The organism is Bradyrhizobium sp. cf659 (assembly GCF_900113725.1).
Classification (GTDB): Bacteria; Pseudomonadota; Alphaproteobacteria; order Rhizobiales; family Xanthobacteraceae; genus Bradyrhizobium.
Window position 1 is genome coordinate 173015 of sequence record NZ_FOQJ01000011.1, and the last position, 56692, is coordinate 229706.

The 56692-nt window shown below is 64.1% G+C and carries 56 protein-coding genes and 1 pseudogene (2 of these 57 cut by a window edge); 22 read left to right on the forward strand and 35 right to left on the reverse strand.

What is annotated here, in order from left to right; translation table 11 throughout:
* A protein-coding gene (locus tag BM118_RS32545) for an ABC transporter ATP-binding protein (protein WP_027545941.1) crosses the window boundary here: on the reverse strand, positions 1 to 576 show its 5' portion. Its footprint begins 204 nt before the window's first position; 576 of the gene's 780 nt are visible here — the first part of the coding sequence; its start codon is at positions 574 to 576; its stop codon lies beyond the left edge, outside the window.
* Between the two features lie 2 nt (positions 577 to 578).
* Positions 579 to 1715, reverse strand: coding sequence for an ABC transporter permease (locus BM118_RS32550; RefSeq protein ID WP_092190974.1), 1137 nt, complete (start codon positions 1713 to 1715; stop codon positions 579 to 581).
* A gap of 174 nt (positions 1716 to 1889) precedes the next feature.
* On the opposite strand from BM118_RS32550, the gene BM118_RS32555 reads away from it, so the two are divergent.
* Both BM118_RS32555 and BM118_RS32560 read left to right on the forward strand, forming a co-directional pair.
* Entirely contained in the window at positions 1890 to 2165 is a 276-nt protein-coding gene (locus tag BM118_RS32555; RefSeq protein WP_092190976.1) for a hypothetical protein, read from the forward strand.
* The gene (locus tag BM118_RS32560; protein ID WP_092190978.1) at positions 2166 to 2654 is read left to right on the forward strand and encodes a phage holin family protein; all 489 of its coding nucleotides are present in this window, start codon (positions 2166 to 2168) and stop codon (positions 2652 to 2654) included.
* Between the two features lie 107 nt (positions 2655 to 2761).
* Here the strand turns inward: BM118_RS32560 and BM118_RS32565 are convergent, their stop codons facing one another.
* Together BM118_RS32565 and BM118_RS32570 are read right to left on the reverse strand one after the other, a co-directional pair.
* The gene (locus tag BM118_RS32565) at positions 2762 to 5455 is read right to left on the reverse strand and encodes a bifunctional acetate--CoA ligase family protein/GNAT family N-acetyltransferase (RefSeq protein ID WP_092190980.1); all 2694 of its coding nucleotides are present in this window, start codon (positions 5453 to 5455) and stop codon (positions 2762 to 2764) included.
* Between the two features lie 70 nt (positions 5456 to 5525).
* On the reverse strand, positions 5526 to 6365 hold the full coding sequence (locus tag BM118_RS32570) for a universal stress protein (protein WP_092190982.1): 840 nt from the start codon (positions 6363 to 6365) through the stop codon (positions 5526 to 5528).
* 165 nt (positions 6366 to 6530) lie between these two features.
* Here BM118_RS32570 and BM118_RS32575 point away from each other — a divergent pair, with 165 nt between their 5' ends.
* The 3 genes from BM118_RS32575 to BM118_RS32585 are packed head-to-tail and all read left to right on the forward strand — an operon-like array spanning position 6531 to position 10060.
* On the forward strand, positions 6531 to 7514 hold the full coding sequence (locus BM118_RS32575; RefSeq protein ID WP_092190984.1) for a zinc-dependent alcohol dehydrogenase family protein: 984 nt from the start codon (positions 6531 to 6533) through the stop codon (positions 7512 to 7514).
* A gap of 24 nt (positions 7515 to 7538) precedes the next feature.
* On the forward strand, positions 7539 to 9074 hold the full coding sequence (locus BM118_RS32580; RefSeq protein WP_092190986.1) for a bifunctional aminoglycoside phosphotransferase/ATP-binding protein: 1536 nt from the start codon (positions 7539 to 7541) through the stop codon (positions 9072 to 9074).
* Between the two features lie 11 nt (positions 9075 to 9085).
* The gene (locus BM118_RS32585; protein ID WP_092190988.1) at positions 9086 to 10060 is read left to right on the forward strand and encodes a CHAD domain-containing protein; all 975 of its coding nucleotides are present in this window, start codon (positions 9086 to 9088) and stop codon (positions 10058 to 10060) included.
* Here BM118_RS32585 and BM118_RS32590 read toward each other — a convergent pair.
* Positions 10057 to 11898, reverse strand: a complete 1842-nt coding sequence (locus BM118_RS32590; RefSeq protein ID WP_092190990.1) for a PHA/PHB synthase family protein — start codon at positions 11896 to 11898, stop codon at positions 10057 to 10059. The two genes, BM118_RS32585 and BM118_RS32590, sit on opposite strands and share 4 nt — an antisense overlap.
* 206 nt (positions 11899 to 12104) lie before the next feature.
* Here BM118_RS32590 and BM118_RS32595 point away from each other — a divergent pair, with 206 nt between their 5' ends.
* Positions 12105 to 12833: a CBS domain-containing protein gene (locus BM118_RS32595; RefSeq protein ID WP_092190992.1), complete on the forward strand. Its 729-nt coding sequence runs from the start codon at positions 12105 to 12107 to the stop codon at positions 12831 to 12833.
* A 28-nt stretch (positions 12834 to 12861) separates the two neighbouring features.
* Here BM118_RS32595 and BM118_RS32600 read toward each other — a convergent pair whose 3' ends face one another.
* From BM118_RS32600 to BM118_RS32610, 3 genes are all read right to left on the reverse strand, one after another.
* Positions 12862 to 13320, reverse strand: coding sequence for a RidA family protein (locus tag BM118_RS32600; RefSeq protein WP_092191160.1), 459 nt, complete (start codon positions 13318 to 13320; stop codon positions 12862 to 12864).
* Between the two features lie 22 nt (positions 13321 to 13342).
* Complete coding sequence (locus BM118_RS32605) at positions 13343 to 15034, reverse strand: benzoate-CoA ligase family protein (RefSeq protein WP_092190994.1); 1692 nt, start codon at positions 15032 to 15034, stop codon at positions 13343 to 13345.
* A 150-nt stretch (positions 15035 to 15184) separates the two neighbouring features.
* Positions 15185 to 15676 (reverse strand): MarR family winged helix-turn-helix transcriptional regulator, encoded by a 492-nt coding sequence (locus BM118_RS32610; protein ID WP_092190996.1) that lies wholly within the window; start codon positions 15674 to 15676, stop codon positions 15185 to 15187.
* A 277-nt stretch (positions 15677 to 15953) separates the two neighbouring features.
* Between BM118_RS32610 and BM118_RS32615 the strand changes: the two genes are divergently transcribed.
* Positions 15954 to 17126 carry an ABC transporter substrate-binding protein gene (locus BM118_RS32615; protein WP_092190998.1) on the forward strand — a complete coding sequence of 391 codons (1173 nt, stop codon included), beginning with the start codon at positions 15954 to 15956 and terminating at the stop codon, positions 17124 to 17126.
* Between the two features lie 27 nt (positions 17127 to 17153).
* Positions 17154 to 17609, forward strand: coding sequence for a cupin domain-containing protein (locus BM118_RS32620; protein WP_080136282.1), 456 nt, complete (start codon positions 17154 to 17156; stop codon positions 17607 to 17609).
* Positions 17610 to 17705: 96 nt separating this feature from the next.
* Here the strand turns inward: BM118_RS32620 and BM118_RS32625 are convergent, their stop codons facing one another.
* The 3 genes from BM118_RS32625 to BM118_RS32635 all read right to left on the reverse strand — a co-directional run bounded on the left by BM118_RS32625 (position 17706) and on the right by BM118_RS32635 (position 20785).
* On the reverse strand, positions 17706 to 18956 hold the full coding sequence (locus BM118_RS32625; RefSeq protein WP_092191000.1) for a flavin-dependent oxidoreductase: 1251 nt from the start codon (positions 18954 to 18956) through the stop codon (positions 17706 to 17708).
* A gap of 187 nt (positions 18957 to 19143) precedes the next feature.
* Positions 19144 to 19980, reverse strand: a complete 837-nt coding sequence (locus tag BM118_RS32630) for an enoyl-CoA hydratase family protein (RefSeq protein ID WP_092191002.1) — start codon at positions 19978 to 19980, stop codon at positions 19144 to 19146.
* A gap of 43 nt (positions 19981 to 20023) precedes the next feature.
* Positions 20024 to 20785, reverse strand: a complete 762-nt coding sequence (locus BM118_RS32635) for an SDR family NAD(P)-dependent oxidoreductase (protein ID WP_092191004.1) — start codon at positions 20783 to 20785, stop codon at positions 20024 to 20026.
* A 196-nt stretch (positions 20786 to 20981) separates the two neighbouring features.
* On the opposite strand from BM118_RS32635, the gene BM118_RS32640 reads away from it, so the two are divergent.
* The 5 genes from BM118_RS32640 to BM118_RS32660 are packed head-to-tail and all read left to right on the forward strand — an operon-like array spanning position 20982 to position 26716.
* Entirely contained in the window at positions 20982 to 21800 is an 819-nt protein-coding gene (locus tag BM118_RS32640; protein ID WP_092191006.1) for an alpha/beta fold hydrolase, read from the forward strand.
* Between the two features lie 7 nt (positions 21801 to 21807).
* Complete coding sequence (locus tag BM118_RS32645; RefSeq protein ID WP_092191008.1) at positions 21808 to 23097, forward strand: acyl-CoA dehydrogenase family protein; 1290 nt, start codon at positions 21808 to 21810, stop codon at positions 23095 to 23097.
* A 2-nt stretch (positions 23098 to 23099) separates the two neighbouring features.
* Entirely contained in the window at positions 23100 to 24635 is a 1536-nt protein-coding gene (locus tag BM118_RS32650) for a class I adenylate-forming enzyme family protein (protein ID WP_092191010.1), read from the forward strand.
* Positions 24632 to 25720 carry an NAD/NADP-dependent octopine/nopaline dehydrogenase family protein gene (locus BM118_RS32655; protein ID WP_092191012.1) on the forward strand — a complete coding sequence of 363 codons (1089 nt, stop codon included), beginning with the start codon at positions 24632 to 24634 and terminating at the stop codon, positions 25718 to 25720. The genes BM118_RS32650 and BM118_RS32655 overlap by 4 nt, the downstream gene beginning before the upstream one ends.
* A 3-nt stretch (positions 25721 to 25723) precedes the next feature.
* Positions 25724 to 26716, forward strand: coding sequence for a 3-hydroxybutyryl-CoA dehydrogenase (locus BM118_RS32660; protein ID WP_092191014.1), 993 nt, complete (start codon positions 25724 to 25726; stop codon positions 26714 to 26716).
* Here BM118_RS32660 and BM118_RS32665 read toward each other — a convergent pair.
* The 6 genes from BM118_RS32665 to BM118_RS32690 form a co-directional block, all read right to left on the reverse strand.
* Positions 26713 to 27759, reverse strand: coding sequence for a 2,5-dihydroxypyridine 5,6-dioxygenase NicX family protein (locus BM118_RS32665; RefSeq protein ID WP_092191016.1), 1047 nt, complete (start codon positions 27757 to 27759; stop codon positions 26713 to 26715). The genes BM118_RS32660 and BM118_RS32665 overlap by 4 nt on opposite strands.
* Before the next feature lie 38 nt (positions 27760 to 27797).
* The gene (locus BM118_RS32670) at positions 27798 to 28565 is read right to left on the reverse strand and encodes an ABC transporter permease (RefSeq protein WP_092191018.1); all 768 of its coding nucleotides are present in this window, start codon (positions 28563 to 28565) and stop codon (positions 27798 to 27800) included.
* Positions 28562 to 29347, reverse strand: coding sequence for an ABC transporter permease (locus BM118_RS32675; RefSeq protein ID WP_092191020.1), 786 nt, complete (start codon positions 29345 to 29347; stop codon positions 28562 to 28564). The genes BM118_RS32670 and BM118_RS32675 overlap by 4 nt, the downstream gene beginning before the upstream one ends.
* Positions 29344 to 30189 carry an ABC transporter ATP-binding protein gene (locus tag BM118_RS32680; protein ID WP_092191022.1) on the reverse strand — a complete coding sequence of 282 codons (846 nt, stop codon included), beginning with the start codon at positions 30187 to 30189 and terminating at the stop codon, positions 29344 to 29346. Before BM118_RS32680 ends, BM118_RS32675 begins: the two co-directional genes overlap by 4 nt.
* A gap of 125 nt (positions 30190 to 30314) precedes the next feature.
* Positions 30315 to 32009, reverse strand: a complete 1695-nt coding sequence (gene ilvD, locus BM118_RS32685) for a dihydroxy-acid dehydratase (RefSeq protein ID WP_092191024.1) — start codon at positions 32007 to 32009, stop codon at positions 30315 to 30317.
* A 77-nt stretch (positions 32010 to 32086) separates the two neighbouring features.
* On the reverse strand, positions 32087 to 33070 hold the full coding sequence (locus BM118_RS32690) for an ABC transporter substrate-binding protein (RefSeq protein ID WP_177234910.1): 984 nt from the start codon (positions 33068 to 33070) through the stop codon (positions 32087 to 32089).
* Positions 33071 to 33247: 177 nt separating this feature from the next.
* Here BM118_RS32690 and BM118_RS32695 point away from each other — a divergent pair, with 177 nt between their 5' ends.
* Complete coding sequence (locus tag BM118_RS32695; protein WP_092191028.1) at positions 33248 to 34156, forward strand: NAD(P)-dependent oxidoreductase; 909 nt, start codon at positions 33248 to 33250, stop codon at positions 34154 to 34156.
* Between the two features lie 25 nt (positions 34157 to 34181).
* Here the strand turns inward: BM118_RS32695 and BM118_RS32700 are convergent, their stop codons facing one another.
* From BM118_RS32700 to BM118_RS41855, 7 genes and pseudogenes are all read right to left on the reverse strand, one after another.
* Entirely contained in the window at positions 34182 to 34745 is a 564-nt protein-coding gene (locus tag BM118_RS32700; protein ID WP_092191030.1) for a flavin reductase family protein, read from the reverse strand.
* Between the two features lie 9 nt (positions 34746 to 34754).
* Positions 34755 to 35984 (reverse strand): acyl-CoA dehydrogenase family protein, encoded by a 1230-nt coding sequence (locus BM118_RS32705; protein WP_177234896.1) that lies wholly within the window; start codon positions 35982 to 35984, stop codon positions 34755 to 34757.
* 187 nt (positions 35985 to 36171) lie between these two features.
* A complete protein-coding gene (locus BM118_RS32710; protein ID WP_177234911.1) occupies positions 36172 to 37434 on the reverse strand; it encodes a CaiB/BaiF CoA transferase family protein in 1263 nt (420 codons plus the stop codon).
* Between the two features lie 246 nt (positions 37435 to 37680).
* Positions 37681 to 37818: pseudogene (locus BM118_RS32715) on the reverse strand (GNAT family N-acetyltransferase); the annotation flags it as partial.
* 136 nt (positions 37819 to 37954) lie between these two features.
* Positions 37955 to 38641, reverse strand: a complete 687-nt coding sequence (locus tag BM118_RS32720; RefSeq protein ID WP_177234897.1) for a hypothetical protein — start codon at positions 38639 to 38641, stop codon at positions 37955 to 37957.
* Between the two features lie 420 nt (positions 38642 to 39061).
* On the reverse strand, positions 39062 to 39310 hold the full coding sequence (locus tag BM118_RS32725) for a hypothetical protein (RefSeq protein WP_092191036.1): 249 nt from the start codon (positions 39308 to 39310) through the stop codon (positions 39062 to 39064).
* A 324-nt stretch (positions 39311 to 39634) separates the two neighbouring features.
* A complete protein-coding gene (locus BM118_RS41855) occupies positions 39635 to 39829 on the reverse strand; it encodes a hypothetical protein (RefSeq protein WP_177234898.1) in 195 nt (64 codons plus the stop codon).
* Positions 39830 to 40155: 326 nt separating this feature from the next.
* Between BM118_RS41855 and BM118_RS32740 the strand changes: the two genes are divergently transcribed.
* Positions 40156 to 40341, forward strand: coding sequence for a hypothetical protein (locus BM118_RS32740; protein WP_092191038.1), 186 nt, complete (start codon positions 40156 to 40158; stop codon positions 40339 to 40341).
* Positions 40342 to 40353: 12 nt separating this feature from the next.
* On the opposite strand, the gene BM118_RS41860 is transcribed toward BM118_RS32740, so the two are convergent.
* From BM118_RS41860 to BM118_RS32755, 4 genes are all read right to left on the reverse strand, one after another.
* Positions 40354 to 40503: a hypothetical protein gene (locus tag BM118_RS41860; protein WP_177234899.1), complete on the reverse strand. Its 150-nt coding sequence runs from the start codon at positions 40501 to 40503 to the stop codon at positions 40354 to 40356.
* A gap of 21 nt (positions 40504 to 40524) precedes the next feature.
* On the reverse strand, positions 40525 to 40698 hold the full coding sequence (locus BM118_RS32745; RefSeq protein WP_092191040.1) for a DUF3606 domain-containing protein: 174 nt from the start codon (positions 40696 to 40698) through the stop codon (positions 40525 to 40527).
* A gap of 72 nt (positions 40699 to 40770) precedes the next feature.
* Positions 40771 to 40962, reverse strand: a complete 192-nt coding sequence (locus BM118_RS32750) for a DUF3606 domain-containing protein (protein WP_092191042.1) — start codon at positions 40960 to 40962, stop codon at positions 40771 to 40773.
* A gap of 152 nt (positions 40963 to 41114) precedes the next feature.
* Positions 41115 to 41792 (reverse strand): phytanoyl-CoA dioxygenase family protein, encoded by a 678-nt coding sequence (locus BM118_RS32755; protein ID WP_092191044.1) that lies wholly within the window; start codon positions 41790 to 41792, stop codon positions 41115 to 41117.
* A gap of 363 nt (positions 41793 to 42155) precedes the next feature.
* Here BM118_RS32755 and BM118_RS32760 point away from each other — a divergent pair, with 363 nt between their 5' ends.
* Both BM118_RS32760 and BM118_RS32765 read left to right on the forward strand, forming a co-directional pair.
* The gene (locus BM118_RS32760) at positions 42156 to 43406 is read left to right on the forward strand and encodes an NRAMP family divalent metal transporter (protein WP_177234912.1); all 1251 of its coding nucleotides are present in this window, start codon (positions 42156 to 42158) and stop codon (positions 43404 to 43406) included.
* Between the two features lie 224 nt (positions 43407 to 43630).
* The gene (locus BM118_RS32765; protein ID WP_092191048.1) at positions 43631 to 44845 is read left to right on the forward strand and encodes a mandelate racemase/muconate lactonizing enzyme family protein; all 1215 of its coding nucleotides are present in this window, start codon (positions 43631 to 43633) and stop codon (positions 44843 to 44845) included.
* Between the two features lie 6 nt (positions 44846 to 44851).
* Here BM118_RS32765 and BM118_RS32770 read toward each other — a convergent pair whose 3' ends face one another.
* From BM118_RS32770 to rocF, 4 genes are all read right to left on the reverse strand, one after another.
* A complete protein-coding gene (locus BM118_RS32770; protein ID WP_092191050.1) occupies positions 44852 to 45136 on the reverse strand; it encodes a hypothetical protein in 285 nt (94 codons plus the stop codon).
* 116 nt (positions 45137 to 45252) lie between these two features.
* On the reverse strand, positions 45253 to 45795 hold the full coding sequence (locus BM118_RS32775; RefSeq protein ID WP_092191052.1) for a c-type cytochrome: 543 nt from the start codon (positions 45793 to 45795) through the stop codon (positions 45253 to 45255).
* Positions 45782 to 47053, reverse strand: coding sequence for a sulfite dehydrogenase (gene soxC / locus BM118_RS32780; protein ID WP_092191054.1), 1272 nt, complete (start codon positions 47051 to 47053; stop codon positions 45782 to 45784). Before soxC ends, BM118_RS32775 begins: the two co-directional genes overlap by 14 nt.
* A gap of 160 nt (positions 47054 to 47213) precedes the next feature.
* The gene (gene rocF, locus BM118_RS32785) at positions 47214 to 48191 is read right to left on the reverse strand and encodes an arginase (RefSeq protein WP_092191056.1); all 978 of its coding nucleotides are present in this window, start codon (positions 48189 to 48191) and stop codon (positions 47214 to 47216) included.
* Positions 48192 to 48462: 271 nt separating this feature from the next.
* Between rocF and BM118_RS32790 the strand changes: the two genes are divergently transcribed.
* Complete coding sequence (locus BM118_RS32790; protein WP_092191058.1) at positions 48463 to 48723, forward strand: hypothetical protein; 261 nt, start codon at positions 48463 to 48465, stop codon at positions 48721 to 48723.
* Between the two features lie 28 nt (positions 48724 to 48751).
* Here BM118_RS32790 and BM118_RS32795 read toward each other — a convergent pair whose 3' ends face one another.
* Both BM118_RS32795 and BM118_RS32800 read right to left on the reverse strand, forming a co-directional pair.
* Positions 48752 to 51490, reverse strand: coding sequence for an EAL domain-containing protein (locus BM118_RS32795; RefSeq protein ID WP_177234900.1), 2739 nt, complete (start codon positions 51488 to 51490; stop codon positions 48752 to 48754).
* Between the two features lie 59 nt (positions 51491 to 51549).
* Positions 51550 to 52734 carry a FecR family protein gene (locus tag BM118_RS32800; RefSeq protein WP_092191062.1) on the reverse strand — a complete coding sequence of 395 codons (1185 nt, stop codon included), beginning with the start codon at positions 52732 to 52734 and terminating at the stop codon, positions 51550 to 51552.
* A 130-nt stretch (positions 52735 to 52864) separates the two neighbouring features.
* Between BM118_RS32800 and BM118_RS32805 the strand changes: the two genes are divergently transcribed.
* The 4 genes from BM118_RS32805 (at position 52865) to BM118_RS32815 (ending at position 56235) form a co-directional block, all read left to right on the forward strand.
* Entirely contained in the window at positions 52865 to 54661 is a 1797-nt protein-coding gene (locus BM118_RS32805; protein WP_092191064.1) for a ShlB/FhaC/HecB family hemolysin secretion/activation protein, read from the forward strand.
* A 151-nt stretch (positions 54662 to 54812) separates the two neighbouring features.
* Complete coding sequence (locus BM118_RS32810; protein ID WP_092191066.1) at positions 54813 to 55643, forward strand: alpha/beta fold hydrolase; 831 nt, start codon at positions 54813 to 54815, stop codon at positions 55641 to 55643.
* A gap of 78 nt (positions 55644 to 55721) precedes the next feature.
* Positions 55722 to 55883, forward strand: a complete 162-nt coding sequence (locus BM118_RS41865) for a hypothetical protein (RefSeq protein WP_177234901.1) — start codon at positions 55722 to 55724, stop codon at positions 55881 to 55883.
* Between the two features lie 37 nt (positions 55884 to 55920).
* Positions 55921 to 56235, forward strand: coding sequence for a c-type cytochrome (locus BM118_RS32815; protein ID WP_092191068.1), 315 nt, complete (start codon positions 55921 to 55923; stop codon positions 56233 to 56235).
* A 194-nt stretch (positions 56236 to 56429) separates the two neighbouring features.
* Here BM118_RS32815 and BM118_RS32820 read toward each other — a convergent pair whose 3' ends face one another.
* Positions 56430 to 56692 carry the 3' portion of a phasin gene (locus BM118_RS32820; protein ID WP_092191070.1) on the reverse strand. 79 nt of this gene lie beyond the right edge of the window, so the window shows 263 of its 342 coding nt (coding positions 80-342); its start codon lies off the right edge, out of view — the gene reads right to left on this strand; its stop codon occupies positions 56430 to 56432.

The following is a 56692-nucleotide window of genomic DNA, read 5'->3' on the forward strand; positions in this document are numbered from 1 at the left end:
CAGCGTCCCGATCAGCGCGTCGAAATCGCCGGCAGCGATCGGATCGAGGCCGGAGGTCGGTTCGTCCAGGAACAGGATCGGCGGATCGAGCGCGAGCGCGCGCGCCAGCGCCACGCGCTTGGTCATGCCGCCAGACAGCTCCGCCGGATATTTGTCGGCGTCCTGCGCCCGCAGCCCGACCATTTCGAGCTTGGCGATCGCGATCTCGTCCATCAGCTCCTGTGACAGGACGAGATTTTCGCGCAGCGGAAACTGGACGTTCTGGCGGACCGTCAGCGAGGAGAACAGCGCGCCCTGCTGGAACAGGATGCCCCATGTCGCGGCCGCGCCTTGCGTGCCGCGGTTCTGCGTGCCGCCAATCTCGTGCCCCATGACCTCAATGGCGCCGCTTCGGCGCGGGATGAGGCCAATGATGGTCCGCATCAAGACCGACTTGCCGCCGCCGGACGCCCCCACCAGGCCGAGGATCTCGCCCTTGCGGACGTCGAGCGAGAGATGGTCGAGCACCGTCTGGCGGCCAAATCCGACCACGAGGTCGCGGACGCGGATCGCGAACTGTTCCTGCGATTCGCCCATCGTCACATCCCGATCGAAGCAAAGAAGATCGCGAACAGGCCGTCGAGCACGATCACCAGGAAGATCGACTTCACCACCGACGTCGTCGTCTGCCGTCCCAGCGACTCGGCACTGCCCTTGACGCGCAAGCCCTCGCTACAGGCGACGATCCCGATCACCAGCGCCATGAACGGCGCCTTCAGGATGCCCACCTCGAAATGGGTGACGGAAATAGCCTCACGCAGCCGTGCCATGTAGATCGCCGGCCCCATGTCGCCATAGAACTGCGCGACCAGGCCGCCGCCATAGAGCGCGGCAATCGATCCGATGAAGGCGAGGATCGGCAGCGCGATGACCAGGGCCGCAACGCGCGGCAGGATCAGGACGTCGACGGGATCGAGCCCCATGGTCGACAGCGCGTCGATCTCCTCGCGCATCTTCATCGAACCGAGCTCGGCGGTGTAGGCGCTACCCGACCGGCCAGCGACCATGATTGCGACGATCAGGACTCCGAGCTCGCGCAGCACCAGGATGCCGACCATATCGACGGTGTAGGACTCCGCGCCGAATCGGCGGAAATGGAAGAATCCCTGCTGGGCGATGATGGCGCCGATCAGGAAGGTGATCAGCGCGACGATGGGAATCGCCTGCCACCCGATGCGGTAGAGCTGATAGACCAGTGACGTCAGCCGCAGCGACCGCGGCCGGCGCAGTACACCGATTATGGCCATGAACAATGCGCCGAGCATTTGCAGGAAGATCGTGACGTCTTCCCGCGCGCCGACCGTGGCCTTGCCGAGATCGCCGAGCCTGAGCAGAACCGGATTGGGCGTGGCCGTCGGCGCCGGCGTGTGGCGGTTGACCTCGCGTACCTCGTCCATCAGGCCGCTGAAATGATCGGCGACGCCGACGAATTCGGCCGACCTGCCTGCCGATGCGGCTCTGCGCGACAGCTTCTCCAGGACCCAGGCGCCGAGCGTATCCAGCGCGCTGACGCCCGACATGTCCAGGGTCACAACTCTCGACCGATCGACATCGGCTCCGACCGAATGGGATAGAGTCTCGAGCGTCGTCACATTCGCCGCGGTCCAGGACCCTTCCGGGCGCAATTTCAGCACATCGCCAGAAGGCGTTGCCAGCAACAGCGGTTCGGAGTTCACGCTTCCACCTCATCGGGACGATCGGTCCCCATTCAGCCGCCACTTCTAGGCCAGCATGTGGCGGGCGGGTTGACCTGTCTCAAGGGCAGGCCCCTGGCCACCCCTTGACGCAAATCAAGCGCGATCGCGCCGGCGGGTCTTAGGTTCGCTCCATTTAATGGAGACATCAAATCCATGTTCGACAGCGACAGGATGAGCGAAGAACTGCGGACGTTGAAGGTGGACGTCACCCGCCTGCTGAGCACGGCCGGCGAGGAGATGTTCGAGAGTTCGAAGGACCGTGCCGAGGCTCTGGCCGATCAGATCAAGGCCGCGCTGGCCGAGCTCGGCGAAACCGTCAGCGACGAGCAGGAGCAGCTTCAGGGCCTCATTGCGGAGCGCCCGATGACATCGGTCGCCTCCGCCTTCGCGCTCGGCGTGGTCGTCGGCTTCATGCTGAGGAGACACTAGGTGAATACCGAGAACATCGTCAAACATCTGCGCGTCCTGTGGCGGACCGACAGGATCATTGCGGACATCCGGCTGCGGCATCTGCTGATGGGCCTCGGCCTGCGCGCCTTTGCGGCATTGATCGCGGCGTTCGGGCTCCTGATGCTGGAGCTGTCGGCCTATTTCGCGCTGGTCCAGATCTGGAGCGCCATTGCGGCGGCCGCCATCCTCGGCGCCGTCAATTTTGCCATCGCGGCGGTTCTCTTCGTCATCGCCGGCCGTGCGCCGTCCGGCCGCGACATCGAGCTCGCCAATGAAATTCACGGCGCATCCATCGAGGCCCTTCAGCTCGAGGCGCGAGCGCTCCAGGCCCAGGTGTCGGGCGCGGTGCATCATCCGCTGAGCACGATCGTGCCGGTGCTGGTGCCGCTGATCGCGATCATCGTCAAGAGCCTGCGGAAAACGGCCAAGGAGCCTGCCGCTGCAACGTCGGCCGAGGTGCGCTCATAACGCGCGATGAGACTGGGATGAATCGTCATCGCGCTTTCGGTTGCTGTTTGAGCATGATCCGGAAAACCGCTACGTACTTTTCCGGATCATGCTTTTAGCCGCCGCGCTCAGAGCTTCAGCCGGACGTCGCAGATATCGGGCTCGGTCGGATCCGGCTTGACCTCGAAACCGAGCTGCCGGCACATTTCGAGCATCACCGTGTTTTCCTGAAGCACGTCGCCCGATATGGCCTTCAGCCCTTCGGATCTCGCGTAGTCGATGATCAATTGCATCAGGGCCCATCCAAGCCCCCTGCCCTTGAGATCGGACCGCAGCAGGATCGCGTATTCGCCGCTCTCGTAGATCGAGTCCGAATGGAGCCGGACCACGCCGACCATCTCGCCGGTGGCCTCGTCGAATGCGATGAAGGCCATCGCGCGCGCATAGTCGAGCTGGGTCAGGCGCGCGATGAATTCGTGGGTGAACTCCTTCATCGGCGCGAAGAAGCGCAGGCGAAGGTCGTGAGGCGTCACATGGCGCAGGAACGCGTGGATGGTCGGCTCGTCCTCGGGGCGCAACGGCCGCACGAAGATGCGCCAATCGTCCTTGAGCTTGAGGCGGCGCTCCCACTGCGACGGATAGGCGCGAACGGCGAAATTGGCGGGGCCTGAGCCGGCGAATTTCCGCTGCGACGGCCCCACCGCGACACGGGCGTCGACCGCCGTCACGCCGGTCTCATCCGCGAGCAGCGGGTTGATGTCGAACTCGCGGATCTCAGGGATATCGGCCGCCATCTGGGCAAGCTTGACCAGCACCATGGCGACGGCGTCCTGCTTGACGGCCGGCACGTCCCGGTAGGCGCGCAGCAGCCGCGAGACCCGCGTGCGGTCGATCAAGTCGCGGGCGAGTTGCAGATCGAGCGGCGGCAGCGCCAGAGCCCTGTCATTGATGATCTCCACCGCCGTTCCGCCCCGGCCGAAGACGACGACGGTGCCGAAGGTGGGATCGTCGGCAAGACCGAGGATCAGCTCGCGCGCCTTTGCCTTGACCACCATCGCCTGGACGATGACGCCGCCGATGCGGGCCTCGGGCCGCAGCTTCCTTGCCCGGGCGAGAATGTCGGAGGCAGCCGCACGCACGGCTTCCGGGGTCGTCAGGTTGAGCACGACGCCGCCGACATCCGATTTGTGAACGATGTCGCGCGACATGATCTTCAGCACGACGGTGGCGCCTTGCGCGAATATCTCGTTCGCGTACGCCACGGCCTCTTCGACATCGGCCGCGGCATAGGTCGGCACCATCGCGATGTCGTAGGCTTCGAGCAGATGCTTGATCTCGACAGGCTCGAGCCATTTGCGGTCATCGGCGATGGCTGCAGCTACGATCTGCCTGGCGGCCCGGGCGTCAGGCACGAACGTGTCGGGCATCGCAGGGGGAACCTGGCTCAGTTCCTCGACCACTTCGCGATGCCGGACCAGATGCATGAAACCACGCACCGCATCGTCCTCGGTCGGATAGTTCGGAATGCGCCCGCCAGAGAGCGTCTGAATGATCGGCTGATCGGCCCCGACCCAGGCGGCAAGCACCGGCTTTGCCCAACTGCGGTGCTGCTCGCGATATTTGCCGACGAGCTCCGTCACGGTCGTCGCGATGTCGGAAGCCGAGGCGATCGCCGTCTGCACATTGAGGACGAGAACTGCGTCATTGTCGGGGTCGGCGAGCAGCACCTCGAGCGCCGCCGCGTAGCGCGATGCATCGGCATCGCCCACGATGTCGACGGGATTTGCGCCGGACCAGGTCGGCGGCAGCACGTCGTCGAGTTTCTTGCGGGCGTCCGCCGAGATGGACGCGGGAATTCCGCCAAGCTCGACCAGTCGATCGACGGCGAGGACGCCGATGCCGCCGCCATTGGTCAGAATGGCGAGGCGCTTTCCGGTCGGCGATTCGACGCGGCCGAGCGTTTCGGCGCAGTCGAACAGCTCGCGCAGATCGGAGACCCGCAGGACGCCCGCGCGGCGGAACGCCGCGTCATAGACGGCATCGGCGCCCGCGAGCGCGCCCGTGTGGGTAGCGGCCGCCTTCGCACCCTGCGCCATGCGGCCGGACTTCACCACGACAACCGGCTTGACGCGCGCCGCGGCGCGTGCCGCCGACATGAATTTACGCGCGTCCTTGATGGACTCGATATAGAGCAGGATCGCACGGGTCTTGTGATCCATCGCGAAATAATCGAGCAGGTCGGCAATATCGACGTCGATCTGGTCTCCGATCGAGACGATGCCGGAGAAGCCGACGCCGCGCTGCGCGGCCCAGTCCACCATGCCGGCGGCGATCGCGCCGGATTGCGAAATCAGCGCAAGACTTCCTGCTCCCGGCATGTGCGCGGCAAAACTGGCGTTGAGGCTCACGCCGGGCATCATGATGCCGAGGCAGTTCGGTCCGATCAGCCGCATGCCGTATTTGCGGGCTGCGGCGATCGCGGCCTCGTGCAGCGATCCCGGTCCATGACCGAGTCCGGCCGAGACGATCAGCGCGCCCGCCGAACCGCGCCGCCCGGCCTGGTCGATGATGCCGGGAACCTCCCGGGCCGGCGCGGTGATGACCACGAGCTCGGGCACGAATTCCAGCCTGTCCAGGCTGGCCACTGCGGCAACGCCGCCGATCTCGGCATGGCGCAGATTGACGAGGCCGAACTGTCCCGTGAATTCAGCCTTGCGAATGTTCTCCAGAACGGCGCGCCCGACGGAGACCGGACGGGCGCTCGCTCCGACAAGCGCAACCGAACGCGGCGACAGCAGATTCTTCAGGCGATAGGTTGACATGAAAGCAAATGCGCCCCGTCGGTGGCGGTTCCGATGGTTGAAAGATCTGGCCGGAAAGCTGGCCGCGAGCCTAGTGCGAGATCATAACCCAGCACGGTGGCTGGCCAATGACGGTCTTCGTCACACCACCCCAGACGATCTCGTTCAGACGCGAATGATGATAGGCGCCCATCACGATCGCATCGATGGCATGGGAATTTGCCCAACTTCCGAGCACCTTGCCGATCGAGCTGCCGCCGCCCTTCGTGGTTTCGAACGAGCCACGGACACCGTGTTCCCTCAAATGATCGACGAGGGCGGTTCCGGATTGCACAATCGCGTCGGTCTCGTCGTCGGCCACGGTCACCACACGGACCGAGGCAGCAGCCTGAAGGATCGGCAGCGCGTCGCCGACCGCCCGCGCCGCGCGCGCGGAGTGATCCCAGGCGATCATGACGTTCTCGAATTCCGGTCGCAGCACGTCCACGTGCTGTTCCGGGCACAGCAACAGCGGTCGCCCGGATTCGAACAGGAGCGTCTCGATAATGTGCTCCGTTCGGCTGTCATGCGGCTTCACAGGGATCAGGGTGAGATCGCTGAAACGCGCCTGTTCAGCCAGGATCGACGCAATCTGGTCCGCTGGCACCTTGCCCGACCGGCTTTGGGCCCGAATGCTGGCGCGGGCCGTCGCATCGGTGAAGGCATTCAGAAGATGCTGCATATCGCCCGCCCCGGGGGCCCCCTTGGCCTCGGCGGCATCGGGATCATCGGGAAGCAGCACTTTCGGTCGCACGAAAACATCTTCTTCGAGCGCAAGCGCGGTGATCCTGGCGCCGAGGTCGGCGGCTACGGCAACGCATTTCTCGATCGCAGCAAGAGCCGGTCCGCGCGGCTGGCCGACAAGCGGCAGAAAAACGTCCTTCAGGGGCATCGGGATTCTCCTTGGCCACCAGAATAGGCCGGCTTTCGTCAAGACGATTGATCCTCGTCAAGCCTTGAGGAACCGTCCAGGCGGGCATTGACGGAAGTCAAGGACTGGCCCCGCGCTGCCATTCTATGGATAGTTCGATCGGAGCGGTTCGCCCCGGAGAGACTGATGCGTGCGATGGTGTTGGCTGCCCCGCGAGCGCGGCTGCGGATGGAGGAGCGCCCCGATCCAATCCCCGGCGAAGGTCAGATCCGGGTGAGAGTCAGCGCTTGCGGTGTCTGCCGGACCGATCTTCACGTCGTCGACGCCGAACTGCCCGACATCCGCTATCCCATCGTACCCGGCCACGAAATCGTCGGCCGCATCGATCTCATCGGCCCCAATGTCGCAACGCATGCGCGGGGTGACCGGGTCGGCATTCCCTGGCTCGGGTTCACCTGCGGAAGCTGCCGGTTTTGCCGGGAGGGTATGGAGAACCTCTGCGACCGCCCGCTTTTCACCGGCTATACGCGCGACGGCGGCTATGCAACGCACGCCGTCGCCGACGCGCGCTACGCCTTTCCGCTCGGCGAAGCGGGCGACGATTGGGCCATCGCCCCTCTGCTGTGCGCGGGCCTGATCGGCTGGCGTTCGCTGGTCCTGGCCGGCCAGGCAGAGAGGCTCGGCATCTACGGCTTCGGCGCCGCCGGACACATCATCGCGCAGGTCGCGGTCTGGCAGGGGCGCTCGGTCCACGCGTTTACCCGGCGCGGCGACGTGGCCGCACAGGATCTCGCCCGCCGGCTCGGCGCCGTCTGGGCGGGCGCCTCGGACGAAACGCCTGACACACCGCTCGACGCCGCCATCATCTACGCTCCCGCCGGCGAGCTCGTGCCGGCCGCGTTGCGCGCCGTTCGCAAGGGTGGCCGCGTGGTCTGCGCCGGCATCCATATGAGCGACATTCCGAGCTTTCCGTACGACCTGCTCTGGCAGGAACGGCAGCTGATCTCCGTTGCCAATCTCACCCGACAGGACGGTCTCGATTTTCTCAGGATCGCTCCGCAGGCGGGCGTGCGCACCGAGACGACCGCATTCCCGCTCGATCAGGCCAACGAAGTCCTGGACATGCTGCGGAATGGCCAGATTCTCGGCGCCGCCGTGCTCAGGCCCTGACCGCATTCCGGAATACCAGCTTCGATGACAGACGAAACGGCTGCCCAGGAACGGATCTTCACAGCGCTATGCGCGCATCCCGGCGTGACACGGATCGATACGCACGCCGCGTCGGTTTTTCTCGACGGCGGCCGCGCGCTGAAGATCAAGCGGGCCGTCCGGTTTCCGTTCCTCGACTATTCGACGCTCGAGAAACGCAAAGCGGCCTGCGAGGAGGAGATCAGGATCAACCGGCCGCTGGCGCCGCAGATCTATCACCGCGTCGTGGCGATTACCGAGGAGCCGGACGGATCGCTGAAGGTCGACGGCCGCGGCCGGCCGGTCGAGTATGCGGTCGACATGTCCCGCTTCGACGAAAGCCGGACGCTGGATCATCTGGCGAAGGCGGGCCCGCTGGATGCGGACCTGGCCTCGGCTGCCGCTGACGCCATTGTGGCATCGCATGCGATAGCACCTCGCGCCGACGGCAAGGCATGGGTTGCCTCCATCCCCGGCCTCGTCGATGGAAACAGCAACGGCCTGCGGAAGGGCAACCATCTCGAAGCCGAAGAGATCGAGCAGCTCGGCCAAGCCTCGCACGCGATGTTGCTGCGCCTGCGGCCGCTGCTCGAAGAACGCGGCCGTCAGGGATTCGTGCGCCGCTGCCACGGCGACCTGCATCTTGCGAATATCGTGTCGATCGACGACCAGCCAGTGCTGTTCGACGCCATCGAGTTCGATGCGCAGATGGCAACTGTCGACGTGCTCTACGACCTCGCGTTCACGCTGATGGACCTCTTGCACCACGATCAACCATTCGCAGCCAATATCGTCCTGAACCGGTATCTCGCCGCGACGCCACCCGAAAATCTCGATGCGCTCTCAGCCCTGCCGCTGTTCATGTCCATTCGCGCGGCAATCCGCGCCCAGGTGGCGCTGGCGCGGCTGACGCGGCCCGATGCCGACCGGACAGGAATTCTTCAGGAGGCACGCCGCTACTTCGATCTCGCTTGGGCTCTGATTCACCCGCCCGCCCCATGCCTGATTGGGGTTGGCGGACTATCGGGCACCGGCAAGTCCGCCCTCGCCCGCACGCTGGCGCCCCACATCGTGCCGCAACCGGGCGCCGTCGTGCTGCGCAGCGACATCATTCGCAAGCAGCTGTTTCGTGTGGAACACACCCACCGGCTGCCGTCGTCCACGTACCGGCCCGAGGTCACCGCACGCGTCTACGAGGTGCTGGTGCTGCGCGCCCGACAGGTGTTGGCACAAGGCCATTCCGCAATCGTCGACGCGGTCTTTGCCAGCGAGTCCGAACGGGACCAACTGGCCGCCATGGCCCGCCAATGCAACGTGCCGCTGAGCGGACTATTCCTCACCGCCGACCTCGCGACCCGTCAGGCGCGCATCGGCAGCCGCCATGGCGATGCCTCAGATGCCACGCAAGAGGTTGCTGCGCAGCAAGAGCACTATAATATCGGCCATGTCGGTTGGGCGACCATCGATGCATCCGGGACACAAGAGCAGACGCTCCAGCTTTGCCGGGACGCGATCGCAGGGCAAATAGGGCAATCTGATTGACGCGGGCAAGGATGTCGCGACCCACCACGAGTTCGACCGCGGCCGCGCGCGCCAAGCCGGCGACGCGGCGCAATGCCCTGCCCGGCCGCCTCAGTCCCGGCATGGCCTGCGATACCGCCTTCCGGATCATCGCCCGCCGCCACCTCGATGCCGTCCTCGCCCAGCACGACGGCACTTGCCGCGGCGATCCCGACGCACTGCACCAGATCCGCATCGCGCTGACGCATCTGCGCACCGCCATCCGCTTCTTCTCGCCGATGGTGGACGACGCGCTGCGGCCGAACGTCTGGGCCGAGCTGAAATGGCTGAACAGCCAGCTCGGCCTGGTGCGGGACCTCGACGTGGCGATCGAGCGGGTCGTCGCCGAGAGTGGCAACGAGCTCGCCGTGATCGCCGAGCTCCAGCACTGGGACGAGAAACGCGCCGAGAGCCACCGCCTGCTCGCGCGCGCGCTGCAATCCGCGCGCTACAGGCGCCTGGTCGAGCAGACATCGGCCTGGATCGAGAGCGGGCCCTGGTCGACCCGGCGCAGCAAGGAAGCCATCAGGTTGCGCCGCTGCTCGCTCGCCGACCACGCGACGGCGCGGCTGACCGAGTGGGAAGAGACGCTGCTCCGGAAGGCCCGGAAGCTGCGCAAGCTCGATATCGAGAAACGACACAGGTTGCGGCTTCTCAACAAGCGGCTGACCTATTCGATCGATTCGCTCACGGACCTGTTCGATAACGATACCCTGACGAAGCAGAAGTCCATCCTCAAGCAATTGCGCAAGGCGCAAAGGTCGCTCGGACAATTGAACGACGATGCGCGGGGGCAAGCGCTGGCAGCGTCGCTGAACGGCGCCGGCCCCGAGGCCGGCATTCGCTTCCTCGACCGTAAACGGGAAAAGAGGCTGCTGCGAACCGCCTCTACGGCCTACCGGAAACTGGACAAGGCCAAGCCCTTCCGCTCGTCAGACCTTGCGCCCAACGCGGAGCCTAAGGATTAGGTGTGGACGTAGTCTCCCGGCGCATCGGGCAGGCCGTCAACGTCCCCGACACCGATCGACGGTGGATCGCAGGGCGCGCCTGAGCGCGCCGCCAGCCATTGGGCCCATTCCGGCCACCACGATCCCTCGACATGCGGCGCCAGCTTCAGCCACTCGTCCGGGCCGACGTAAGGCGCATCCGCGGCCTTGGTCATGACCTGATAGTTGTGCCAGGGCTCGTCGGGAGGCGCGACGACGCCGGCATTATGACCGCCGCTGGTCAACAGGAAGGTTACGTCGGCATCAGCCTGATAGTGGATCTTGTAGACGGATCGCCACGGCGCCACGTGGTCGGCGAGCGTGCCCACCACGAACATCGGCGCGTGAATGTCGGAGAGCGAGACGCTCCTGCCTTCGACGCGATAACGGCCTTCGGCCAGATCGTTGTCGAGGAACAGCTTGCGCAAATACTCCGAGTGCATGCGATAAGGCAGCCGCGTGGCATCGGCGTTCCAGGCCATCAGGTCGCTCGGCCGCGAACTCTCGCCCATCAGATAGTCGCGCGACAGCCGCGACCAGATCAGCTCGTTGGAGCGCAGCAGCTGGAACGCACCGGCCATCTGTGTCGTGTCGAGATAGCCGCGCTGCCACATCATGTCTTCGAGGAAGGCGACCTGGCTCTCGTTGATGAAGAGCGTCAATTCGCCGGCCTCGGTGAAGTCGGTCTGGGCGGCAAGGAGCGTGATGGTGCCGAGACGGCGATCGCCATCGCGCGCCATGGCGGCGGCGGCGATCGACAGCAACGTGCCGCCCAGACAGTAACCGAGCGCATGGATTTTTCGATCGGGCATGATCCGGCCGATCATGTCCAGCGCGGCCATGACTCCCAGCTTGCGATAGTCGTCGAAGGCAACATCCCTGTCCTTCGCATCCGGATTGCGCCAGGAGATCGCGAACACGGTGAAGCCCTGACCGGTCAGATACCTGACCAGGGAATTCTGCGGCGACAGGTCGAGGATGTAGTACTTCATGATCCAGGCCGGCACGATCAGGATCGGCTCGGGTCGCACCTGCGCGGTCGTCGGATGGTACTGGATCAGCTCGATCAGATCGTTGCGGTAGACGACCTTGCCGGGCGAAGCCGCCACCGTCTTGCCGACGACGAACTGCTCGTCACCTGCCGGCTTCGAGACGGAGAGCAGGCGCATCAGATCGCTGCACCAGTTCTGCCAGCCGAACACAAAATTCTCGCCGCCGCTCTGGAACGCTTTCTCCAGAACCTGCGGATTGGTGGCCGCGAAGTTCGACGGCGCCAGCATATCGAGCATCTGGCGTACCGAGAACTCGACGACAGCTTCATTTGCATGCGACACGCCACGCACGCCGGTCGTGGCATCGTGCCACCAGCGCTCCGTGAGCAGGAACGCCTGCGCAAGCAGATTGAACGGCGCGGCTTCCCATTGCGGGTCCTTGAAGCGACGATCGCGGCCCTGCGGCTCAATCACGGACCACGGCTTTTGCGACGTCGCGTGCGCGACGGCTTGCAGGAACCGGCCGGTATCGCGGAGAACGTTGCGGGACATCTGCATCTGGCGCTCCGGCGCCGCGGCAAGATGCACACTCCAATCGAGCCAGGCGAGCGACAAGGCCACGGGCGAAATCCCGCCCGTGAACCGCGCCAGCATCGCATGAAACGCGCGGTCAAGGGGGTATGGCTCCGATGCAGGCAGGGAATTGGCAGCGACCGGCTCCCCTGAGACCTTTTCGGGGATCGTCGGAGAGGCTTCGGCAGCCGGATTGGCGCAGAGAGCCTGCGCCGGCGGCTCGTCGGCCCGTGGAAATATCTTGACGACGCTCATGGCTAAATGGTCCTGCGGGCTTCTGTTCTAGGGCGGCAGGATATGGCGACACTTCGGATGCGTGTTGAGCTGCATCAAGTCCCGGCACGGATCACAATTGCTCAACCAGAGAGAAACGGCCCGGATCGCTTGACCTGAGTCAAACCACGCCCCGACAGCCGAAGTAGGCTTTGCGCATCGAAATTCGAAAGCTAGCGGAGTCCTCCATGCGCGCCCATCAGATCATGACCCGGTCGGTCATCTCGGTCACCCCCGACACCAGCATCGTCGAGGCGGCGAACATCATGCTGAAGCGGCATGTCAGCGGCCTCACCGTGGTCGACGACACCGGCAAGCTGGTCGGCGTCGTCTCGGAAGGCGACTTCATCCGTCGCAGCGAGATCGGCACCGGGCGCAAGCGGGGGCGCTGGCTGCGCTTCATCCTCGGTCCGGGCAAATCGGCCAGCGACTTCGTCCACGAGCATGGCCGCAAGGTCTCGGAGGTGATGACCGCCTCGCCCGTGACCATCACCGAGGATACGGCGCTCGCGGAGATCGTCGACCTCATGGAACGGAACAACGTGAAGCGCCTGCCGGTGGTGCGCGGCGACATGGTGGTCGGGATCGTGTCCCGCGCGAACCTGTTGCAGGCCGTCGCAGGGCTCGCCCGCGAGGTGCCGGATCCGACGGCCGATGACGATCACATTCGCAGCCGCATCATCGATACCATGGAGAAGAACGACTGGTGCCCGTTCGGGCTCAACGTCATCGTCCGCAACGGCATCGTCCACCTCAGCGGCGTCATCACCGAAGAACGCGCGCGGCAGGCCGCGGTCGTCGCGGCAGAGAACGTCGAGGGCGTGAAGAAGGTGCACGACCATTTGTGCTGGGTCGACACCATGTCCGGCGTCTATCTGAACTCGCCCGAGGACGACGATCTCGCCAAGGCGAGCTAACAAGGCAAGCCGAAGGAGCAAAGGCGGTTCAGCGGGGAATGACGGCGGTGGCCTCGATCTCGACGCGCGCCGCCTTCTCGACGAGCCGCACCACCTGAAGCAGCGCCATGGCCGGATAGTGCGCACCGAAGATGGCACGGTAGACCTTGCCGAGCTCCTTCAGGTTCGCGAGGTACTCGTCCATGTCGACGACGTACCAGGTCAGGCGCACGAGGTGCTCAGGGCGTGCGCCGGCTTCGGCCAGGATCGCGGCAATGTTGCTCAGGGTCTGCTGGACCTGCGCGACAAAGCCGTCCGCGAGGCGCTCTTCGGCATCCCAGCCGATCACGCCGCCGGTGACGACGATCCGCCCTTCAGCCGCGATGCCGTTGGCGTAGCCTTTCGGCACCGGCCAGCCGGACGGCTGGAGGATCTGCGCCACCGAACGCGTGTCATTCTCATCGGCGGTCGAGAGCACCGCGAGCTGCGGGCCTTTCGGCGTTGTCACGGACAAATTCTCCGTCCTTCTCTCATTCTGCCGCAACGCCCGACGACGTCGCCGCAGCCTGAGCCAGTTGCCGCAGGGCAAAACGCTTCAACTTGCCGGTCTCGGTCTTCGGCAACTGCGTCACGAACTCGATCGCGCGCGGGTATTTGTACGGCGCGATCTCGCGTTTGACATATTCCTGCAACTCGGCCGCAAGTTGGGCATCCGCCGTGACGCCGGGCGCGGCAATGATATAAGCCTTCACGATCATTCCGCGCGCCTCGTCCGGTGCACCAACCACGCCGCACTCGACGACGGAGGGATGCGTCAGCAGCGCCGCCTCGACATCGGTGCCTGCGATGTTGTAGCCGGCCGACACGATCATGTCGTCGGAGCGCGACTGGTACCAGAAATAGCCGTCGCTATCCATCAGATAGGTGTCGCCGGTGATGTTCCAGCCGTCGTGGACGTATTTGCGCTGCCGCTCGTCCGCGAGATAGCGGCAGCCAGTCGGGCCTCGAACTGCGAGACGACCCATCGTGCCCGGTGGGACGTCGTTGCCGGCGTCGTCGACGATCTTCGCCTCATAGCCCGGCACCGGCTTGCCGGTCGCGCCCGGGCGGATCTCGTCCTCGGTGGCGCTGATGAAGATGTGCAGCATCTCGGTCGAACCGATGCCGTCCATCAGCTTGATGCCGGTCGCCTTGAGCCAGGCATCGAATGTCGGCCTGGGCAACGTCTCGCCGGCGGAGACGCACTTGCGAAGCGAGGAAATGTCTCGGCCCGGAAGCTTGCCGATCATGGCGCGATACGCGGTCGGCGCGGTGAAACAGACCGTGGTCTTGTACTGCTCGATCGCCGTCAGGATGTCGTCCGGCGTCGTCTTCTCCAGCACGACGAAGGAGGCGCCGATATGCATCGGGAACAGCACGCCGCCGAAGCCGAACGTGAAGGCGAGCGGTGCGGAGCCGACGAAACGATCCTTCTGCTCGGCACGCAGGATGTTGCGCGCGTATCCGTCGCAGACGGCCAGCATGTCGCGGTGGAAATGCATGGTGCCCTTGGGATCGCCGGTCGTGCCCGACGTGAAGGCGATCAGGCAGATGTCATCGGAGGCGGTATCGACAGCCTTGAACTCCGGGCTTGCGTCGGCGATCAGCGCCTCGAGTGAGTCGGCCGCACCGTTGCCCCAATAGACGGCTTGCTTGAGACCGGGCGCTGCGGCTTTCGCCTTCTCCATCTCGTCGGCGAGCTTTCCGTCGCAGAGCGCCAGCGTGATCTCCGCCTTCTGGATCGGATAGGACAGCTCCTTGGCGCGCAGCAGCGGCATCGTCGCGACGCAAATCCCCCCGGCCTTGATCACCGCAAGATAGGTTGCGACCATCATCGGATTGTTGGCAGAGCGCAGCAGCACGCGCCCGCCGGTCACGAGACCAAGCTTGCCGACCAGCACGTTGGCGATACGGTTCACCAGCGCTTGCAGCTCGCGATAGGTATAGCTGACGGCAGGGCTGATGACGCAAGGCGCGTCGCCATGGCCCTCTTCGATCCAGCGATCGAGGAAATAGCTGACGCAGTTCAATCGCGGTGGGTAGTGCAGCTCCGGCCGCGTGAAGATGAATTCGGGCCAGAGTTCGCGCGGCGGCAGATGTTGCCATGCGAACGTATCGACATGGGCCGTCGCAACATTGCCGTCAGACGAACCCGACATTTGAACCTTGGCGGCGTTGGCCATCGCACGCTCCTTTGCGCATGGAAAGCACCCGGCAGCACTAACTGGGAAACATTTTAGGCTTAAAACAATTTGGCGCAATAGCGGATTTTGGGCATCCCATGCATTTTCCTGCGGCAAAGTGGGATTGGCGGGCGCATCGGCCCGCGGGACCTACGCCCGGCGGCGACCGGCCGACCTCTGCGCCGACGCCTTGGTCTTGGCGAGGAGCCGCATCAGCTCGCGCACATCCTTCGGCGTCAGGTCGGCGAAGAGATCGGCGATCCAGGTCTCGTGCTCCGCCGCCATCCGGCGAAACTCGGCGCGCCCGAGCTTCGTCAGGCGGATCACCTGGACACGGCGGTCGGTCTCCGACGTGCGCCGGTCGAGATGGCCGGATTCCACCAGACGCTCGACGAGGCCGGTGACGTTGCCGTTGGAGACCATCATGCGCTTGGAGACATCGGACAGCGTCATGCCGTCAGGCGCCTTGTCGAGCTGTGCCATCAGATCGAAACGGGGCAGCGTGACGTCGAACCGCTGCCGCAGGCGGCCGCGGACCTCGCCCTCGATCAGGGTCGTGCAGGTGAGCAAACGCAACCACAGCCGAAGCTCTTCGGCGTGGTCCTCCGGCGTCTCGACGGCCTTGGTCTCGGAATCAAGCATCTGATGCAGTCATTGACGGCAGGCATTGGCGCCGGCACGGATTCCCCAACGTTTTGAGCTTCAAATAAATTGAAGCCGGCCGCAAGTCCAAAGCTGCAGCAATCGACCGCACGTCGTTTTCTTTAGGCTTCAAATAATTGGCGCGCCGCTTGCATGCTCGCTGCCGCGCGGGATGGCGGCGTCTTGAGCTTTGCTTGCCGCCGCAGCCATCATCGGCATAAGCTTGGATTGGAGTACGCGGCTTGCAGCGCAGGCCCCGATGTCACGAGGGAAGATCATGAAGACGCAATTGACCTTGGCCGCAGCCCTGCTGCTCGGCACCGCGACGAGCCCCGCCCTCGCCCAGGAGAAGATCAAGCTCGGCGTGATCGTGACCCTGTCGGGACCCGCCGCCGCGCTCGGCCAGCAGGTTCGCGACGGCTTTGCGCTCGGGGTAAAGGATCTCGGCAGCAAGATGGGCGGCCGCGATGTCGAGGTCGTGGTGGTCGACGACGAACTCAAGCCGGACGCAGCGGTGACCAAGGTCAAGGGCCTTCTGGAACGCGACAAGGTCGACTTCGTGGTCGGGCCGATCTTCTCCAACATTCTCCAGGCGATCCACCGGCCCGTGACGGAATCGAAGGTGTTCCTGATCAGCCCCAATGCCGGCCCGTCGACTTTTGCCGGCAAGGACTGCAACCCGTTCTTCTATGTGACCTCGTATCAGAATGACCAGGTCCACGAGATCCTCGGCAAGGTCGCGCAGGATCGCGGCTACAAGCGCATGTACCTGATGGTGCCGAACTATCAGGCCGGCAAGGACTCGGCCGCCGGCTTCAAGCTCGACTACAAGGGCGAGATCGTCGAGGAATCCTACATGCCGCTGAACACGCTGGACTTCCAGCCGGAGCTTTCCAAGATTTCCTCGCAGAAGCCCGATGCGCTGTTCACGTTCATGCCGGGCGGTCTCGGGGTCAATCTCGTGAAGCAGTACAGGCAGGCCGGCCTCGCCGACAGCATTCCAGTGCTCTCGGCTTTCACGGTGGATGAATCGACCTTGCCGGCGCAGCAGGACGCGGCCGTCGGCATGTTCGGCGGTGCGAACTGGGCGCCCAATCTCGACAATCCCCAGAACAAGAAGTTCGTCGCTTCCTATGAGGCCGCCTACAACGGCGTGCCCGGCACCTACGCCTTCCAGGCCTATGACGCCGCGATGCTGATCGACAGCGCCATCAAGGCGGTGAAGGGCGACCTCTCGAACAAGGATGCCGTCGCCGCCGCACTGAAGAAGGCCGACTTCACCTCGCTGCGCGGCGCCTTTAAATTCAACACCAACGGCTACCCGATCCAGGATTTCTACCTCACCAAGGTCGCCAAGCGTCCGGACGGCAAGTTCCAGACCGAGATCGTCCAGAAGGTCTTTGAGAATTACGGCGACCGCTATGCCAAGGACTGCAAGGCGGCAAACTAAGCCGCATCGCGCTACGGGAGGACTGCAATGAAGAGCGAAATCACCGGCATCACGCGGGCCAATGAGGGCATCCAGGGCATTTCCTGGAACATCCTCGGCCAGACCTATGTGCCGAAGAGCTACGCCGAGAACAGCTTCTCCTGGCACGCAACGCTGCCGCCGGGCACGTTCGTGCCGCCGCACATTCATCCCGACCAGGATGAGTATCTCTACATGCTGGAGGGCAAGCTCGATTTCATGCTCGGCAATTCGGAAGCACAGGCGACCGCGGGCGACCTGATCCGCCTCGGCATGGGCGTGCCGCACGGCATCTTCAACAAGTCGGAGCAGACCGCAAAAGTGCTGTTCTGGGTCTCACCGAGCCGCAAGCTGTTCGACCTGTTCTGGGGCCTTCACAACATGAAGGAGCAGAAGCCGGAGGACGTGGTGGCGATGGCCGCCGAGTTCAACATCCACTTCCTGCCGCCGCCTCCCGGCGGCTAGCGGCATGCCCCCGGAAAAGCGCGAGGCGTTTTTCCGGAAGGGTCATGCTCAATCAAAAAACCAAAGGGCGATGATGGTTCATCGCCCTTTTGCGCGTCAGGCGCGCACCGCTGCGAGCCCGGGCACCGCAGCGAAGCCGGCCTTGGTGGCATAGCCGCGCACGATCGCCTCGCGCTGGGAATAGCTCAGGACGTTGTCGACATTGTCGAATCCGTCGGGGGCAAGCTGCTCGACGGCGTCGATGACCCCTTCGGGGCCGCCGCGCCGGTTGGAGCGAACGATATCGGCGGTCATCGGCAGGCGCTTCTTCTCATATTCGACCAGCGCCTGACGCGGATGCTCGGCGCGAACAAGCGCATCGGCAAGGCAGCGCGCGTCGAGGATCGCCTGCGAGGCGCCGTTCGAGCCGACCGGATACATGGGATGCGCGGCATCGCCGAGCAGCGTGACGCGTCCCGATGACCAATAGGGCAAGGGATCGCGGTCGCAGGTCGGATATTCGTAGAACTCGGGCGTTGCCGAGATCAGGCTTTTCACATCGATATAGGGCACCGAGAAGCGCGCCACATGCGGCATCAGCTCCTCGCGCCGGCCCGGACGCGACCAGTCCTCTTTCCGCGGCGGCGGGGCGTTGCCCTCGCCGACCTTCACCAGCACCGCCCAGTTTGTGAGACGGCTCGCGGGGCTTGAGCCTTCCGCGATCGGGTAGATCACGACCTTGGCGTTGAGCCCACCGGCCACGATCATGGATTTGCCGGTGAGGAACAGCGGCCAGTCGCGCGCGCCGCGCCACAGCATCAAACCGTTCCAGCACGGCGGTCCTTCGTTCGGGAACAGCATGTCGCGCACGCGCGAATGAATGCCATCTGCACCGATCAGGATATCGCCGCGCGCCGTGTGGATGTGTGCCCCGGCACGATCGAAGAAGTAAGCCGTAACGCCGCCTTCGTCCTGCGTGAACGCACCAAGACGGCAGCCGGTGTGGATTGCGGCCGCCCCGAGCCGCTCCTCGACGGCGCGATGAATGACGCCCTGAAGTCGGCCACGGTGGATCGAGAATTGCGGCACGTCGTGACCCGCGTCGATGCCGCGGGCTTCGCGCCAGACCTCCTGACCATGGCGGTTGAGGTAGTAGAGCTGATCGGTGCGGATCGCGACGTCGTCAAGCTTTTGCAACAGACCAAGGCCGGCCAGCTCACGCATGGCGTGCGGCAGCGTGTTGATGCCGACACCAAGCTCGCGAATGGTGTCGGCCTGCTCGAAAACCTCGCAAGCGATGCCGCGCGAGCGCAGCATCAATGCCGTGGTGAGACCTCCGATTCCGCCGCCAACGATAATCGCCTTCATCGCCCTTACTCCACTCGAAATACGCCAGGCAATGGGGTTAACGTCGCATGGGCGATCACCCCGCCGCAAGCGGCTTTGTCGCCTTCGCCTTGAGCTCGGCCGGGGTCTTGGGCTTAGCCTTAATTCTCGGCTCGCAATTTCGCGCAAGTCCTCATTGCTGGCCTCGCCACGGGTAAACGCAACTGCCTCAGTCGCCCCTGAAGACCGGCTTGACCTTGTTGGCGAAGGCCTGGAAGGCACGCTCGAAATCCGCTGTGGTCATGCACAGGGCCTGAGCAACGGCCTCCGCCTCGATCGCCTCCTCCACCGACATCGCCCATTCCATCGCCAGCATCCGCTTGGTCATGGTGTTGGCGAAGGTCGGCCCTTCGGCGATCTGCTTTGCCAGCAACTGCGCCTGGGGCAGGACCTGCTCTGGGGTGACGAGACGGCTGAAGAAGCCCCAGCGCTCGCCCTCCTCCGCGGTCATGAACCGGCCAGTATAGAGCAGCTCGGAGGCGCGGGACTGGCCGATGATCCGCGGCAGGATCGCACAGGCGCCCATGTCGCAGCCGGCCAGGCCCACCTTGTTGAACAGGAACGCCACCTTGGCCCCGCTCGCGGCAAGGCGCATATCCGACGCCATGGCGACAATCGCACCGGCGCCAGCGCAGATGCCCTCGACCGCGGCCACGATCGGCTGGGGGCACGCCCGCATCGCCTTGACGAGGTCTCCAGTCATGCGGGTAAAGGCAGTAAGTCCCTTGGTATCCATCTTCACCAGCGGGCCGATGATCTCGAACACATCGCCGCCGGATGAAAAGTTGCCGCCGGCGCCGGTGACAACGATTGTCTTGACCGCATCGTCGAACGCGCAGGCGCGGAAGAAATCAGTGAGCTCCCGGTAGCTCTCGAAGGTCAGCGGGTTCTTCCGCTCGGGACGATTGAGCGTCACCGTGGCGACGCCGTCGACCACGGCCAGCAGGAAGTGCTGCGGCGAATAATCCGCGAGCGGCAGGGTCACGGGATTGGCTGGTCTGCTCATGCGATCTCCTTAGCTTCCTTGTTCCGGGCCTGCGTCACGCACGCTAGATCTCACCACCGGCCACGGCAATCGCCTGCCCCGTGATCGCGCCGGCACCCTCGCCGCACAACCAAAGCACGGCGTCGGCCACCTCCTGAGGCGAGATCAGCCGCCCCTGCGGGTTGTGCTTGGCGAGCTCGGCGATCGCCTGCTCGCGGGTTCGCCCCGTTTTCTTCATGATGTTTTCGATGCTGCCGGCGACCAGATCAGTGTCCGTGAAGCCGGGACACACCGCATTCACGGTCACGTTGCTGCCGGCCATCTCGAGGGCGAGCGAACGCACAAGGCCGACCACGGCGTGCTTGGCGGCGACATATGCGCTGACATAGGCATAGCCCTTGAGCCCGGCCGTTGATGCGACCGCGACGATGCGGCCATAGGGGCGATCCTTCATCTCCGGCAGTACGGCGCGGACGGCGTGGACCACGCCCATGAAATTGACGTCCATCATGCGCGCAAACAGGGCACTGTCCGATTTGGAGAACGGCGCGGACTCCGCACTGCCGGCGTTGGCGATCAGAATGTCGATTGGCTGCCTCGCACTCACTTCCGCGATGGAGGCTTTCAATGACGCTTCGTTTGACACGTCGGCCACTGCTGCAAAATGCGCCGCTCCCGCGCCGACCGCTTCGTCCAGAGTTGCAGCATTTCGGCCAAGCACCGTCACGGTAGCGCCGGCGCCGACGAGGGATGCTGCAATCGCGCGGCCGATTCCACGGCCACCACCGGTGACCAGTGCGTGCGGCGAGTGCGGCAATCCGGACATGCGCTGGCTCCTTGGGTTCTGCTGATCGTCTCTCCGATATATTTTAACCTTCAAGTTTTTGCAACGACAGCGCCGGTCGACATCGCGAAAGCCGATATGCGAAAGACCGGCCCGAAAATTGCTTTAAGTATAAAATTATCTCTTCCCATCGCCGATGAGCCTGTTAGCATCGCCGGGCCGAGCAAAGGGATGTCGCGTGTCGCAGCCTGCGCCAATGATAACAAAGGACGGACGCTTCGCCTATGAAGCCGCCGGCGATCCGGGCGCGATACCCCTGATTTTCCTGCATGGTATTGGCGGCGCGGCGCGCGCCTGGCGGCACCAGCTTGCCACATTCGGCAACCGCTTCCGCGCGATCGCATGGGACATGCCGGGCTATGGCGGATCGGCGCCGCTTGCCAGCGTCAGCATCGCTGCCCTGGCCGATGCGCTCCAGCAATTCATCGAGCAGCTCGGCGCAGCAAGACCCATTCTGGTCGGACATTCAATCGGTGGCATGATTGTCCAGAAATGGCTGGTGCAATCGCCGAAACTGGCGCGCGCGGTCGTGCTGGCGCAGACCAGCCCGGCATTCGGCAAGGCCGACGGCGACTGGCAGAAATCGTTCATCGCAGCACGGCTCGGGCCACTCGACCGCGGTGAAACGATGAAGTCGCTGGCGCCGTCGCTGGTGAAAGAGCTGGTCGGCGACGATCCCGATCCAGAGGGAATGGAACTTGCGTGTGACTGCATGGGAAGCGTGCCCGAAGCGAGCTATCGCGCCATGATGCTGGCCTTGATCGGGTTCGACCAGCGCAGCACCCTCAAGGATATTTCCGTACCGGCGCTGCTGCTGTCCGGCTCCAAGGACAACAACGCGCCAGCGCCGATGATGGCGAAGACGGCGACCTACATCCCCTCGGCTCAATATGTCGAGCTGGCCGGCGTCGGCCATCTCGCGAACCTTGAACGTCCCGACGCCTTTGGTGAGGCTCTCGGCAAGTTCCTGGACTCCGTCGTTGCAAAACACAGGTGACTGCGCAATGACCATGCAAGTCAGCAAGACGATCGGCGCGAGTGACAAGGTCGAGCTGGATGCACCGATCTTCGATCCCGTCGCGTTCCGCCTGAGCGACGAACAGGCCGGCATCATCGCGCGCGCCCGCGAGATCGGCCAAAGCGTGTTCGCCGGGCGTGCGGCGACCTACGATCGCGAGGCGATCTTTCCGACCGAGAATTATCGCGACCTGTATCGCGTCGGCCTGCTCGGCATCGCCGTCCCCAAGAAGCATGGCGGACTCGGCGCGAACTACCAGACTTATGCGTTGGCCGCGGCCGAGATCGGCCGCTATTGCGGCGCGACCGCGCTGACCTGGAACATGCATGTCTGCTCCACCCTGTGGTCGGGCCCCCTCGCGGACGACCTCGACATGGACGCGGAGACCCGCGCCGAGCACGAGCGGCGGCGCGCGGTCCACTACAAGCGCATCGTCGAAGAGGGCGCGATCTACTCGCAGCCCTTCTCCGAAGGCGGTGCGGCGGCCGCGGGCGGCGTCGCCTTCGGCACGCAGGCAAAGCCCGTGAACGGCGGCTGGATCGTCACCGGCAAGAAGATCTTTGCATCGCTGTCCGGTCACGCCGACTATTACGGCGTGCTCTGCACCGAAATCGAGGAAGGCGGGAAGGCCTCACGCCGTAACACGCTCTATCTCGCGATTCCCGCGACGTCGCAGGGCGTCTCCGTCGTCGGCGATTGGGATCCGCTCGGCATGCGCGGGACGGTTTCGCGGACGCTGCTGTTCAAGGACGTGTTCGTCCCGGAGGATTCCGCGCTGATGCCGCGTGGCGTCTATTTCCAGGCCGCGATGCGCTGGCCGCACATGTTCCTGACGCTGTCGCCGACCTATATGGGCCTCGCGCAAGCGGCCTATGATTTCACCGTGCGTTATTTGCGCGGCGAGGTGCCGGGCATGCCGCCGGTCAAGCGGCGGATGTACCCGACCAAGCAGATCGCGGTCGCGCAGATGCAGATCAAGCTCGAGCAGATCAAGTCGATCTGGTTCCAGTCCGTCACAGAGGCGCGCGCCAATCCGAGCAAGGAGCAGGTGCTGCGCGCCTATGCCGCACAATATTCCGTGATGGAGGGGGCCAATGAGCTCGCCGCACTCGCGATCCGCACCTGCGGCGGCCAGGCGATGCTTCGCTCGCTCCCGTTGGAGCGGATCTATCGCGACAGCCGCTGCGGCTCGCTGATGCTGCCCTGGACCGCCGAGCTTTGCCTCGACCGTATCGGGCGCGAGGCGCTGTATGAGGCCGGCGAAACGGACGACTGACGGTGGACCTCTGTAGTCTGATCGACCGCAATGCGGCGTTCGCGCCAGACAAGACAGCCATTGCCTTCGAGGGGGAGCGGCTGAGCTACGCGGCATTTGCCGCGCGTATCGAGCAGACCGCCACGGCCCTGAAGCAGGAGCTCGGCGTCGGTCGGGGCGACCGCGTTGCGATCCTCAGCCTGAACCGGCCGGACTATCTGGTTCTGCTTTATGCCTGCGCGCGGCTTGGGGCGATGCTGGTGCCCTTGAACTGGCGGCTGGCCGTCGCCGAACAGCTCTTCATTCTCACCGACGCGGGCGCCAAGGTGCTGGTGCTCGAACAGGCGTTTGAGGGAGTTCTGTCCGAGCTTGTGCGGATAGCGCCGGGGACATCCGTTGTTGGCCTCGACTTTGCGCCGCCGCGCGGCACGACTTTCGAAAGCCTGCTGGCGCATAGCGATGGCACCAGCCGAAATCCGCACACCGACCTCTCCTGCCCGCTGCTCATCGTCTACACGTCAGGCACCACCGGCCGACCGAAAGGCGCGGTGCTGCGCCAGGAAGCGCTGTTCTGGAACGGCGTCATGAGCCAGCACATGCACAACATGACGTCCGACGATCACGTGCTGACGGTGCTGCCCTTCTTCCACGTCGGCGGTCTCAATATCCAGACCACGCCGGCGCTCCAGCTTGGCGCGACCGTCACGATCCACGCCCGCTTCACGCCGGATACGGCGCTCGCAACGATCGCACACGATCGACCTACGCTGACGGTGATGGTGCCGGCGATCATTCAGGCCGTAAGCGAACATCCCGCCTGGACCACGACCGATCTCTCATCGCTCAAGGCCCTGGCCACCGGTTCGACCATCGTACCGCCGCACCTGATCGATCGCTTTGTCGCGCGCGGTGTACCGGTGCTTCAGGTCTATGGTTCGACGGAAACCTGCCCCATCGCGGTCTATACGCGGCTTGGCGGCGATCTCTCGCGCGCGGGATCAACCGGACTTGCGGGCCTGTGCTGCGAAGCGCAGGTGATTGATCAGGCCGGCCGGCAGGTGCCAGCGGGCACACCAGGGGAGATCGCGGTGCGCGGCCCCAACGTGTTCTTCGAATATTGGGGTAATGCGGACGCCACGCACGATGCGCTGCAGGATGGCTGGTATCGCACCGGCGACATCGGCCTGTGCGACGCTGACGGCTATTTCTGGATCCGCGACCGCAAGAAGAACTTGATCATTTCCGGCGGGGAGAATGTCTACCCGGCCGAAGTCGAGCGCGTCCTGCTGGAACACCCCGATGTCAGCGAATGCGCCGTGATCGGCAGGCCGGACCCGCGCTGGGACGAGGTACCGATCGCTTATGTGATCCGGCGATCTGGCTGTCGGCTCGAAGCGGACGAACTGAGGGCGCATCTCCAGGCGCAGCTTGCGCGCTTCAAGGTTCCGCGCGACATCGTCTTCGTCACCGACCTGCCGCGTACGGCGCTGGGCAAGGTCCAGCATTTCCTGCTGAAGCAGCTTGATGCGCAGTCGCGCGCACGAGGAGAGGCATCTTGAAGATAGCAGTTCTGGGTGGGGGAAACGGCTCTTTCGCGGCCGCAGGCGATTTTGCGCTGTCGGGACATGAGGTCCGGCTCTGGCGACGCGACGCGGATCAGGTCGCCGCGCATCGCGCCGACGGCTCGCGCATCCTGGTGAAGGACCATAACGGCCGCCACGACATGAAGCTGGCACTGGTGACGACCGACATCGCCGAAGCCGTGAACGGTGTCGAACTGATCTTGTGCCCCGCCCCCGCCTTCGCGCAGCCGGATATCGCGCGTCTGCTTGCTCCGCACCTGCGGGACGGCCAAGTCGTGTTTCTGCCGCCCGCGACATTCGGCTCGATGATCTTCGCGAAGGCCGCGCAGGACGCCGGCAACCAGGCCAAGGCGAGCTTTGCCGAAACCGGAACGCTGCCCTGGCTCACCCGCAAGCACGGGCCGTTCGAGGTCGCGATCACGATCCGCGCGAAGCGGCTACCGGTCGGCGTCTTTCCGCTCGACCGGGCGCCACAGGCACTCGAAGTGATCGGACGCGCCTTCCCCGACGCAATCGAACCCTGCGGAGATGCACTGTCCGGCGCGCTGATGAATGCCGGTCCCATCATCCATCCGCCGCTGATCGCGATGAACGCCGGCCCGATCGAACATTTCGAGCGATGGGACATCCACAAGGAAGGAACGCAAGCCTCAATCCGCCGGGTGACCGACGCGCTCGACGCCGAGCGGATCGCGGTACGCGAGGCGCTCGGCTACGGTGCCCCGCATTTCCCGCTCGCTCACCACTACGCGAAGGAGGGCGAAATCTGGATGTACGGGCGCGGCTCGCATGACCGGCTGACGGACTCCGGCGACTGGCGCGAGCGCATCGTGCTGACCGAGCACCGCTACATGCGCGAGGATTTGCGGCTTGGGCTGTCGCTTCTGGTGTCCGTCGCCGGCGTTGCGGGCGTGGCTACACCGCTGGCCAGGGCTTTTCTCGCCATCGGCGGCGCGATCTGCGGTGAGGATTTTGCCCAAGGCGGCCGAACGCTCGATACGCTTGATCTTGGCAGCCTCAGCAAGGCCGAATTGCAGACGCTGCTTCGCAATGGATTCTGATCGATGACCAGTCGCGCCAACATCGCCTGTCTCGGGGCCGGCCGCATGGGGCGCGGCATCGCCGTCGCGTTCGTCTATGCCGGGCACAGGGTCACGATGATCGACATCAAGCCCCGTTCCGCCGAGGACTTCGCCAAGCTGGAAGCGGATGCGCTCGGCGAAGTCAGGAAGACATTTGCGAGCCTCTCCAACCTGGGACTGCTGGCCGAGGCAGATGTCGATCCGCTCATCGCGCGTGTCTCGGTGGTGGCGGCGGGCCAGAGCGGCGCAGCGCTTGCCGATGCTGGTATCGTATTTGAGGGTGTCCCTGAAGTCGTCGAGCTCAAGCGGGAGGTGCTGGGGACGGCCTCAAGACAGGTGAAACCGGACACGATCATTGCATCGACCACGTCGACCATCCTCGTCGACGATCTCTCAGGCGCGATCGTGAACCCTCGCCGCTTCCTCAACGTGCACTGGCTCAACCCGGCCTATCTGATTCCGCTGGTCGAGGTTTCGCCCGGAAAAGCCACCGATCCCGCCATCATCGACGAGGTCAAGGCGCTGCTTGAAGGCATCGGCAAGGTTCCGGTGGTCTGCGCGGCGACGCCCGGCTTCATCGTCCCTCGCATCCAGGCGCTGGCCATGAACGAGGCCGCACGCATGGTCGAGGAAGGCGTCGCCAGCGCGGAGGAGATCGACAAGGCGATCCGCTACGGCTTCGGCTTCCGCTACGCCGTGCTCGGACTGCTCGAGTTCATCGACTGGGGCGGTGGCGATATCCTCTACTACGCGAGCCGTTACCTCGAAGGCGCACTCGGCAGCGACCGCTATCGCGCGCCGGACGTCATCTCGCGCAACATGCACGAAGGCCGGGTCGGCCTGCGAACTGGCGCGGGCTTTCTCGATTATTCCGGGCTCGATGTCGACGCCTATCGGGCAAAGCGGCTTCAGGCCATGGTCGACCTGCTCCGGCATTTCGAGCTGGCTCGCCCGCCAGTACTCGATCGCGACTAGCCGAAGACGTCCTGAAGCACGCCTTCCCGCACGACCGCGACGCCGTCCAGCTCGATGGTGGTCCCCATCATCGGCAGGTCGAAATGGCCCGCCGTGTAGCGGCCGGCGAATTCGTTCGCGCCGGTCGAGAATAGGAAATTGCCGGAGACCGCACGTATCTCCGTGCCGTTGGTGTCGCGCTGGTCGTACATCGACAGCGCTTCATAGCGCGCGGCCGGATTCATGCCGAAACCGACATGCGAGACCGCATAAGCCTCCCGATCGCCCCAGGCGGCGAGATAGGCGCGCATCATCGCCGCATCCGTGCCCTCCCCTTCCAGCTCGACGACGTAATCGTCCTTCAACGTCATCTTCACCGGCGAGGTCAGGTAGCGCTTGAAGGTCAGGTTGATGTCGCCGGGCGCCATCACCAGCGTGCCGTTGATCGTTCCGCTCTTGGGAAAGCTGACGACGATGCCACCCGGCCAATGCGCCAGCGTGCCGGGCTTGTCGGTCCAGCCCCATACGCCAACCGTTGACGCACCGACCATGTCCACGTCGAGCGCAGTGCCGGCTTTTGAGGTGACCCGCATCCGCTTGGTCCCGCGCAGCATCTTCGCCGCCGCGCGAACGCGCTTCTCGAGTGCGGGGTCCGGCACCATCCGCTCCAGTGCCTCCGGGTGCTCGTTGGAGATCACCAGAATCCGCGCGCCTGCCTTGAGGATCTCGGGCGTCTCCACCGCGTGCATCAGGCCCTCGATGGTGCAATCCACCACAAAGCCGGCCTGCTGAAGCGCGCTGATCACCGGGCCGAGCCGCTGGATCGCCTCGCTCGCCCCTGTCGAACGAACCGGGACGATATTGCGATTGCGCGGCGTCGGCATCACCACATGAAATGGCCGCGCGCCCATCCGCAGCAGCGCGAGTTCCGCCAGATGCACATTCAGCGCACGAGATTGCGTTTCCGAGAGGATCGCCGCGGTATCACCGGCCTTGACGGCACATCGTTCGAAAATCTCGCAAAATGCGTCGATCCATTTTGCCTCGATGCGATCAGCCAGCATGGTTCACTCCCGGTATCCTGTTTTCTTGTTCCGTCAGGTCACGCTTCGGGAAAGCCCCGTAGGAGGTACGATCGCACAGCGCCCAGCAGCGCATTCAGGATCAAACCCAGCAGCGAGATCGTGATCAGCGGCACGAACATGTCGACGGCCTGGAACGTCCGGGCCGCCGTGACGAGGGCGTGGCCCAGCCCGTCCGTCGACGTGATCATCTCGGCCAGAAACACCACGATGCAGGAAATGACAAGGCCGATCCGGCACCCGGTCAGGATCGACGGCATCGCCGCCGGCAGCACCACCTTGAAGAGGATTTGATAGCGCGGCGTTCCCGCCGCCATGGCCGACCAGATCAATTTCTGCTCGACGGTCGAGGCACCATAGTAGGTGGATAGAAGAATGGGAAACAGCGCATCGGCAGCCACCAGCGTGATCTTCGACCCATGGCCGAATCCGAGCAGCAGCAGCAGCGCTGGATAGAGCGCGACCTTGGGCAGTGGTGCCAGAACACGCACGATCGGCCGAACCACGGCATTGATCGCGGGATTGGCGGCAGCGGCAATGCCGATGCTGACGCCGAGCACGACCGCAATCGCAAAGCCGGCAAACAACCGGATCAAGGTTGCCACGATCTCCTGCTGAAATGTCCACGTCACGAGCTGCTGGAGCAAACGGCTGAAGACGAATCCGGGCGGTGGTAGCAGGACCGCAGGCGCAAAGCCGAATGACACCAGGCCTTGCCAAACCGCGATCACCAGCACGATTGGCGCGACTCCGAGAAAGACATTTGATGGGAGAATACGCGGCGTCATGAGAAGCTCAACGGTATGTCGAACTGAGGTTCGGACCAGCGCACGAGCCTGGCGCGGACCCGCTCGAAGATCGCATCGAGGCAGATTCCCATCGCCCCCACGATGATGATCATCGCGAAGACCGTGTCGTATTGACCCATGTCGAGCGCATTGAACAGGATGTTCCCGGCGCCGGACTGGCGAGCGATCATCTCGCTGGTAATCATCGTGATCAGCGCCAGCACCAAGCCCGTCCGGCACCCGGTCAGGATCTCCGGCAGTGCCGCCGGCAATACGATCCGGACCAGTCGTTGCAGGGGCGAGAGCCCCATGGCCGCGCCTGACCACAACATCTTCTCTTCGACCGCCCTGGCGCCCTCGAAGCTATGATAGATCACGGGCAGGCTGACGCCGAGGAAGATCACCAGCGTCTTCGCGATATCACCGACCCCCAGCCACAGCATGATGATCGGCATCAATGCTGCCTTTGGCACCGGGTAGATCACCATCAGAAGCGGATTGAAGAAGGCCGCAACCGCACGGCTGCGTCCCATCAGCAGGCCGAGAGGAATCGAAATCAGCACTGCAACACCGAACCCGATTGCCATGCGACGCAGTGAGGCCAGGATGTTGATCAGCGACTCCTTATCGCCGAGAATATCCGGAATCGCCCGGATCGCCTCGATCGCCGTCGGAAAGCTGTCGTTCTTCAGCCCGAGCGAGGCAACCTGCCATATCGCCAGCAGCCCGATGCAGGCGAACACCGGGGCAGCACGTCTGGCGGAGGTAGCCAGCAATGTCATGACGGCGATCCGGTCTCGTCGACCTCGTCGAACATGCGCTCGATGTCGACGACATACTTCTGGTAGCGCGGATCGAGCAACAGCTCGTTGCGGCGGCGCGGCCGCGGCAGATCGATATCGATCACCTGCCGGATGCGGCCGGGCGATTTCGACATCATCACGACCTTGTCCGAGAGGAAGACGGCCTCATCGACCGAATGGGTGACAAACAGCACCGTCTTGCGGTCGCGCTCCCATATGTTCAGGAGATCGTTCTGCAGGCGCGTCCGCGTGTGCGCGTCGAGCGCGCCGAACGGTTCGTCCATCAACAGGACTTCGGGATGGTAGGCGAGCGTCCGGGCCAGCGCCACGCGCTGCTTCATGCCGCCCGACAGCTCCTTGGGATAGAAGTTCTCGTAGCCTTTGAGGCCGACCATCTCGATCAGCGCCCGGCTCTGCGCTTCAGCCTCAGGCGTCCGCACGCCCTGCTGACGCGGCCCGTACATCACATTGCCCAGCACGGTTTTCCAGGGGAAGAGCGCAAACTCCTGGAATACTGGTCCGCGATCCGGACCGGGTCCTGTGATCGCCTGTCCCTTGATCTTCGCCGAACCACCGGTCGGGCTGACGAAGCCCCCGACGATGTAGAGCAGTGTCGACTTGCCACAACCTGACGGACCAAGGATGGAGACAAAGGCGCCCTCGTCGATCGTCAGCGAGATGTCCGATAGCGCCAAATGATCCTTGCGCGCCGAGGTCTGAAAAACCTGCGAGACGCGGTCGATCTCGATGATCGCAGATGCCGGCTTTTGTGACGTCACCGGTCTCACCCATTGGCTCGATCTCGAAGGCACTACCTTCATCCCGTCTCTCACTTCACCCGCGCGCGAACGTCGCGCAACTTGTCTGCTGAATGTCCTCCATCAGCGGAAGGAGCGTAGCAAGAAACTTGCCAGGCAGGTGGCCGTTCTCGCACAGGTACGCCGCGTCATTCGAACCAGGGCCATTCTGCCGGCCCCTCATGGGTAACCGCTCCGCCCGGCGCCTGGCCAACCAGTCGCGCATATTTTGCGAGCGCGCCTGCACGGTGACGCGGCGGGCGTGGCTTCCAATCACGTCGGCGCGACGCGAGCTCCTGCTCGTCGACCAGCATATCCATCCGCCGGTTTGCAGCATCAATCCGGATCCTGTCGCCGTCGCGAACAAGGGCCAACGGACCGCCAACGAATGCTTCGGGGGACACGTAGCCGATGCACATGCCGCGGGTCGCGCCGGAGAACCGCCCGTCGGTGATCAGGGCCACCTTTTCGCCCATGCCCTGCCCGTAGATCAGCGCGGTGACGCCGAGCATCTCGCGCATACCGGGGCCGCCGACCGGCCCTTCGTTGCGGATCACCAGGACCTCACCTGCCTTGTAGCTGCGGTCGCGAACCGCTGCGACACAGGCCTCCTCGTCCTCGAAAACGCGCGCGACACCCTCGAAGAACTGGCTCTTCAAACCTGCGACCTTAATGACTGCGCCGTCCGGACAGAGGTTGCCCTTCAGCACCGCCACACCGCCATCCGGCATGATCGGCGCACTTGCCGCGTAGACGACCTCACCGTCCGGCGGGTTGGCCCCGCCATATTCTTCGGCAAGCGTGCGGCCGGTGATGGTGATGCAGTTACCATCGATGTGGCCACTTTGAATCAGCTCCTGGATCACCACGGCGGCGCCACCCAAATCGTAGACATCCTTGGCCGTGTATTTGCCTCCGGGCCGCAGGTTTCCGATCAGCGGCGTCCTGGCAAAGACTTCACCGACGTCATCGATCGTGAATGCGATGCCGGCCTCGTTCGCGATGGCCGGCAGGTGCAGCGCGGCGTTGGTCGAACCGCCCGTAGCGGCGACGATCGCTGCGCCGTTCTCCAGTGATTTCCGCGTCACGATGTCGCGAGGCAGCGGCCCGCCGCGTTCCAGCATTTCCATGATCAGCCGCCCGGCGCGACGCGAGATCTGCGCGCGTTCGGCGTAGACACCGGGCACCATCGAGACGTTGGGAATGGTGAGCCCCATCGCCTCCGACACCATTCCCATGGTGTTCGCAGTAAACTGGCCGGCGCACGCACCGATCGTCGGCAGGCAGGCGCGCTCGATCCGCTCCAGTGTGGCGCCGTCGATCTCTCCGGTCATGAAGCTGCCGACCGCTTCGTAGGAGTCGAGCACTGTCAGCGTTCGTCCGTCCACGCGCCCCGGCAGCGAACTGCCGCCGTAGATGAAAATGGACGGCACGTTGCAACGGACCATGCCCATCATCACGCCGGGAAGCGTCTTGTCGCATCCGCCGTATCCGATCAGCGCGTCATAAGCGAGACCATGAACGACAGCCTCGATCGAGTCGGCGATCAGCTCGCGGGAAAAGAGAGAGAACTTCATTCCCTCGTGATTCATGCTGATCCCGTCGGAGACCGACACGGTCGAGAATTCGCGCGGCGTACCGCCGGCCTCCTCGATGCCCGTCTTGGCCGCGGCCACCTGGAAGTCGTGGGTCATGTTGCAGGGCGTCTGCTCGCCCTTCATGCTGACAATGCCAACCATCGGCTTGGCAATTGCCGCATCGTCCAGTCCCATTGCGCGCATGAATGCGCGGTGGGGGGCCCGGTCGAGGCCGTCGGTCGTTATCCGTGATCGCAACTTCTTCATACTTGCATCATCTTCGTGCGACGTCCCGCACACGGCGGGACATCGCTATGCATCTCTCAAAAAGGCGGCGCGAACACTTATTGCAACGGTGCGACGATCGTCGGATGTTTGAACTGTGCGACGTCCAGCTTCGGCAGCATTCCTGTCTCCGCGTAGATGTCCAGCATCTTCTGGATCGCCGGGAAGTTCGGCGCCGCGCCCGGATCACGACCAAAGTCGTTGTCCTTGAGCAGGTAGGTCTCGAGCACCGGAACAGGCGCTTTCAGCACCTCGGACACGACCTTCAGGGTCTCTTCGCGGTTCGCCAGCGCCTTCTTCATGCCCGACGTGATGTCGCGGACATAGGCTTTGACCAACTCCGGGTTCTTGTCGACGAAATCGGCACGGCAGGCTTCCAGGATGTGCACGATGTTCGGCATCGCCTGGGACAGCGAGAACAGTTTCCTTGTGCCGCCCTTCGCTTCCGCGCGTGCGGCAAACGGCTGATTCATGTTGACCGCGTCGACGCGGCCCTGGCGCAATGCGTCCTCGGAGACGGCAAAGCCGACCTCGACCAGCTTGATATCCTTGGCCGGATCGATGCCATTCTGCTTCAGGAGCAGGTTGAAAGGCCCTTGCGTGCCGCCGCCGATCACGGAAATGCCGACGGTCTTGCCCTTGAGATCGGCAATTGTCTTGATCGGCGAGTCATCCATGACAGCCCAGTAGACCGAGAAACCGCCGGGCTTCTCGAAGACGTGCTGAGCCACGATGTAGGCCTTGAGATTGCCGCCGACGACACCGTTGGAGAGCGACAGCGGTGCCTGCGTCGCGCAATCTAGTGCGCCTGCCGCCAATGCCTGCGTCATCGGCGCTGTACCCTGAAATTGGGTCCATTCAATGTTGTAGGTCTTGCCGAGATTGGGAAATTCAGCCGGCCTGCGCATCATCCAGTATTTGGATTCCTCGGCCGGGATGGTCCATCCGACGCGGATCGTCTGCTGCGCCCGTGAGGGGCTTGCGCCCGCAATCAAGGCCGCCACCGCCCCCGTTGCCAGCATCAACCTCGAAACCGTTCGCATCGCGCCCACTCCGTTGCTCCGGCGCCGACCGGCGCCACCCAACCCGACCGGTCCAAATGTTTCATGGTTCAAACAATCAAGCAAGCCATGCAAGCGCTCCGGTTTCGCCGCGCGACGCGCCATGTATGGTAAAGCGGCGGTCGCGCGCCGTCGTGCTGCGACAGGAGGAGGCAACCTATGGCTGATGCGAGCAAGGCAAACCCGCAAGGCGTCGAGCGGTTCGGCTATCTCGGCCTTGGACTCATGGGAACGCCCATGACCCGGCGCCTGCTCAAGGCCGGCTATCAGGTCAGTGTCTGGAACCGATCAGAAGGCAAGGTCGCTCCACTCGTCGAAGCCGGCGCAAGGCATGGAGCCAGCCCCCGCGACATTATGGCGGGCTCGGACATCGTCTTCATGTGCGTGACGGACGCCGCGGCCGTGGAAGAGGTGATTTTCGGAGCCGAAGGTCTCTCAACGGCTCCCGGCGCCGGCAAGCTCGTCGTCGACTTCTCGTCAATCCATCCCGACGCCGCGCGCGACCTCGCAACGCGACTGAAAGCTGCGAACGGCGCGGGCTGGATCGATGCACCGGTGTCCGGCGGCACCAAGGGCGCCGAGGAAGGCACGCTTGCCATCATGGCCGGCGGAGATGCTGCCGACATCGAGAGAGTGCGGCCCTATGTGCTGGCCATGGCCCGTAGGTTCACTCACATGGGCCCCACCGGCGCCGGCCAGACCGCAAAACTCTGTAACCAGGTGATCGTCGGATGCGCGATGGCCGTTCTCGCGGAAGCAACACGCCTTGCCGTGAACGCCGGAATCGACGCCAATCGGCTGCCCGAAGCGCTCGCGGGCGGGTTTGCGGATTCGATCCCACTTCAGCTGTTCGTGCCGAGAATGGTCCAGGGCATTCACTCACCGCCGCTCGGCCATATCGCCACGATGCTCAAGGACCTCGATACGGTTGCCGATGTCGCGCAGACGACGTCGACACCGGTGCCGATGGCCACCCTTGCGGGACAGCTCTTCAGACTGGCCAAAGCCGCGCGAGGCGCGGATGCCGACGCGCTGGAGATCTACAAGCTTTCAGCGGCAGAGCATTGAGCCACCGGGCACGACCTGAAACGCGTTACGGTGTCTTCTTGCGTTCATCGTCGGCCAGGAACCGGCCATACGTCCCACGCGCAAACAGCAACGCATCCTTGGCATTGTAGGCATAGGCTTCGACCGCACCCAGAAAGATCACGTGATCGCCGCCATAATAGCGGTTGACGGAGCGGCATTGAAAATTGGCGACGCTCTCGGCAAGCACGGGAGCGTCGCCGAGCCCCGGCGTCCAGTCGACGCCAGCGAATTTATCGTCGGACGATTTCGCGAATCTGTTTGCGAGCGCCTGTTGCGAAGCGCCGAGCACGTGAACCGCAAAATGGCTTGCGTTCTGAAACACCGCCAGGCTCGAAGAATAAACTCCGAGGCTCCAGAGAACGAGAGGCGGATTCAAGGAGACCGACGCAAAGGAATTGCAGGTGATGCCATAGGGCTTTCCATCAGGAGCCACGGCGGTGATGATCGTTACGCCTGTTCCGTAGGTGCCGAGCGCGGTGCGAAAGTCGCGGGGGTCGATCGACGAGCTGTCGCTTGCGAGTTCGTTGGCTGGATCGGGAACGGCCGGCTGCTTCGGCAGATCATTCATCGGCCGGCCTCACAACGTTAGATTCTCGGACGGCAGGCCCAGTGCCACGCGTCCATAATTGGTCCCAGCCGCATCGAAATTGAATGCGAGATGCGAGTTGATTGCGTGCGCATCGCGGAACTGCCGCTGCAACACGCCCGCCGTGAAGAGGCCGCGCGCCCCGCTCGCCGCAAATAGCATTGAGACCGCGTCGGTACATAGATTGACCGAGAAAGCACCGTCACGTCGGTACCTGGTCTTGGTCGCTATGTCCGGAATATGGCTGCGTCGTGCGTCCTCCATGGCATCAATACAGGCCGAACGCATGATCCGACGCGCAGCATCGATCTTGGCCGAGGCCTCCGCGATCTTGATCTGCGTGCTTTGGAAGTCGCTCAGCTTGGCACGGTTGTAGGTGGAAATGCGATGACGGGCGACCTCGATATAGTCGTTCAGGCACGCCTGCGCATTCCCCAGCGCGACGCCGGACAGGACGTAAGGAAACAGCGAGAACACGGGTAGCGCATACAACGGATTGGGATTGACCTTGCTTCCAGGCGCCCGGCCGCCGGCAAGCTCTCCGACGGCAACCGTCATATGGTCCGCCACGAAGGCCTCCCTGACTTCCACGTCGCAAGACCCCGTACCGCGCAATCCCGCGACATTCCAGGTGTCGAGTACCTTGTAATCGTGTTTCGGAAGCAAAAAGATCCGATACTCGATGCCGTCTGCCTCATCGTCAGAGGAAACCACGCTTGCAAGCATGTTCCATTCGCAGGACGCAACGCCCGAGGAGAATGGCCAGCTTCCGTGCAGTTGGTATCCGCCTTCCACCCTCGTGGCGCGGCCCGCAGGAAAGATGAATGAGGATGCGATCAGCACATCCGGATCACGGCCCCAGACCAGATCCTGCGCCTTTTTCTCGAACATGCCGAGCATCCAGTGATGGCTCGCCAGATTGGCGAGATTCCAGGCGGCCGACGCGTCCGCTTGTCCGAGCAGATCGGCGCAATCAATCAGGGCGACATAGTCGAGCTCGGCGCCGCCAATGCGCCTGGGCTGGAGCATCCGGAACAGGCCCGCGTCGTGCAGGTCCCGTTCGGTCTCGGGCGGAAGGTAGCGCAGCTCTTCGGTTCGTGCTGCCCGCTCTCGCAGTCGTGGCACGAGCGCCCGAGCCTTCGCGATCATTGCCGCATAGGCGCGTTCGCCGGATTCCGGCCCCGCAGGCTGGCCCACGCTCGGGTCTTGACCAGGCGCCATTCGCATCCCTCGCTTTCCCACATTTATGCGGCCGGAACCTCGCCAAATCAAGCCGATGCAAGGCCAACACCGTGTCGTCGCCCTGACCCCCGGGGTGCTTGAAAAGGATGCGATGCCGCGAACGGCCGCATCGCGAAGCAGAGGTCGGCACGCCGCGATGCCCGCCCCTCAAGGTTAACCATCCGGGCTAGACCGAGGGCTTGCCCGATCCAAAGACGCCCCTTTGAGTGAGCTCCGTGATCCGACGCTGGTCGTAACCTAGCGTGTCACGCAAGACATTCTCGGTATGCTCGCCCAACAGGGGCGCGGCAACGGGATCGATCGCGCCGGTCAGGCTCATGGTAATCGGGGTTTCGATGTTGGGGACCCAGTCCGCCGTGGGATGCGGAATCCGGCTCAACCGATGGCGGTCGCGGGCCTCGGGTGCGTTAAAGCCCTCTTCGACGGTGCGGAGATAGCCGACCGGAATATTGGCCAGCTTCATTTTCGCCATCCAGTTCTCGAGGGTATCGCTTGCAAAGACCTCCGCAATGGCCGCCCGCAAGAGCTCCTTGTTCTCGGAGCGTGCTTTGCGCGTCGCAAATTGCGGATCGGTGATGAGGTCGGGCCGGTTCAGCACCTCGACGACCAGCCGGCGATAGAGCCGGTCGTTGGCGCAGGCCATGTAAAGCGGTCCATCGGAGGCCTCGTAGACGCCGACAGTGGGAGACCCGCTCGGCGAATTGCCGAACCGTCCAGGGTTCTCACCGTTGATCAGATAGGCCATGCCGTAGAAGCTCGTCATCGCCATCGCGATGTCGAACAGGGCCACCTCGACATGCTGGCCACGGCCGAGCCGATCGCGCGCCAGCAGGGCCAGAAGGATAGCGTTACAGGCGGTCATTCCCGTCGCGATATCCACGATGGGCGGGCCGGTGCGGACTGGAGGACCGTCGGCAAATCCGTTGAGCGACATGAAGCCGCTTTCCGCCTGCGTGATCGGATCAAAACCGGGACGCGAAGCGAACGGCCCGGTGCGCCCATAGGCGGAAATCGAGCAATAGACCAGCCGAGGATTGAGCGGCGCGACCGCTTCGTAGTCGAGGCCGAATTTCTTCATGACCCCGCTCGAGAAATTCTCGACGACCACGTCGGCTTTGCGGATCAGATCCAGCGCGATCTCGCGGGCTACGGGCACGGTGAGGTCGAGCGCGATACCGCGCTTGTTGCGGTTCAGGCTGAGATAAGCGGCGCTCTCGCCGCCGGTTTCGGCGTGTTCATACGCGCGCGTGTCATCGCCGCCGTCCGGGTTCTCGATCTTGATGACGCGCGCGCCGAAATCGGCGAGCGTCTGTGTGCAGGCCGGGCCAGCGACCACGCGCGTGAAATCGACGACCAGCAGACCATCGAGCGCCGTAGGTCCTCCCGTGACTCGCGACGAACGTTCCGGCAATTGAGGCTTGGTGGACATCGATGGTGCTCCCTTACATCGGCTTATGGTCGCCGAATTTCCTGCAGAAGCAAACTTAAAGCCCGGCGCCACCGACTCCGCAAGTGCTTCAACCACATCGTCTGAAAACGCAAAAAGGGCCCGGCAGCCGTCAAGCTGCCGGGCCTCTCGACATTTTGGGCGTGTAAGGCTGCACCGCGTCTCGCGCGTGCCGTTCTACGCCACGAACGCCGCGTTCCGCATCACGGGAAACACCCGCGCCCCAACTCAGCGCAGCCGTTTTCGCCAGTAAAGCGTATGCGACCAGGCCCAGGGTATTTCGGGCTCATAGAGCCGATAGCCGGCCCGGATGAAATTATTGGCAGATACCGGGTTGTCCGTCGTATCGGAGACGATGCTGTCCCAAAGGCCTGTCGCGACAATCACGACGGACAAAATACGTCTCAGCAGCATGGGTATCCTATCCTGTATGCACAACGTCTCATTTAGAGCCAAGGTACACTCGTTGTTCTTCGCACGCGAAGGCTCGCTGGTACACCCCTCATCGCCGCGCGGCTGTCTTCGCCTGATAGAGCGCGACCGCATCCTTGAGATCGCCGGTGCTCGATAGGCGCGCGCTCAGCGTTCGCAGATCATGCTGATTACGATCGCCTCGGCTCGCCGCCATGCCCGGCCTCTGCACCGGCGGCATCGGCTTTGCCGCCACGGCATCCCTCGCTTTCATCATCAGTCGGTATTTGCCGGCATCGTACATCATGCGCTGGAACGTCGCATTGCGCATCAGCGGTTCGCTGTCGAAGAGACGTTGCAGTTCCTCCGGTTCGATGCCACTGGCCTTGGCCGACGCCATGATCTCCTGTGCGACGGCCTGCCTGACGTCTCTCGTCTCTTCCTTGAGCAGCGTCTCGAGTCGGGCATCCTCTGCCTTTGCATAGTTCTGAAAATTGCGCCGCGAGGCTTCCGCCGTCCGCCGCATCTCCTCATTCTGCCGAGCGCGCAACTGCTCGCTGCCCGCGACGATCGCCTGGACGCGGGACAGCTTTGCGGGATCCTGGTGCGCCATTTGCGCGAGGGCCTCCGGAAGCCGCTCTGGCGGCAGCCCGGCCAATTCCGGAAACTGGCTGATAAAGCTCGCTTGCGCGATCTGCATCGCCGCATCGAGGCCGTCGGCATAACTCCGCCGCGCGCGCTCGACTTCGCCTACCTTCTCCTCGAGCGCGAGGCGCACCTGCGGATGCTGCATGAGCTGCTCGAGATCGGGATCGAGTTCGGCCGAGCGTTTCCCGCGATCCTTCGTCGCGTTTGATGGCGTTTCCTTGTCACGCGCATCGCTGGCCTCAGGCTGCTCGAAGCCGTAGAACTCGGGCGCATCGGGATCGTTGGCAGCCACTTCGGCGCGTAGCTTCGGCAACCGCGACCATGTCCGGAGTTGCAGGCGTTTCCAGCAAGATCAGGGCAAGAAAAGACTTACTCATCGGCCGCCTCACTGAAGTTTCGAGGCGCGACGGAAGTTCATCGCGGCTCGCTCACAGGTTGAGCGCCACAATAGAACAAACCAAGAACAATGTCAAACGCGCGTTCGTCCGGCAACACCGCTCGCGGCAGCCTGGCCGGCGGATGCGAGCCGCAAGCCGCGGCCCGGGTGGCCTCACTCCTCCGCCAACTTCCGCTCGATATAAGCGTCCACCGTTTCGGCGAACGAACGCTGCACGCCGACCGCGAGGTCGTGCTGGTCGAGCGCATCGCGCTGGAGCACGCGCAGGCCGCGCCCGCGGGCGCTGACCGGCGCCGTGTTCAGAAATTGATCGATGGCGCCCTTGGCGATCGGGATGGCCTTCGGATCTCCCCTCGCGATCAAAAGGCGCAAGAGGCTCTGGCATTCGGCCAAGCCGGGCATGGGATCACCGCCTTCAGCCTTGCCGCGATTTCGGCTTCGGCCGCTTGACCGGCTGGGTGTGGGTGCCGAACAGCGCCAGCAGGAACGCGACTTCTTCCTTCGAACCGATCTGGATCATGATTGTCTCCTTTTCGCTTGGTTGGTCGAGGCCGGCGGAAAAGGAGTTCAGGACAATCGGGTTTCAGCACTGTTTCAGGCGTGTTTCGTCGGGGCTGTCACGTTGCAAATCGCCGCTTGGAGACAAAGCGGAACATCCGCCCGCCGGCCACCATGTGCGCGAAGGTCCCCATGAGGCGAGATCCGAAACCGTCAACGATCGCGCTCTCACTGCCTCTGGATGATGTTGGGCGAGTTGCTTGGCTGCGGTGGCGACGCTTCTCGGACCTGCGCAAGGTAGGCCTTGTCGTAATACTCCAAGGCAAGGATATGCATGGCCCTCGCTTTTTCTGAGTCGGATTCTGCCAGTGCCATCCGGGACGCAATTTCGGCTTGCTTCAAATAGTACTCAGCGGTCGGCACGACGGTTTCTCCCAACGACGCCCCTAACGCACGGAATTGCAACTTGTTCCCGGGATAGATTCAAATTTCCGGGGCGGGCTTACCTAATCTGCTCAGGGTCAAAAGCCGGTGTCGCAATAGCAGCGGCTGAAGTCCGCAAGGGTCGGAAGCGGCCATGCGGGACTCTCTGGAAATGCCCGATGCTGCCATCATGCCAGTGTTTTGCCCGACGGAGCAACTTTATTCAAATGCAGCAAATCGGATTTGGCGGAATGAAATCTCTTCGCGCCAAGCTGGGACATGCCCTCCCACGAGGGCGCAACCGGAAAGGTTCGGAGAGATCGCCGATGTATTACGTCGCCGCCGCATTGCTGGGGTTGTCGGGACTGTTCTACTCCGCGAGCCATCACGAGCTCGGCCAGCTCGGCGCGGACGTGTGCCGCTACGGCAACGCGTTCTGCGACAATCCGGTGGTCGTCTTCGCCGGCGCGGCGCTGGCCGCCGCCTGGGGCATGTTCGTCAGCATCAAGTAGCCAGACGCCGCCTCACGTCTCGTTGTTCTTGTAGCGCTCGCGCACGATGCTGTCGGCGACATGCCGCTCGGTGCGGCTGCGGTAGCGGTTGCGCAGCACGCCATAGATCAGCGCCGCCAGCAGGACGAAGGCGCCGATGAAGAAGACTGCTTCCAGGCCCATGATACCCTCCGGTTGTATCAGCTACACCGCGAGCTCCTTGCGGACGGCCGCAGCCGAATTGCCGACCTTGTCGACGGCCTTTTGCAGCTCCTCCTTCGAGACGCCGAGCGCATGGGTCCAGTATTTGACCTCAAAGGCCTCGTCCATGTTGATCTTGCTGCGGTCCGGCTGCTCGCGCTTCGTCAGATTGTCCATCGGACGATTCCTCGCTTCCTGAAAACGGGAAACGTCGTCATCGGCACGCTGTTCCTAAATCCGGCCGGCGGCTTACGCCTCCAGCTTGCCGGGTCTCGCGGCGGCCGCTTCCTTGACGAGGGCCGAGATCGAATTGCCTGATTTTCGAAGCGCATCGGCGAACTGATCGGGCGACAGCTTGAGGCGCTTGCGCAGGGTCTTGACCTGCACCTTGTCGCTCAAGTTGAGCGAGTTGCGAAGATTGACCGGCCTGGACCTGTTCATGTCTGTCTCTGCTGCTGAGGGGATGGGCCGAACCGCGACAAGGCGGGCATGACGCCGCCCTCGTCGCGATGGTGACTGTCCCGCTCCTCGCGAAGATTCCGTCGCCACGAAGTCAAGATGCGCGGTGAAGCGGCGTTCCTCCGCATCCGGAATTATCGCTCACAGGGAATAAACACCTCGCCGGTGTCCATGCGCACGTTGCGGACCGCGCGACTGGCCTCCACGGTCGCCCGAACGCCTTCCGGCATGAAGCTCAGCAACAGCGAACGCCGCCGCGCGCCGGAGCGGTTGCAGGTCGCCCCATGCGGCAGATCGGCGTCGAACACCAGGATGTCCCCCGCCTCGCCGGCCGTAATGAGCGACAGGGTCTCGTCGGGCGCGCCGCTGTCGAGATGACGCGGGACCACGCGCGTGGCGCCGTTGTCCGGCCCGTAAGCGTCGAGGAAGACCAGGGCGGCGACGGCCTTCATGCCGGCGCCATCGCGATGAAGGGGCTGGTGGCCGCCGCCCGGAAGCGGCTCGCGGCCTTCAACCTGGGAGAGGAAGAAGGGACCACCCAGCATCTGCGCCGCCGCCGCCAGCAGCAATGGCAGGCGGCAGGTCCGCTGCACCGTCGGGTCGAGATCGACGAGGGCGTGGCGCCAGCCGGCGCCCCGGGGGGCGGCCCATTGGTCGCCGGTCCCCACGCCGGAATCGAAAGCCGCGCGCAACGCATCGCGCCACGCCGCGGGGACTGCGCCGCGCAGCAGGAGATAACCGTCACGGTCGAGAGCAACAGCCTGCTCAGCCTTCAGGGGATCGACCTTCGTGGGCGCCGGATCATGGTTCATGGCGCTCACTACAACCTAAACGTGCCGCTCGCAAGGGCTGCGTCGATCGCCGGGGAAGGCGTCAGCCCGCCGGCGTGCGGCCTGTTTTGAACTGGAGCTGCACAGGCGCAAAAGAAGAGCCCGCGACCGGTCACGGCGCGGGCTCGACGATGTCTGTGATGGTGCCACTCTAGAGGTGTCTTGCCCGACGAGTCAAACCAGACGGCGCAGCATCGGCTTCGGCGGATGGCACGGCGCCGGCCACCCAGGAACTTTGCGGCCATGATCGCGCTTAAGACCTGGATTCGCAATTCCGGAAGGTCCGCCCTGAAACACCGCCCCACCAGGCACGACAGCGCCGACGCACCGACGAAGTCGGGATCGATGCTGCTGCAACGACTGGGCCCCGGCCTCGTCACCGGGGCGGCGGACGACGATCCCTCCGGCATCGCCACCTATTCGCAGGCCGGCGCGCAATTCGGCTACGGGCTGCTCTGGACGGTGTTTCTGACCACGCCGTTCATGATCGCCATTCAACTCGTCAGCGCGCAGATCGGCCGGGTCACCGGAAAAGGGCTTGCCGCCAACGTGATGCGGATCGCGCCGCGCTGGGCGGTGCTGGCGCTCGTCTGCCTGCTCGTCGTCGCGAACACGTTCAACATCGCCGCCGACATCGCTGCGATGGCCGAGGCGCTCTCGCTCGTCATCGGCGGTCTCAACCACGAGCACGCCCTGATCTTCGCGGCGGGCTCCACCCTGCTCCAGGTGTTCCTGCCCTATCGCCGCTATTCGCCGGTGCTGAAATTCCTCACTTTGGCGCTGTTCGCCTATGTCGCGACCGCGTTCACCGTGGAGATCCCGTGGAGCACCGCGTTGCTCGCCGCGGTTTGGCCGAAGGCGAATGTCAGCGCCGACTATTTCATGATGGTGGTCGCCGTGCTCGGCACCACCATCAGCCCCTATCTGTTCTTCTGGCAGGCCTCGCAGGAGGTCGAGGAGATGAACCAGGGCAAGCGCGACAAACCGCTGCGCGAGGAGACGCGGCGCGGCGGCGACCCCGAGCTCGCGCGCATCAAGGCCGACACCACGCTCGGCATGCTGCTGTCGAACGGCATCGCTTTCTTCATCATCCTGACCACGGCCTCGGTGCTGAACGCCAACGGCGTCACCCGCATCAATTCGGCGACAGAAGCCGCCGAGGCGCTGCGGCCGCTTGCCGGCGACTTCACCTTCGCTTTGTTCGCGCTCGGCATCATCGGCACGGGCCTGCTCGCGATCCCGGTGCTGGCGGGCTCGGCCGCTTACGGGGTTGCGGAGATTTTCGGCTGGCGCGCCACGCTCGAGGCCAAGCCCGAGAAGGCGGTCGGCTTCTACACCATCATCGCGGCCGCGACCGCGATCGGCTTCGGCCTCGGCTTCACCGGCATCGACTCGATCCACATGCTGGTCTGGAGCGCCGTGCTCAACGGCATCGTCGCCGTTCCGATCATGGCGATGATGATGCTGATCGTCTCGAGCCGCACGATCATGGGCCGTTTCAGGGCCCGCTCGTGGCTGGTCGCGCTGGGCTGGCTCGGCACCGCGCTGATGGCGCTGGCCGTCCTCGCTCTGCTCGGCTCGTCGGCGATGGGCTGACTAGACCGGCGACAATACCGCCGAAACTTGCGATGCGACGATCAAGGCCGCAAACACGGCCGGCACGCTGATGAACCGCAAGAACTGGTCTATCGAAAGCAGATCATAGCTGTCCCCATCTGCTGCGGGCTTCACGCCGGTCCGTGGTTGGCTTAACAATTGGCCAGGGCCGGGCCTGCGATTGGCCACAAGAAAAGAAGCCCGACCAGACGACAGGGAGCGACATGACCAAATCATCAAAAGCAACAAGCCTTGAAATCCTCGCCTGCGATGCCGGCTGGAGAAACTACCACTTCGTCAAGCTGACGACCGACGACGGCGTCGTCGGCTGGAGCGAGTTCGATGAAGGCTTTGGCTCGCCCGGTGTTGGCGCGGCGATCCAGCGCCTGTCCACCCGCATCATCGGGCAGAATATCTTCCAGCATGAGCGCATCTACGCCGAACTGTTCGCCGCCACGCGTCCCGCCGCCGGCGGGGTGGTGGCGCAAGCGCTTGGGGCGATCGAGAACGCCCTGCTCGATGCCAAGGCGAAGTCTCTCGGCGTGCCCTGCTACGAGCTGCTCGGCGGCAAAATCCGTGACCGCGTCCGGGTGTATTGGTCGCATTGCGCGACGTGGCGGATCAATCATCCGTCCTGGTACAAGCCGCCGATCGAAAGCCTCGACGGCGTCAAGGCGATGGGCCGCGAGGTGCGCGAGAAGAAGTTCACCGCGCTCAAGACCAACATCTTCTCCTACGACGACGGCAAGCCGACCGGCTGGCGGCCCGGCTTCGGCTCGCCTTTCGCACCCGAGATCAACGTCGACCGCAAGATCCTGCGCGACTTGCGCATGCACCTGGAAGCGATCCGCGACGGCGCGGGCCCCGACGTCGACCTCCTGCTCGACTGCAACTTCAACGCCAAGACCGAGGGTTACCTTAAGATCCTGCGCACCATCGCGGACCTCGACCTGTTCTGGATCGAGATCGACAGTTTCAATCCGGAAGCGCTCGGCTACATCCGCAGGCAGAGCCCGCATCCGATCTCATCCTGCGAGACGCTGCTGGGCCTGCGCGAATTCCTGCCCTATTTCCGCGAGCAAGCGATGGACGTCGCGATCATCGACACGCCCTGGAACGGCGTCTGGCAGTCGATGAAGATCGCAGCCGCCGCGGAAGCGTTCGAGGTCAACGTCGCCCCGCATAATTTCTATGGCCATCTCTGCTCGATGATGAACGCGCATTTCTGCGCGGCCGTTCCGAACCTGCGCATCATGGAGATCGACATCGATCGCCTGTCCTGGGACCGCGAGCTGTTCACGCACGAGCCGGAAATCCAGAATGGCCATCTGATCGTTCCGGATCGGCCCGGCTGGGGCACCGAGCCGAACGAGGAGGCGCTGCGCGCGCATCCACCGAAGACGAGCGGCGGGCTTCTCAACTATGGTCGCAAGAGCTGACTAGAACTACGGCGTCACGGGATTGACGGTCGGGGACGTCTTCGGCCCCGGCCGCTCCGGCTCGACCGGCGATCTCGGTTCGGTGGGAAGCACCCTGGCGCCAGCGGCGTGTGCGGCCTCGCCCGTGGTTGCATACATCGCGACATGGGCCGGCTGCGTCTTGGCCCGGCTCCACGGCCCATGATCCACGATCAGCATCGCAGCAATGGTCAAGGCGGCCACGATCAACGCGATCACGCCGGGATGGCGAAGCGCCGTGGACATGGAGTTAGCGAAGCGATCAGCTGCCATCAAAGGATCCGTGCCTTTTTTTGCTCTCGCAGGTTAATTCAATGACGTCCCGCGAGTTCCCTCCTCGCCGAAGCAAGTTCCAAGCCAGCGCAGGGGAACCTCGCCCCCGCGCCCGTTCACTTTTTGACGTCGGGCCGCGCATCGCCGACAAACCTGTCGCGGTTCGGCATCTTCACGGCCGCAAGCGATTTCGCGTCGAGCGTCGCGTCCGCTCCCACCAGCCCGTTCAGGTTCAGGACATAGGCGGAGACCGCATAGACGTCCTCATCGCTCAGCGACTGCGGCGCGTTCTGCGGCATGGCGCGACGGATATAATCGAACAGCGTCGGCGCATAAGGCCAATAGCTGCCGACGGTGCGAATGGGCTTGGCCGTTCCGATCGTACCTTGCCCGCCGACAAGCCGATCACCCAAGCCGCCCTCGCCTTTCTCGCCGTGACACGAGGCACATTGCTGGGCGAACACTTCACGGCCACGGCTGACTGAACCATTCCCCTTCGGCAGATTGCTGCCGTCGCGCCCGATATCGATATTCCAACCAGCGATCTCGGCGGGCGTCGCCGGCCGACCGATGCCATAAGGACTTTGTGCCTGCGCTCCGTTCCCAAAGGCACACAGCACGATTGCTGATGCGATGCCGCAAACCTCACGCCAGCGCATTGGTCACCTCGCCGTCCGCCGCGATGCGCCAGGGCCAGATTGCATTGTTGTGGTAGAAATAATTCTCGCCGCGCACTGCGAGCAGTTCGGCCAGCGTCGGCTGCACAAAGCCGGTCTCGTCAATGGCGCGGCTCTGGATCACAGCGGGCTTGCCGTCCCATTGCCACGGCAAGCGGAAGCGTGTCAGTGCACGCGTCAGCACCGGCTCCTGCAATCGCGCGTCCTGCCAGTTCCTCCCGTCGTCGACGGACACCTCGACGCGGGCGATCTTGCCCTGCCCGCTCCAGGCGATGCCGGTGACCTCGTGGAAGCCGGGCGCGCTCAGACGCTGACCACCGGATGGACGGGTGATGATCGACTTCGCTTCCATGTAGAAGGAGAACTCCCGCGCCGTGCCGTCGGGCAGGAGATCGGTGTATTTCGAAGTCTCCTCGCGCGAATACACGGGCTCGGCAGCCACATGCAGGCGGCGCAACCATTTCACGCTCATGTTGCCTTCGAAGCCCGGCAGGAACAGCCGCAGCGGATACCCTTGCTGCGGGCGCAGCCGCTCGCCGTTCTGGCTGTAGACCAGCATGGCGTCTTCGAGGCATTTCTCGATCGGAATGCTGCGCGTCAGCGCGGCCGCGTCGGCGCCCTCGGCAACCACCCATTTGGCCTCCGGTTTCAACCCCGCCTCCTGAAGCACCAGCTTCAGGCTGACGCCGGTCCATTCCGCGCAGCTCACCAGGCCGACGAGGTCCGATGCCGTCTTGCCATAGGGTTTGGTGTAACCGGGATTGCCGGAGCATTCGAGAAAGTGGATGCGCGACTCCGACGGGAAGCGCCTCAAATCGTCGATGGTGAAGATCAGGGGCCGTTCGACAAGGCCGTGAAGCATCAGCCGATGCTGCGCCGGATCGATGGTCGGGACGCCGCCATGATGCCGCTCATAGAACAGCCCGTTCGGCGTGATGATGCCGTCGAGCTCCTGCAAGGGCGTCCGGCTGGACGCCGAGATATATTGCTTGAGAGCCTTCGAGATGTTCTTGACGACCCCCTTCTCGAACGGCGAAGGCGCCCCATAGGGCTGGCTTCCCATCGGCTCGCCCGGCTCCTTCATCCATTCGGGAATGTTGGGAGGAAGGTTATTCGTCTCTGCGCCCGCAGCGGCGCCCGTGCCAAGAAGCGCGCCGCTCGCCACTGCAGTGCCGCCCTGCAGGAAGCGACGGCGTGTTGGTGGCGCAGATTTCTCGTCGGCGTCGATCGTGCTGCTCATTACGGATCCTCGGCTGAAGCTCGGCCCGCATGAAACCCTCCGCGAACTGCATTTGCAATTCGCAGCCGTTTCAAAAGCAGGCGATTTCGATCATGACTGATCTAAATCCGCCCGCGCTGACAGCAGTTCCCTTCTTTGCAATGCACAAACGGCGCGCGCATCACTCGCCCGGCGCGATCGCATTGCTTGGCGTCGGCCGGTCGGTGATCTGCTGCCCGAACAGGCTGCCGATCAGCTCGACCGCGGTGCGCGCGGTTCGTCCACGTTCGTCCAGGAATGGATTGAGCTCAACGATGTCGACCGACCCCACCACGCCGGAATCGTGCAGCAGCTCCATGATCAGATGTGCTTCGCGATAGGTCGCGCCACCCGGCACCGTGGTGCCGACCCCGGGCGCCACGCATGGATCGAGGAAATCGACATCGAAGCTGACATGCAGCACGCCATTGCTCGCCTTGACCCGCTCGATGACACGGCGGATCAGCACGGCGACGCCGAACTCGTCGATCTGGCGCATGTCGACAACCTTGATCCGGCGTGCGCGCATCAACTCCTTTTCGAGCTTGTCGATTGACCGCGCGCCGAACAGATCGAGCCTGTCAGGATCGATCGACGCACGCGGGTCATCGCCGAGCAGGCCATCGAGGCCCGGCTCGCCACACAGAAACGCGGCCGACATGCCATGCATGTTCGCCGTGATCGTCGTCTCCGGCGTATTGTAGTCGGCATGCGCATCGAGCCAGAGCACGAACAGCTCGCGTCCACGCTCCTGCCAGTGGCGCGCCATGGCATTGACCGAGCCCATCGACAGCGTGTGATCGCCGCCGAGGAAGATCGGGAGCGCACCGGTTTTCGCGATTTCATAACCTCTGCGGCTCAGCACGCGTGTCCAGCGCTGGATTTCGCGGTAATGATTGGCTTTTTCGGGCGGCCTGTCGGCGAGGTCACTGACCTCGGCCACGGAGAGATCGCCGTAGTCGACGACCTCGAAGTCCAGGCTCTCGAGCAGCGTCGCAAGGCCGGCGGTGCGCAGCGCCGCCGGGCCCATCAGGGTGCCGCGCTGCGAGGCCCCCATGTCGATGGGCGCGCCGAGCAGGGCGATGCGCCGGTCTCGATCCGGCATGGTCCGATCGGTCACGGCAGTCTCCTGACATCCACAAGGTGGTGCCAGCCTAACAGAGATTCGGACCCGTCGTTTCACGGGTATTTCACGGTGCAAGGATGCCGCGCGAGAAACCGTCCTGGAACAAAACCCCGCGCCCCGCATTTCCCCTGCAAGGCCGGCACCCGCCGTACGTCACGGCGCCTGTCGCGGATAGCCAAAGGTCTTCGGACCCGCTAACGAGCGCTCGCGCGGATAGCCAAAGGTGCCGGCCTCATTCACTTCGTCAAGAGCGGAGTTCGCGAATTTGAGCACCGAAATTCCGCAGCCCCCGTCCCAGCCCGGCATGGCCGAGCGCGCCATCGACGCCGCGACCGACGTCTCCCACACGATCGGTGAGGTCGCGGGAGGCTTGCGCGCCGCTGTCGACCGCTTGACGCATGTCATCGACGAAGCTCGAAAGCCGGGTAAACCGCTCTCGACGGTCGCCGCAATCACACGTGAAGCGCCGCTCGCGAGCCTGTTCGTCGCCTTCCTGTTCGGCGTTGCCATCGCCCGCCGGCGTTAGCAATCAAAGCCCGCGTGACGTGAGTCAGCTAGGCCGCGCTGACGGATTGGGGCTGCGTCAGGAACTGCCGTTCGAAGGCATCCGCGGGCATCGGTCGGCCGAAGAAATAGCCCTGCCCTTCCTTGCATCCCATGCTGATGAGGAAATCGGCCGTAGCCCGGTTCTCGATACCCTCGGCCACGACGGTGAGCCCGAGCTGCTTGCTGAGGCCGATGGTCGAACCGACGATCGCGGCATCGTCGGAATCGGTGAGCAGATCGAGCACGAACGACCGGTCGATCTTGAGCCCGTCGAGCGGAAACTTCTTCAGATAGCTGAGGCTTGCGTAGCCGGTGCCGAAATCGTCGAACAGGACGCGGACGCCGAGCTCCTGGATCCGCTTGAACATGTCGAGCACGCGGCCCTCGTCATGGAGGAGGATATCTTCGGTGACTTCGAGCTCGAGCAGCGCCGGCGTCAGCCCCGTCGCGTCGAGCAAGGCCGCAACCGCATGCGCGAGATCGCCGGAGTGCAGCTGCGACGGCGAGAGGTTGATCGCGACGCGCACGCTGTTGCCCGACAACTCCCACGTACGCGCCTGCTGGCAGGCCGTCTCCATCACCCAGTTCGCGATCCGCTCGGACAGCGCTGAGGTATTGACCACCGGCATGAACTCCCCGGGGGAGACGTAGCCGCGCACGGGATGCCGCCAACGGATGAGCGCTTCCGCCCCGACCAGGCCGCCGTCGACCAGGCGAACCTGCGGCTGGTAGAACAGTTCGAACTCGCCATGGTCCGCGGCAAGCGCCAGCTCGCTCTCGAGCGTCAAGCGGTTCTCCAGCTCCTGCCTGATCGCACTCTCGAAGATCACGTGGCTGCCGCGTCGCGTCGCCTTGGCGCGGCTCAGCGCGAGATGGCCGTTGCTCAGAAGGTCGTCCGCGTTGTGTCCACCGTCGGGATAGACGGCGACGCCGATGCTGATCCGGACGCGGTGCTGCCGTGTGCCCGTTGCAAGCGGCGCTTCGAACGCAAGCGCGATCCGCTCGGCGAATTCCACAATCGGTTCGCCAGCCTCCGCGCAATCGAGCGCAATGGCGAATTCGTCGCCGCTGAGCCGGGCGACGACCGCTTTGCCATCGGCTTCGGTCCGGAGCCGCTCGGCGACGGCCCGCAGCACGAGGTCGCCGGCCGAATGTCCAAGCATGTCGTTGATCTGCTGGAAGCCGTCGAGCCCCAGCACGAGCAGCGCGACGTCCGAAGACCGCCGCTCCGCCGCGGCGATCAGACTGGTAAGGCCGGCATGCAGCATGTTGCGGTTGGCAAGACCGGTCAGCGCGTCGTGTTCGGCGAGATATCTGACGCGTTCGACCTCGCGCTTGCGGACCGAGATGTCGCGCAGGATCGCTCCATACTGAAAGCCGTCCGTTCCCTGCCAGCCCGAGAAGCTCGCTTCGACGGGGAAGGTTTCACCGTTCTTGCGCCGGCCCTCGAACTCGACGACGACCGCCCCGCCGGGGACGAGGAGCGCCTGGCGCGCGGCATCGTGCATGGACGGCCTTGCGGCGCCGTCCGCCGGCGCGGCGCACAGCGTGTCGAACGGGCGGCCGATGATCTCGGCCGGCATATAGCCGAAGATCGCGCTCGCGCCGGGATTCCAGACCGTGATCCGGTGAGCCGCATCGGTGCAGACGAGACCGTCGCCGAGCGACATGGCGATGCGATGAAAGCGGCTCTCGGCGATGCGTCCCAGGAGACCGCGGAAATCGATCTCGTCCAGCGCGATTGCGGTCAGATAGGCGATGATCGCGATGTGGAATAGCGATGTGTCGACGACGAAGGGCCATCTTGCCTGCACAAGGGCCGCGGTCAGTTCGACCGCCGCCCCGGCGGCGATGAGGACCGCAACGCGATATCCCGATGCCAAGCGGCGCCACGAATACATCATCAGCAGGCAGATCACACCCAGGCCGAGGATCATGCCGGCATCGGACGTCCAGCGCAGCATCCGGTGCTGGAGGATCGATTCCGCCGCCAGCGCCTGCAGGACGGGCCCCGAGACGATGCCGCCATTGGGAACGCTGAACCGGTCACCCAGCTCGAGCGCAGTCGCACCTACGATGATCTTCTTGTCTCTCAGCTTGTCGAGCGTGGCGGCATCGCCGTGCAGCACGTCGGTATAGGAGACACGCGGAATGGAGGCCGCTCGAATACTGAAGTCGATAAGGAAGGGGGACCGCCGATTGGCGTCCTGCCCAGCCAGCACGACGGCCATCGACGGCATCAACGCGTCGCCGAGCTTCTCCCCGACCGGATAGCGGCGAACGAGCCCGTCGGATTCAACCGCGACGTTGACGACGGCGGGCCACGACTGGTTGCTGAACGGCTTCAGGGGGCGATTGATGTGAGCCGCGCCACCATTCGGCGCCGGCTGCCTGAAGGACGGCAGGATCGTCGAGCCGCCGACCGCTCGAAGCGCCTTGACGAACGCCTCGTCGGAGGCCGGATCCGACGGCGTGCTGAAATCGACATCGAAGGCCACGTCCTGCGCGCCGGCACTTTCGAGTTTTTGCAACAGCTCCGCGTGGAGTCGGCGCGGCCAGGGCCATACCCCGATCTGGTCGATCGAGGGCGCGTCGATGGCCACCACGACGACATTGCCGCTGGCGGCACGCGATTGCCAGGCGAATCGCAGATCGGTGAGCGCGTTGCGAAGCGCACCGTGCCATCCCGTGGACAGTACGACCGCCAGCGCGATCACGACAAGAATATGCGGCCGGTAGCGTTTCACCCGATCCTCCCGCACACCCGCTTCGGCGAGTGCGCCCCCTCATCCCCTAGGAAATCGCCTCAGCGTCTGTTGTGACCGTAGGCATTTCCGTGGCCGTTGCTGCCGTTACCGCCGCCATTGTTGCCTTTGCCGTTACCGGTGGCACCGTTGTTGTCGCTACCGTTGTTGTCCTTGCTATTCCCGTTGCTTCCCTTTCCGGCGTTTCCTCCGGACGCATCGCTGGTCGACCCAGCGGTGGTCGCAACGGTCGTCGTCGCAACTGACGACGAGGTGGCCGCCGTTACGGCGGAGCTGCTGGCAGCCGTGGTCGTCGTGCTCGCCTTCGTATCGCTCCAGAGCGTCTCGGTACCGGTGCTCGCGTTCGCGTTACGCACGCGCCCCGGTGCAATTGCGTCATGGGCGAGCCCGTGCGTGACCTTATGGACGTTCAGTTTGACCTCGCCGAGCGAGCTCGAGATGCGCACGACGCCGGCCCTGGGTGGCTGACCTCCGGCCGTCCGATCCGATGGCTTCGGCGCACCGTTTGCCTTGGTCCCCTTGTCGATCGGACCGAGCGCATGGATCGCATGGCCGCTCGCCGCATTGCGCGGCGCCGACAGTCCCGATTTCGGCACGGGAATTCGCTCGATCGTCGAGGCGCGCGGCTTGCCATGTTCGATCGGGTTGAACGTCCCCGCACCGCTCAGGCTGAGGCCGGGCTTGCCATGCTCAAAGGCAGTGGCCGCTTGTCCGGGCATGACCTGAGCGATCTGTCCCGTCTTGAAGTCGGAGACTTCGACCTGGCCACGGAGCACGCCGACCCGGGTGCTGCCCGCATTCACGGTGACGCTGAACTGCGTTCCCTTGACCACGGCGGCGAGATAGGGCGTCTCGACCTCGAAATGCTTGACGTTGCGCTTCTCGACCTCGAGCAGGATCGAACCTGCCTGCTGGATGATGGTGGTCGAGAGACCGTCCTTCTTCTCGGCCGGCAAGCCGACCACCGAGTTGGGAGAGATCAGCATCGTTTCCTCGCCACGGACAAGCAGCACGCGCCCGTTACGTCCGGTGCGAATGGTGTCGCCGGGCTTGAGCGCCTCCTGCTGATTCAACGACACCTGCTGCGCGCCGTTGGTGGCGACCCAGACCTCGCCGGCAGCTTTGCTGACCGACCAGACGCCATCCTCCGCAGCGAGTGCACCGGAAGCCATTCCCAGGGTCAGCACCGCCGCGAAGGCGCACCGCATTCCACTTCTGCCGAGCATGCCGATCCTCAGTCCGCGTTACAGCCAGACCTGAGGCGTATCCGAAATCACTCAAGAGAGAATTAGCGGGAACTGGCGAGCCGAGCAGCCGCATTAACCAATCATTGACCATAAAAAACTAAGAAAAATCATGCGACTAACGAACCCTTACCGCCCTACGGGAAGATCTCCGTCAAACTACGGAGACGGGTTCGCGGCGCGTGTTGAGAAGCGGTTCCTCCTTACCGCGTTGGTGCTGTTGGCACCAATCTTCACGGGAGTTCCGCAATCCTTCGCACAACAGGCGAACCAGCCGGGTTTTGATCCGCGCCAGCCCGAGAAATACTTTGAAAACCAAACCAAGCGGGAAACGCTGAACCGGCCTCCGGTCAAGCTACCGACGGTCGGCGAGCCCAGCACCGGCGGCGATACCAAGCCTCAGTTCGTGCTGCGCGGCCTCAAGGTCAGCGGGGCCCACATCGTTTCCCGTGACCGCATCGCCGCGGTCTATCAGCCTTATCTCGGCAAGAAGGTCTCACAGGCGGACCTCGCCGCGATCGCCGGCGCGATCAGCGACCTCTACCGCGCCGATGGATTCCATCTGAGCCGGGCCGTCGTGCCGCCGCAGGACATTGCCGACGGCATGGTCCGGATCCAGGTGATCGAGGGCGCCATCGTGCAGGCCGAACTGAAAGGCGACGGCGCCGAGCAGTTCGGCGTGAGGCCGATGCTCGGGCCGGTTCTGGCCGAGCAGCCATCGCGCCTGGCAACGCTCGAACGCCAGCTCTTCCTCATCAACGGCAGGCCGGGCGTCCGGATCACCGATACCGCGTTGGAGGAGATCGGCGGTGCGACCGGCCGCTTCCGCCTCACCGTCTATTTGAAGACCTGGCACGTGTTCACATCGTTCGGCCTGGACAATCTCGGCTCGTCCTCGGTCGGCCCTTGGCAGACCTATGCGACCGGCGCGTTCAATTCCTACCTCACGCCCGGCGACACGCTGGCGGTCAACCTGTCGACCATTGCCAACGACCCGCGCGAGCTTGGCTTCGCACGGCTGTCCTACGACGCGCCTGTCGGCGTCGACGGCGTGCGCCTCGGCGCGTCCGTCCTCTACAGCGCGGTCCGGCCCGGCGATGCCCGCCGCCTCGACAGCGACATCACCACGACCGAAGCTTTCGAGGTACGGGCAAGCACCGTGCCCTTCATGTCGCAATCGTCGGCACTGACACTCACCATGGCTGGGGCCTTCAGCAACGTGTCCGAGCATGATCTTTACGGCCCCTGGTACAACGACCACATCCGAACCGCGAGCCTGACCGCCGACTACCGGCTCCAGGACCGCTTCGGCGGCACCAGTTTCGCAACGCTGACCTATCGTCAGGGCCTCGACGTCTTCGGCGCATCGCATTTCGACGACGATCTGTTGTCGCGCGACGGTGCGTCATCGAACTTCTCGGTGCTGAACCTCTGGTTCACGCGCTACCAGACGCTCAACGGCGCCTGGTCGCTCAAGCTCTCGGCGGCGAGCCAGACGGCATCGCGGCCGCTGTTCACCTCGCAGCAATTCTATCTCGGCGGCGCGGCCTTCGGCCGGGGCTACGGCGCAGCCGAGATCAGCGGCGACAACGGCCTTGCCGGCTCTCTCGAGCTGCGCTTCGACCAGAAGCTCAATTTCCGCTACTGGACCGGCTACCAGCTCTATGCCTTCGGCGACGCCGGCGCAGTCTGGAACGACGGCTACCGGCTGAGCGACGGCCTGTCGCTGACATCGGCCGGAGTCGGCGCGCGGTTCTTCCTGTGGGACGATCTCCAGGCCGATCTCGGCGTGGCCGTCCCCTTGAGCTACCGGGCGCCGGACAACGAGCGCCGCAGCCCGCGTTTCCTGCTCACACTGTCGAGCGCATTCCGGCTCTGCCCCGAACGCGGCAGGAGCGGCTGCCTCTAGCTGCCAAGCCCTCATGCCGCGTGCCCGGCATGCAGCCCTTTTGCGGCCTTGCTCACAGACTTGCCTAAATTTAATCTCGTAACTGCTCACGATCGCTCGATCCGGGGGCTTCCAATGACCATTTTCAGTCCAAAGTGATTGGGACGGAACCATGAAGAGGGTGTTTGCAATCCTGGCGTTTCTTTGCGTCCTCGGCGTCGGCGAATATTTCGTCGTCAGCCGGTTCGCGATCCGCCATGAGGTCTGGACCCTGTTCGATGCCTCGCGCCAGCGGCCAATCTCGGTCGAAATCGCGGTGCGGCGCGATTACGAGACCAAGGCCAATCTCGGCCTCTGGAAGCTGCCGCTCGCCATCATCAGCAACGGCAATACCGTCAAGGCTACCGAGTATTCCTTCCTCGCCAACGCGCTCGCGGCGCGCGGCTATCTCGTCGCCAGCATCCAGCAGGACCTGCCCAGCGATCCGCCGCTAATGACCGATGTCGGCCAGCAATATGCCGGCCGGCGTGAAGTCTATATGCGCTGCGAGGCCAACATCCTCTTCACCCTGGGCGAACTGAAGAGGCGGCAGGAGAACGCCGACTACGACCACATCACCCTCGTCGGTCATTCCAACGGCGGCGACGTGTCCATGTATGTCGCCCATCAGCACCCGGAGCTGGTGTCGAAAGTAATCACACTCGACAATCTTCGAGTGCCTTTCGTGCTCAGCGACAACATGAAGATCCTGTCGTTCCGCTCGAAGGATCCGCATTTCCTGACCGACCCGGGCGTGCTGCCGACGCCGGAAGAGGCCAAGGCGCGCGGCATCGACATCGTCCACACCGGTGCGCAGCACACCGAGATGAGCGATCGCGGACCCGACGCGGTCAAGGAGAAGATCCAGGCGACGCTCGACCGCTTCCTGCGTGACAGCGCCAGCAGCGCGCTCGCGCCGGCCGAAACGAAAAGTCCGATGATCATGAACCCCGGCGACTACTAGCCGGGGACGCCTTGCGGCAGATCAAGGCGGCTCCGGGCCGGCCACGATAGACACGGTCTCACAATCTCGGAGAGGCACGTGTCGAACTACATCGAAAGCCTTGATACGAAACGGCTGGGCCTGCCCACGACAAGGACGCCTGGATTCGTGCGGCATCTCTATCGTTCGACCCGCAGGCTGCTGCGGTCGATCATCGCCCGCATCGATCTCTCCCAATTTCCGGGATCGTGCTGCGGATGAGCACGGTGGTCGCAAGCGAACGCATGAGGGTTGCCCGATGCACCAGCATTTGAGACGAATTTGCCTGCTGCTTGTGGTGGCCTCGAGTTCCTCATCCGCTCTCGCCGCCGATGCCGGTCACGGTTCCGACCTGGCCAAGCGCTGGTGCGCAAGTTGCCATGTCGTGGCCAATGGCCAGACGGAAGCCAGCGCCGACGTCCCTTCCTTCGCATCCGTTGCGCGCCGGCCGGACTTCAGTCCGGAGAAGCTCGCCTTCTTCCTGCTCGACCCGCATCCGAAGATGCCGAGCTTTCCCTTGAGTCGGACCGAAGCCGGCGACATCGCGGCCTATATCGGATCGCTGCGTCCATAGGGCGCCGGCCAATCGCGACACTTGTCACAAAATGCAAATCCCTGCCGGAGGACCGACAGGGATCAGCAGAAAGGATGATGGACGGCGAATGAGAAACCATTCGGTGGCCCATCATGGACCTGCACCAGCATCGAAATCCGGATCTCAATGCTGCGCAAGATCAATTTGTAGGCACGCAGCGCACAGACCGGGAATCAGGATTTGTCCTTGCCCGGCTGCATGAGACTGCCGGTCATCTGGCGCATGTGGTCTCCGGCGCTGGTGAACTGGCTGCGCAGGAAGTCGGACTGGATTCGCATCGCTTCCTGAAGGTCGGTGGCATGAACGAGCTTGCGCGCATGCTCGAACGCCGACTTCATGTTCTGCTCGGTGAAAGCGAGCGCCTGCTTCGACACTTCCGTTCCTGCTCCCGGAACGGATGACATCGATTTGGTGGCGGCATCGAAAAACATGCCGA

Bases quoted from the DNA above. Each gene is read 5' to 3' on its own strand.
- BM118_RS32555 (WP_092190976.1), top strand. From the start codon at position 1,890: ATGTTCGACAGCGACAGGATGAGCGAAGAACTGCGGACGTTGAAGGTG.
- BM118_RS32565 (WP_092190980.1), bottom strand. From the start codon at position 5,455: ATGTCAACCTATCGCCTGAAGAATCTGCTGTCGCCGCGTTCGGTTGCG.
- BM118_RS32570 (WP_092190982.1), bottom strand. From the start codon at position 6,365: ATGCCCCTGAAGGACGTTTTTCTGCCGCTTGTCGGCCAGCCGCGCGGA.
- BM118_RS32575 (WP_092190984.1), top strand. From the start codon at position 6,531: ATGCGTGCGATGGTGTTGGCTGCCCCGCGAGCGCGGCTGCGGATGGAG.
- BM118_RS32580 (WP_092190986.1), top strand. From the start codon at position 7,539: ATGACAGACGAAACGGCTGCCCAGGAACGGATCTTCACAGCGCTATGC.
- BM118_RS32585 (WP_092190988.1), top strand. From the start codon at position 9,086: ATGTCGCGACCCACCACGAGTTCGACCGCGGCCGCGCGCGCCAAGCCG.
- BM118_RS32590 (WP_092190990.1), bottom strand. From the start codon at position 11,898: ATGAGCGTCGTCAAGATATTTCCACGGGCCGACGAGCCGCCGGCGCAG.
- BM118_RS32595 (WP_092190992.1), top strand. From the start codon at position 12,105: ATGCGCGCCCATCAGATCATGACCCGGTCGGTCATCTCGGTCACCCCC.
- BM118_RS32605 (WP_092190994.1), bottom strand. From the start codon at position 15,034: ATGGCCAACGCCGCCAAGGTTCAAATGTCGGGTTCGTCTGACGGCAAT.
- BM118_RS32610 (WP_092190996.1), bottom strand. From the start codon at position 15,676: ATGCTTGATTCCGAGACCAAGGCCGTCGAGACGCCGGAGGACCACGCC.
- BM118_RS32615 (WP_092190998.1), top strand. From the start codon at position 15,954: ATGAAGACGCAATTGACCTTGGCCGCAGCCCTGCTGCTCGGCACCGCG.
- BM118_RS32620 (WP_080136282.1), top strand. From the start codon at position 17,154: ATGAAGAGCGAAATCACCGGCATCACGCGGGCCAATGAGGGCATCCAG.
- BM118_RS32625 (WP_092191000.1), bottom strand. From the start codon at position 18,956: ATGAAGGCGATTATCGTTGGCGGCGGAATCGGAGGTCTCACCACGGCA.
- BM118_RS32630 (WP_092191002.1), bottom strand. From the start codon at position 19,980: ATGAGCAGACCAGCCAATCCCGTGACCCTGCCGCTCGCGGATTATTCG.
- BM118_RS32635 (WP_092191004.1), bottom strand. From the start codon at position 20,785: ATGTCCGGATTGCCGCACTCGCCGCACGCACTGGTCACCGGTGGTGGC.
- BM118_RS32645 (WP_092191008.1), top strand. From the start codon at position 21,808: ATGACCATGCAAGTCAGCAAGACGATCGGCGCGAGTGACAAGGTCGAG.
- BM118_RS32660 (WP_092191014.1), top strand. From the start codon at position 25,724: ATGACCAGTCGCGCCAACATCGCCTGTCTCGGGGCCGGCCGCATGGGG.
- BM118_RS32665 (WP_092191016.1), bottom strand. From the start codon at position 27,759: ATGCTGGCTGATCGCATCGAGGCAAAATGGATCGACGCATTTTGCGAG.
- BM118_RS32670 (WP_092191018.1), bottom strand. From the start codon at position 28,565: ATGACGCCGCGTATTCTCCCATCAAATGTCTTTCTCGGAGTCGCGCCA.
- BM118_RS32675 (WP_092191020.1), bottom strand. From the start codon at position 29,347: ATGACATTGCTGGCTACCTCCGCCAGACGTGCTGCCCCGGTGTTCGCC.
- BM118_RS32680 (WP_092191022.1), bottom strand. From the start codon at position 30,189: ATGAAGGTAGTGCCTTCGAGATCGAGCCAATGGGTGAGACCGGTGACG.
- ilvD (WP_092191024.1), bottom strand. From the start codon at position 32,009: ATGAAGAAGTTGCGATCACGGATAACGACCGACGGCCTCGACCGGGCC.
- BM118_RS32690 (WP_177234910.1), bottom strand. From the start codon at position 33,070: ATGCGAACGGTTTCGAGGTTGATGCTGGCAACGGGGGCGGTGGCGGCC.
- BM118_RS32695 (WP_092191028.1), top strand. From the start codon at position 33,248: ATGGCTGATGCGAGCAAGGCAAACCCGCAAGGCGTCGAGCGGTTCGGC.
- BM118_RS32700 (WP_092191030.1), bottom strand. From the start codon at position 34,745: ATGAATGATCTGCCGAAGCAGCCGGCCGTTCCCGATCCAGCCAACGAA.
- BM118_RS32705 (WP_177234896.1), bottom strand. From the start codon at position 35,984: ATGGCGCCTGGTCAAGACCCGAGCGTGGGCCAGCCTGCGGGGCCGGAA.
- BM118_RS32710 (WP_177234911.1), bottom strand. From the start codon at position 37,434: ATGTCCACCAAGCCTCAATTGCCGGAACGTTCGTCGCGAGTCACGGGA.
- BM118_RS32725 (WP_092191036.1), bottom strand. From the start codon at position 39,310: ATGCCCGGCTTGGCCGAATGCCAGAGCCTCTTGCGCCTTTTGATCGCG.
- BM118_RS32740 (WP_092191038.1), top strand. From the start codon at position 40,156: ATGTATTACGTCGCCGCCGCATTGCTGGGGTTGTCGGGACTGTTCTAC.
- BM118_RS41860 (WP_177234899.1), bottom strand. From the start codon at position 40,503: ATGGGCCTGGAAGCAGTCTTCTTCATCGGCGCCTTCGTCCTGCTGGCG.
- BM118_RS32745 (WP_092191040.1), bottom strand. From the start codon at position 40,698: ATGGACAATCTGACGAAGCGCGAGCAGCCGGACCGCAGCAAGATCAAC.
- BM118_RS32750 (WP_092191042.1), bottom strand. From the start codon at position 40,962: ATGAACAGGTCCAGGCCGGTCAATCTTCGCAACTCGCTCAACTTGAGC.
- BM118_RS32755 (WP_092191044.1), bottom strand. From the start codon at position 41,792: ATGAACCATGATCCGGCGCCCACGAAGGTCGATCCCCTGAAGGCTGAG.
- BM118_RS32760 (WP_177234912.1), top strand. From the start codon at position 42,156: ATGCTGCTGCAACGACTGGGCCCCGGCCTCGTCACCGGGGCGGCGGAC.
- BM118_RS32765 (WP_092191048.1), top strand. From the start codon at position 43,631: ATGACCAAATCATCAAAAGCAACAAGCCTTGAAATCCTCGCCTGCGAT.
- BM118_RS32770 (WP_092191050.1), bottom strand. From the start codon at position 45,136: ATGGCAGCTGATCGCTTCGCTAACTCCATGTCCACGGCGCTTCGCCAT.
- BM118_RS32775 (WP_092191052.1), bottom strand. From the start codon at position 45,795: ATGCGCTGGCGTGAGGTTTGCGGCATCGCATCAGCAATCGTGCTGTGT.
- soxC (WP_092191054.1), bottom strand. From the start codon at position 47,053: ATGAGCAGCACGATCGACGCCGACGAGAAATCTGCGCCACCAACACGC.
- BM118_RS32800 (WP_092191062.1), bottom strand. From the start codon at position 52,734: ATGCTCGGCAGAAGTGGAATGCGGTGCGCCTTCGCGGCGGTGCTGACC.
- BM118_RS32805 (WP_092191064.1), top strand. From the start codon at position 52,865: ATGCGACTAACGAACCCTTACCGCCCTACGGGAAGATCTCCGTCAAAC.
- BM118_RS32810 (WP_092191066.1), top strand. From the start codon at position 54,813: ATGAAGAGGGTGTTTGCAATCCTGGCGTTTCTTTGCGTCCTCGGCGTC.
- BM118_RS32815 (WP_092191068.1), top strand. From the start codon at position 55,921: ATGCACCAGCATTTGAGACGAATTTGCCTGCTGCTTGTGGTGGCCTCG.